46 protein-coding genes, 1 tRNA gene and 1 pseudogene are annotated in these 45,203 nt (G+C 61.5%); 28 read left to right on the top strand and 20 right to left on the bottom strand.

From position 1 onward, the window contains the following. Positions 1-418 (bottom strand): hypothetical protein (locus tag AAFM29_RS09000; RefSeq protein WP_341712469.1); only part of this gene is annotated, 418 nt, incomplete at its 3' end. A 68-nt stretch (positions 419-486) separates the two neighbouring features. On the opposite strand from AAFM29_RS09000, the gene AAFM29_RS08995 reads away from it, so the two are divergent. Beyond that, positions 487-1,185 (top strand): dienelactone hydrolase family protein, encoded by a 699-nt coding sequence (locus AAFM29_RS08995; RefSeq protein ID WP_341712468.1) that lies wholly within the window; start codon positions 487-489, stop codon positions 1,183-1,185. Positions 1,186-1,420: 235 nt separating this feature from the next. Here the strand turns inward: AAFM29_RS08995 and AAFM29_RS08990 are convergent, their stop codons facing one another. The 5 genes and pseudogenes from AAFM29_RS08990 to AAFM29_RS08970 form a co-directional block, all read right to left on the bottom strand. Next, entirely contained in the window at positions 1,421-3,226 is a 1,806-nt protein-coding gene (locus tag AAFM29_RS08990) for an acyl-CoA dehydrogenase C-terminal domain-containing protein (RefSeq protein WP_341712467.1), read from the bottom strand. A gap of 49 nt (positions 3,227-3,275) precedes the next feature. Beyond that, the gene (locus tag AAFM29_RS08985; RefSeq protein WP_341712466.1) at positions 3,276-3,731 is read right to left on the bottom strand and encodes a MerR family DNA-binding transcriptional regulator; all 456 of its coding nucleotides are present in this window, start codon (positions 3,729-3,731) and stop codon (positions 3,276-3,278) included. Positions 3,732-3,762: 31 nt separating this feature from the next. Continuing rightward, positions 3,763-4,134 (bottom strand): phosphoribosyl-AMP cyclohydrolase, encoded by a 372-nt coding sequence (hisI, locus tag AAFM29_RS08980; RefSeq protein ID WP_341712465.1) that lies wholly within the window; start codon positions 4,132-4,134, stop codon positions 3,763-3,765. Between the two features lie 350 nt (positions 4,135-4,484). After that, positions 4,485-5,069 carry a ComF family protein gene (locus tag AAFM29_RS08975; RefSeq protein WP_341712471.1) on the bottom strand — a complete coding sequence of 195 codons (585 nt, stop codon included), beginning with the start codon at positions 5,067-5,069 and terminating at the stop codon, positions 4,485-4,487. 27 nt (positions 5,070-5,096) lie between these two features. After that, positions 5,097-5,258: pseudogene (locus AAFM29_RS08970) on the bottom strand (double zinc ribbon domain-containing protein); the annotation flags it as partial. Between the two features lie 121 nt (positions 5,259-5,379). On the opposite strand from AAFM29_RS08970, the gene AAFM29_RS08965 reads away from it, so the two are divergent. Continuing rightward, positions 5,380-6,072, top strand: coding sequence for a methyltransferase domain-containing protein (locus tag AAFM29_RS08965; protein ID WP_341712464.1), 693 nt, complete (start codon positions 5,380-5,382; stop codon positions 6,070-6,072). Here AAFM29_RS08965 and ppdK read toward each other — a convergent pair. The 4 genes from ppdK to AAFM29_RS08945 form a co-directional block, all read right to left on the bottom strand. Continuing rightward, entirely contained in the window at positions 6,069-8,732 is a 2,664-nt protein-coding gene (ppdK, locus tag AAFM29_RS08960) for a pyruvate, phosphate dikinase (RefSeq protein WP_341712463.1), read from the bottom strand. The genes AAFM29_RS08965 and ppdK overlap by 4 nt on opposite strands. 132 nt (positions 8,733-8,864) lie before the next feature. Continuing rightward, entirely contained in the window at positions 8,865-11,108 is a 2,244-nt protein-coding gene (glyS, locus tag AAFM29_RS08955) for a glycine--tRNA ligase subunit beta (protein WP_341712462.1), read from the bottom strand. Further along, positions 11,105-12,004: a glycine--tRNA ligase subunit alpha gene (locus AAFM29_RS08950; protein WP_341712461.1), complete on the bottom strand. Its 900-nt coding sequence runs from the start codon at positions 12,002-12,004 to the stop codon at positions 11,105-11,107. Before AAFM29_RS08950 ends, glyS begins: the two co-directional genes overlap by 4 nt. Then, entirely contained in the window at positions 12,001-12,159 is a 159-nt protein-coding gene (locus AAFM29_RS08945; protein ID WP_341712460.1) for a hypothetical protein, read from the bottom strand. Before AAFM29_RS08945 ends, AAFM29_RS08950 begins: the two co-directional genes overlap by 4 nt. Before the next feature lie 33 nt (positions 12,160-12,192). Here AAFM29_RS08945 and AAFM29_RS08940 point away from each other — a divergent pair, with 33 nt between their 5' ends. From AAFM29_RS08940 to ychF, 7 genes are all read left to right on the top strand, one after another. After that, positions 12,193-13,113, top strand: coding sequence for a TraB/GumN family protein (locus AAFM29_RS08940; RefSeq protein ID WP_341712459.1), 921 nt, complete (start codon positions 12,193-12,195; stop codon positions 13,111-13,113). A gap of 71 nt (positions 13,114-13,184) precedes the next feature. Next, entirely contained in the window at positions 13,185-14,063 is an 879-nt protein-coding gene (locus AAFM29_RS08935; protein ID WP_341712458.1) for a TraB/GumN family protein, read from the top strand. Positions 14,064-14,188: 125 nt separating this feature from the next. Beyond that, positions 14,189-14,869 carry a 50S ribosomal protein L25/general stress protein Ctc gene (locus AAFM29_RS08930; protein ID WP_341712457.1) on the top strand — a complete coding sequence of 227 codons (681 nt, stop codon included), beginning with the start codon at positions 14,189-14,191 and terminating at the stop codon, positions 14,867-14,869. Positions 14,870-14,961: 92 nt separating this feature from the next. Continuing rightward, the gene (gene pth, locus AAFM29_RS08925) at positions 14,962-15,531 is read left to right on the top strand and encodes an aminoacyl-tRNA hydrolase (protein WP_341712456.1); all 570 of its coding nucleotides are present in this window, start codon (positions 14,962-14,964) and stop codon (positions 15,529-15,531) included. A gap of 5 nt (positions 15,532-15,536) precedes the next feature. Further along, positions 15,537-16,034: an AAA family ATPase gene (locus AAFM29_RS08920; RefSeq protein WP_341712455.1), complete on the top strand. Its 498-nt coding sequence runs from the start codon at positions 15,537-15,539 to the stop codon at positions 16,032-16,034. Positions 16,035-16,103: 69 nt separating this feature from the next. After that, a complete protein-coding gene (locus AAFM29_RS08915; RefSeq protein ID WP_341712454.1) occupies positions 16,104-17,099 on the top strand; it encodes an SDR family oxidoreductase in 996 nt (331 codons plus the stop codon). Positions 17,100-17,163: 64 nt separating this feature from the next. Beyond that, positions 17,164-18,264: a redox-regulated ATPase YchF gene (ychF, locus tag AAFM29_RS08910; RefSeq protein WP_341712453.1), complete on the top strand. Its 1,101-nt coding sequence runs from the start codon at positions 17,164-17,166 to the stop codon at positions 18,262-18,264. 30 nt (positions 18,265-18,294) lie between these two features. On the opposite strand, the gene AAFM29_RS08905 is transcribed toward ychF, so the two are convergent. Next, positions 18,295-19,314: a DUF2167 domain-containing protein gene (locus AAFM29_RS08905; RefSeq protein ID WP_341712452.1), complete on the bottom strand. Its 1,020-nt coding sequence runs from the start codon at positions 19,312-19,314 to the stop codon at positions 18,295-18,297. A 248-nt stretch (positions 19,315-19,562) separates the two neighbouring features. Between AAFM29_RS08905 and AAFM29_RS08900 the strand changes: the two genes are divergently transcribed. Both AAFM29_RS08900 and AAFM29_RS08895 read left to right on the top strand, forming a co-directional pair. Next, on the top strand, positions 19,563-20,774 hold the full coding sequence (locus AAFM29_RS08900) for an ectonucleotide pyrophosphatase/phosphodiesterase (protein WP_341712451.1): 1,212 nt from the start codon (positions 19,563-19,565) through the stop codon (positions 20,772-20,774). A 46-nt stretch (positions 20,775-20,820) separates the two neighbouring features. After that, the gene (locus tag AAFM29_RS08895; RefSeq protein ID WP_341712450.1) at positions 20,821-21,285 is read left to right on the top strand and encodes a MaoC family dehydratase; all 465 of its coding nucleotides are present in this window, start codon (positions 20,821-20,823) and stop codon (positions 21,283-21,285) included. Between the two features lies 1 nt (position 21,286). On the opposite strand, the gene AAFM29_RS08890 is transcribed toward AAFM29_RS08895, so the two are convergent. Next, the gene (locus AAFM29_RS08890) at positions 21,287-21,772 is read right to left on the bottom strand and encodes a hypothetical protein (protein WP_341712449.1); all 486 of its coding nucleotides are present in this window, start codon (positions 21,770-21,772) and stop codon (positions 21,287-21,289) included. Continuing rightward, positions 21,772-23,574 (bottom strand): DNA mismatch repair endonuclease MutL, encoded by a 1,803-nt coding sequence (gene mutL, locus AAFM29_RS08885; protein WP_341712448.1) that lies wholly within the window; start codon positions 23,572-23,574, stop codon positions 21,772-21,774. The genes AAFM29_RS08890 and mutL overlap by 1 nt, the downstream gene beginning before the upstream one ends. Before the next feature lie 195 nt (positions 23,575-23,769). Here mutL and AAFM29_RS08880 point away from each other — a divergent pair, with 195 nt between their 5' ends. Genes AAFM29_RS08880 through rodA form a run of 5 tightly spaced genes read left to right on the top strand, consistent with a single transcriptional unit; the run spans position 23,770 to position 29,524 of the window. Further along, entirely contained in the window at positions 23,770-24,813 is a 1,044-nt protein-coding gene (locus tag AAFM29_RS08880) for a rod shape-determining protein (RefSeq protein ID WP_341712447.1), read from the top strand. 13 nt (positions 24,814-24,826) lie between these two features. Next, positions 24,827-25,717 (top strand): rod shape-determining protein MreC, encoded by an 891-nt coding sequence (gene mreC / locus AAFM29_RS08875; protein ID WP_341712446.1) that lies wholly within the window; start codon positions 24,827-24,829, stop codon positions 25,715-25,717. Next, the gene (locus tag AAFM29_RS08870; protein ID WP_341712445.1) at positions 25,717-26,271 is read left to right on the top strand and encodes a rod shape-determining protein MreD; all 555 of its coding nucleotides are present in this window, start codon (positions 25,717-25,719) and stop codon (positions 26,269-26,271) included. Before mreC ends, AAFM29_RS08870 begins: the two co-directional genes overlap by 1 nt. Further along, positions 26,268-28,409, top strand: a complete 2,142-nt coding sequence (mrdA, locus tag AAFM29_RS08865; protein WP_341712444.1) for a penicillin-binding protein 2 — start codon at positions 26,268-26,270, stop codon at positions 28,407-28,409. Before AAFM29_RS08870 ends, mrdA begins: the two co-directional genes overlap by 4 nt. Beyond that, positions 28,406-29,524: a rod shape-determining protein RodA gene (gene rodA / locus AAFM29_RS08860; RefSeq protein WP_341712443.1), complete on the top strand. Its 1,119-nt coding sequence runs from the start codon at positions 28,406-28,408 to the stop codon at positions 29,522-29,524. The genes mrdA and rodA overlap by 4 nt, the downstream gene beginning before the upstream one ends. Here rodA and AAFM29_RS08855 read toward each other — a convergent pair. After that, positions 29,521-30,231, bottom strand: a complete 711-nt coding sequence (locus tag AAFM29_RS08855; protein ID WP_341712442.1) for an autoinducer binding domain-containing protein — start codon at positions 30,229-30,231, stop codon at positions 29,521-29,523. The two genes, rodA and AAFM29_RS08855, sit on opposite strands and share 4 nt — an antisense overlap. A 198-nt stretch (positions 30,232-30,429) precedes the next feature. On the opposite strand from AAFM29_RS08855, the gene AAFM29_RS08850 reads away from it, so the two are divergent. The 6 genes from AAFM29_RS08850 to AAFM29_RS08825 all read left to right on the top strand — a co-directional run bounded on the left by AAFM29_RS08850 (position 30,430) and on the right by AAFM29_RS08825 (position 33,960). Beyond that, the gene (locus AAFM29_RS08850) at positions 30,430-30,666 is read left to right on the top strand and encodes a hypothetical protein (protein ID WP_341712441.1); all 237 of its coding nucleotides are present in this window, start codon (positions 30,430-30,432) and stop codon (positions 30,664-30,666) included. Between the two features lie 97 nt (positions 30,667-30,763). Then, positions 30,764-30,839 (top strand) — tRNA-Lys (locus AAFM29_RS08845). Between the two features lie 70 nt (positions 30,840-30,909). Next, positions 30,910-32,181: a 3,4-dihydroxy-2-butanone-4-phosphate synthase gene (gene ribB / locus AAFM29_RS08840; protein ID WP_341712440.1), complete on the top strand. Its 1,272-nt coding sequence runs from the start codon at positions 30,910-30,912 to the stop codon at positions 32,179-32,181. After that, positions 32,178-32,681: a hypothetical protein gene (locus tag AAFM29_RS08835; protein ID WP_341712439.1), complete on the top strand. Its 504-nt coding sequence runs from the start codon at positions 32,178-32,180 to the stop codon at positions 32,679-32,681. The genes ribB and AAFM29_RS08835 overlap by 4 nt, the downstream gene beginning before the upstream one ends. Before the next feature lie 21 nt (positions 32,682-32,702). Continuing rightward, the gene (ribH, locus tag AAFM29_RS08830) at positions 32,703-33,125 is read left to right on the top strand and encodes a 6,7-dimethyl-8-ribityllumazine synthase (protein ID WP_341712438.1); all 423 of its coding nucleotides are present in this window, start codon (positions 32,703-32,705) and stop codon (positions 33,123-33,125) included. Between the two features lie 4 nt (positions 33,126-33,129). Next, positions 33,130-33,960 carry a DMT family transporter gene (locus tag AAFM29_RS08825; RefSeq protein WP_341712437.1) on the top strand — a complete coding sequence of 277 codons (831 nt, stop codon included), beginning with the start codon at positions 33,130-33,132 and terminating at the stop codon, positions 33,958-33,960. Here AAFM29_RS08825 and AAFM29_RS08820 read toward each other — a convergent pair. The 4 genes from AAFM29_RS08820 to eno form a co-directional block, all read right to left on the bottom strand. After that, positions 33,957-35,048: a hypothetical protein gene (locus tag AAFM29_RS08820; protein WP_341712436.1), complete on the bottom strand. Its 1,092-nt coding sequence runs from the start codon at positions 35,046-35,048 to the stop codon at positions 33,957-33,959. The two genes, AAFM29_RS08825 and AAFM29_RS08820, sit on opposite strands and share 4 nt — an antisense overlap. Continuing rightward, positions 35,048-36,097 (bottom strand): phosphotransferase, encoded by a 1,050-nt coding sequence (locus AAFM29_RS08815; protein ID WP_341712435.1) that lies wholly within the window; start codon positions 36,095-36,097, stop codon positions 35,048-35,050. Before AAFM29_RS08815 ends, AAFM29_RS08820 begins: the two co-directional genes overlap by 1 nt. 110 nt (positions 36,098-36,207) lie before the next feature. Beyond that, positions 36,208-38,289 (bottom strand): M13 family metallopeptidase, encoded by a 2,082-nt coding sequence (locus AAFM29_RS08810; protein ID WP_341712434.1) that lies wholly within the window; start codon positions 38,287-38,289, stop codon positions 36,208-36,210. A 111-nt stretch (positions 38,290-38,400) separates the two neighbouring features. Then, positions 38,401-39,684 (bottom strand): phosphopyruvate hydratase, encoded by a 1,284-nt coding sequence (gene eno / locus AAFM29_RS08805; RefSeq protein WP_341712433.1) that lies wholly within the window; start codon positions 39,682-39,684, stop codon positions 38,401-38,403. Positions 39,685-39,851: 167 nt separating this feature from the next. Between eno and AAFM29_RS08800 the strand changes: the two genes are divergently transcribed. From AAFM29_RS08800 to AAFM29_RS08775, 6 genes are all read left to right on the top strand, one after another. Continuing rightward, positions 39,852-40,469 carry a hypothetical protein gene (locus tag AAFM29_RS08800; RefSeq protein WP_341712432.1) on the top strand — a complete coding sequence of 206 codons (618 nt, stop codon included), beginning with the start codon at positions 39,852-39,854 and terminating at the stop codon, positions 40,467-40,469. 20 nt (positions 40,470-40,489) lie between these two features. Further along, the gene (locus AAFM29_RS08795; protein WP_341712431.1) at positions 40,490-40,918 is read left to right on the top strand and encodes a phage holin family protein; all 429 of its coding nucleotides are present in this window, start codon (positions 40,490-40,492) and stop codon (positions 40,916-40,918) included. Continuing rightward, the gene (locus AAFM29_RS08790) at positions 40,915-41,226 is read left to right on the top strand and encodes a hypothetical protein (protein WP_341712430.1); all 312 of its coding nucleotides are present in this window, start codon (positions 40,915-40,917) and stop codon (positions 41,224-41,226) included. Before AAFM29_RS08795 ends, AAFM29_RS08790 begins: the two co-directional genes overlap by 4 nt. A 19-nt stretch (positions 41,227-41,245) precedes the next feature. After that, complete coding sequence (locus AAFM29_RS08785) at positions 41,246-41,755, top strand: hypothetical protein (RefSeq protein WP_341712429.1); 510 nt, start codon at positions 41,246-41,248, stop codon at positions 41,753-41,755. Between the two features lie 122 nt (positions 41,756-41,877). Beyond that, complete coding sequence (locus tag AAFM29_RS08780) at positions 41,878-42,108, top strand: DUF4170 domain-containing protein (protein ID WP_341712428.1); 231 nt, start codon at positions 41,878-41,880, stop codon at positions 42,106-42,108. A 7-nt stretch (positions 42,109-42,115) separates the two neighbouring features. Beyond that, positions 42,116-42,589, top strand: a complete 474-nt coding sequence (locus AAFM29_RS08775; protein WP_341712427.1) for a GNAT family N-acetyltransferase — start codon at positions 42,116-42,118, stop codon at positions 42,587-42,589. A 15-nt stretch (positions 42,590-42,604) separates the two neighbouring features. Here the strand turns inward: AAFM29_RS08775 and greA are convergent, their stop codons facing one another. Together greA and carB are read right to left on the bottom strand one after the other, a co-directional pair. After that, on the bottom strand, positions 42,605-43,072 hold the full coding sequence (gene greA, locus AAFM29_RS08770) for a transcription elongation factor GreA (RefSeq protein WP_371830730.1): 468 nt from the start codon (positions 43,070-43,072) through the stop codon (positions 42,605-42,607). 108 nt (positions 43,073-43,180) lie between these two features. Beyond that, positions 43,181-45,203, bottom strand: a 2,023-nt coding sequence (gene carB / locus AAFM29_RS08765) for a carbamoyl-phosphate synthase large subunit (RefSeq protein ID WP_341712426.1), incomplete at its 5' end; no start/stop codon positions are given.

Genomic DNA, 45,203 nt, shown 5'->3' with positions numbered 1-45,203 from the left:
GCATACGGTTCTCCCACGCGGCTTCGATCTGTTCGGGTGACAGAACGTTCACACAATCCTCGAGAAAGCTCCCACGAAAACAGGTTTCATCGACACCCTCGTACATTCCGGCATGGGTGTATTTCGGCAGGCCATCGGATTGGGTCAGATGCAGGGCAAAGAATCCCCTTCCCGCCTCGATGGCTTCGTCGCGACTCATCCGGTCGGCTAGCTCGCCTGCTATCCAGTCATCGGCCGCGGCATCGGCACCTACTTGCGGAGCGCCAACGACTTCATAAGGTTGGAGGCTGATTTCCTCGAATCGCTCGACTTGCTGGTCGGTCAATTCAAGATTGTTCAAGGATCGCGTTACCAACTCATGCCATTCGGATTCATGGCCTTCACGCGCCCGAGCCAAGGGGGTTAGATCGAGTCCCATATGCTGTCTCCTGCATCTGCTGCCGAAAGAACCCCCACCTTCCGCCTTGAACCAATAAAGGGCTAAATATGAAAGACTTCATAAGAGTTCCGTATGCCGATGGAGACACTCCACTGACGGCTTTGCGGATGCGACCCGATGGGCCGGCGCGGGCGGCAGTGGCGATATTTCCGACCTTCATGAACTCGACCCCCGGCGTCGAAGCCAAGGCGCACGCCATGGTCGAGGCAGGCTATTCAGTTCTTATTGGCGACTTCTACGGACCCGAAGCTCCAAGCGATTTCCAGCAGGCTTTCGCCGTAATGACGAAGTTGCGATCGAACGCGCAGGCCATGCGTGCACGGCTGCGCGCCACTATCGCCTTGTTGCGCGAACTTGAGCCCGACTTGCCCCAGCTGGCGATCGGCTTCTGCCTTGGCGGTTTCGCTGTGCTTGAGATGGCCCGTGACGGGCAGGATCTAGCCGTAGTGGCCAGCTTCCACGGATTGCTGGAAACGCCACTGCCCGCGACCGATGCGATCCGGCCGCGCATCCTCGTCTGCCACGGCGACGCGGATTCGCTGGTCCCCCGCAGCCAGGTCACCGGTTTCTGGGAGGAAATGGACCGCGTTTCGGCGAACTGGCACTTCCACAGCTATTCCGGGGTCGAACACGGCTTCACCAACCCACTGATGCTCGACGGCTCAGCCAATCCGGCGTTCGATGCCAGCGCCGATCGACAGAGCTGGGCTGCGATGCATGCACTGTTCGACGAGGTGCTGGGATAGACCCTGCTTTCCTACCGTTGGGCGCCTGGACAAATTTGCCGGGTTCTTTCCCATTGTCGATAGCCCATGCTTGCACATGGATTCGTACTTTTCGCGGTCAATGGCGGTGATCTCGGTCAAATGTGAAAGGAAACAGGCGGTTGCGCGAATATCCGCACAACCGCCTGAAACAGCGAATAGAATCCGCTGATAGGAATAATTCCGGAACCCTGGTTCGGAGTTCAACCGCTTCTCCCTAGGCGGCGGTGGCGAAAGCCTCCGCACCCAGCGCCATCATGCTATCCGAACCGGTTTCGAGCTTGCGACGCAATGCGCCGGCATCGGGCAGGAAGCGGTCCATGTAATAGCGCGCGGTGGTCAGCTTGGCTTCGTAGAACGCCTTGTCCTCGGTGCCGGCCGCCAGTGCGGCCTGAGCGACCTTGGACATGCGCAGCCACATCCAGCCCAGCGAGACGATACCCATGATATGCATGTAGTGATGCGCGCCCGCACCAAGATGATTGGGGTTGGCCATCGCATTCTGCATGAACCACATGGTCGCCGCCTGTTGCTGACCCAGCGCCTTTTCCAATGCTTCGGCGAGGGGGCCGAGTATTTCGTCACCCTTGGCTGCGGCAATGTCTTCGCCGATCGCCTTGAAATAGGCCTGGATTGCTGCGCCACCGCCCTGGGCCAGCTTGCGCCCGCAAAGGTCCATCGCCTGCACGCCATTGGTGCCTTCATAAATCTGGGCAATGCGTGCATCGCGCACGAACTGGCTCATGCCCCATTCTTCGATATAGCCGTGGCCACCGAAGACCTGCTGCATGTTGGTGGCGACTTCATAACCTTTGTCGGTACCATAGCCCTTGATCACCGGGGTCAGCAGGCTGATCATCAGATCCGCTTCTGCACGCTCTTCCTCGGTCTGTGCCTTGTGGCTGAGGTCGACGAGAAGCGCACCCCAGATGCACAGCATGCGCATGCCTTCGGTGAAGGCCTTGGCATCCATCAGCATGCGGCGCACGTCAGGGTGGACGAAGATCGGGTCGGCCTGCGCCTGCGGATCGGCGGGGCCGGTAAGCGCCCTGCCCTGACGCCGGTCGAGCGCATAGGTGACCGCGTTCTGGTATGACACTTCAGCCATGCTCAGGCCCTGAATGCCGACACCAAGGCGCGCCGCGTTCATCATGATGAACATGGCGGCGAGACCCTTGTTCTCCTCGCCGACGAGCCAGCCCTTCGCGCCGTCATAGTTCAGGACGCAGGTCGCGTTCGCGTGAATGCCCATCTTGTGTTCGATCGAGCCGCACATCACGCCATTGCGTTCGCCCAGCGATCCGTCGTCGTTCACCAGGAACTTGGGCACGACGAACAGCGAAATGCCCTTGGTCGAGTCGGGCGCGCCCGGGGTCTTGGCCAGGACCAGGTGGATGATGTTCTCCGACAGATCGTGTTCGCCGGCCGAAATGAAGATCTTGGTTCCGGTAATGGCATAGCTGCCGTCAGCCTGCGGCTCCGCGCGCGTCCGAATCATGCCCAGGTCCGTACCGCAATGCGGTTCGGTCAGGTTCATGGTCCCGGTCCACTCGTTGGAGATCATCTTCGGAAGGTACTTCTCCTTCTGCTCCGGCGATCCCTTGGCGATCAATGCCGACACCGCGCCGTTGGTGAGGCCGGGATACATGCCGAAGGCCTGGTTCGAGCTGGAGATGAACTCTTCCATGACCATGCCGAGCACGTGCGGCAGGCCCTGGCCACCGAATTCCTCGGGTGCCGAAAGCGTGCCCCAACCTGCCTCGCGGAATTGGTCAAAGGCTTCCTTGAACCCCTTGGGCGTCGTGACCGAGCCGTCGGGATGGCGAGTGCAGCCTTCCTGGTCGCCCGGCAGGTTCAACGGAGCAAGGACCTCCGCACAAAACTTCCCGCCTTCGTTGATCACCGCGTCAGTGACATCCGGCGACACCATCTCGAACCCAGGCAAGTTGCCGTAGCCGGCAAGTTCGAGAACCTCGTTGACGATGAAACGGGTATCGCGGGTCGGCGCGGTATAGGTCGGCATTATGGCTTCCTTGGCAGGGGTTTGATTACGGCGCTGGGCCGCGGGGGAATTAGTCGAGCTGCGATTCGACGATACCGATGAATTCAGTCAGTTCCTTGATCGAACTGTCGATATCGGCACGTTGTTCCTTGAGCTTGGCGATATGCGCCCGACATTTCTCGATAGTGACGCGGCGCTGTTCCTGGCGTCCGTCATCGAGGTCGTAGAGATCGATCATCTCGCGAATTTCGGTGAGCGAGAAGCCGACGTTCTTTGCGCGCATGATCCAGGCAAGTCGGGCCCGGTCGCGTTTGGAGTAGATCCGGGTCAGCCCCACACGCGATGGAGCGATCAACCCCTCATCCTCGTAAAAACGAAGCGCGCGAGCCGTACAGCCGAACTCGCTGGTCAGGTCCGAGATGGAGAACTGATCGCGGTCTAGTTCATCGGGACGATCGAGATGCGCACCCGCGTGGCGACGGTCGGGGTCGAAAGGCATGGCTTCTTTCGCAAGCGGCTTGTTCATTCCGCTATCTAGCCGCACGTTTACGTAAGCGTCAAGTCTTGACGCGCTGGAGAGCGCCGCCGTCCAGAACACGATAGAAGCAGCTCTTCGCCCCCGTATGGCAAGTTGGCCCTGCTGGCGAGCAGCGCAGGACCAGCGCGTCCTGGTCACAGTCGACCAGCATCTCGCGCACTTCGAGTACGTGCCCGGAGCTCTCGCCCTTTTTCCACAGACGGCCGCGCGACCGGGAATGAAAATGCGCCTGTCCTGTGGCTCGAGTCGCCTCAAGCGCTTCCTCATCCATGAACGCGACCATCAGCACTTCATGAGAATCGGCATCGACTACCACTGCGCTAAGTAAGCCGCGGTCGTCGAACTTCGGCATGAAGCTGGACCCGTTTTCGCGTTCCTCGACGGTCGACACCGGACTGAATTCCTTCTGAAATTGTAGGATTGCGACGATCTTGTTGCAGGATAACCACAAACCACCGGCAAAATGAAGCGCTGGCGTAAATGGTTATTCCAAGAATGGGATTCATCGGGAACATTCTCAATGCAGGTCGCAAGGCCTGCCCACCGGAGCATCGGTGCCAATAGAGCGACAGGTTCATGGGGGTACCGGATCCGCTGCCGTGTTGAGGGTTTGCACGGCGCATCCGGCAACGATGAGGGATGGATCGAGGTGCTGGCTGGGGGGCTGCACCGAAGTCGCAAGACCGGTCCGATAAATTTCGTCACGTGGCGCCCGGGTCCGCAAGGTCCCGGGCGTTTCGTTTAACTGGCCCGGATGGCCCGCGCCGTATCGAGGGCCTCGTCCAGAACCCGGGCAAAGCAGGCAATCGTGACTCGCGAGGCGCCTGCCTGCTTCAGTGCCGCCACGCAGGCAGAGCTCGTCGCACCACTGGTGAGCACATCGTCGATCAGGATAACCTCTGACCCCGCGATACGATCTTTGATGCTGCTCCGCACAGCGATCGCTCCTGCCAGGGCCTTTGTTCGTGCCTGCTTGCCAAGGCCCCCAAGACTCGGTGTGGGCTTTGTCCGGATCAGCGCATCGACCAACAAATCCCCGTGACCTAGTCGAGCGAGCTCACGACCCAGCAGCGCAGCCTGGTTATATCCACGCGACCACAGTCTCCGGCGATGCAATGGCACGGGCACTATCAGCTGGCTGGTGCTTGATGCGGGAAGCCGTGCGGCGATCAAGCGGGCGAGCATCGGAGCGATGGCGATCCTGCCGCCGTGTTTTAACGCGAGCACAAGCTTTCGCGAGGTCTCGGTGTACAAGGTTCCAGCAGCGATCCCGTCATGCTGCGGAGGCTCGACGAGGCATGGGCCGCAGAGTGTGTTCCCGCTCATTGCAGACTGGGAAAACGGGCGCTGGCAAGCAATGCAACACGGTTCCGTAGGGATTACCAGGTTGTTCCAGCACGGCGAACACAAGCCACCGTTCTCGCCGACCGCGGTGCCGCAGGCTGGGCAACGCGGCGGGTAGATGAAGTCGACAATCGGGGCGAGCGCTTGGACGATTGCACGGCTTGTCGACATGCGTGCATGCTGGCCCGGTTGCGCTGCGGGCGCAAGCGCGGCAGGGCGGCGATCTATGGCAAGTGTTGCACCTCCACAGATATTCTCCCGGCAAAGGCGCATCGCGGGGCTTCGCCGTGCATTGGTTCGCCAGTCGCAGCGGGACGCCGCACGCTACATCCTGGCAGATATGGTCGAGGACGTATTGGACCGGCTCGAGTTCATGCGCCTTGCGCCTAGGCGGGTGCTGGTTGTCGGCGACTGGACCGGCACACTGGCTCTCTCGCTCAACGGCAAGGGCACGGTGATAGAAGAGCGCAATGTGGCGACTCTCGACGAAGAGCAGCCGATCCCCGGCGGTCCGTTCGACCTGATCGTCAGCCTGTCGTCGCTTGACCGGGTAAACGACCTGCCCGGTACACTCCTCCATATCCGCAACGCGTTGGCGGACGATGGTATTTTCATCGGTAGCCTGATCGGCGCTGGCAGTCTGACCAACCTGCGCCGGGCAATGATCGCGGCGGAGCCTGACCGGCCGGCGGCTCGCATGCATCCGCTGGTCGACACTCGCGCGGCGATTGCCCTGCTCCAGCGCGCGCTGTTCAAGCGCCAGGTCGTGGACGGGCGGACGTTATCGGTGTCCTACAGTTCGCTCGACAGGCTGGTGTCCGACTTGCGTGACCAGGGCCTGGCTAACGTGCTGGCAAAGCCGGGACCCGCGCTGGGCAAGGCCGCTCTGGAGCGGGCCCGCCAAGCCTTCCTTTCCACTACAGACGAGCATGATAGAGTTCTCGAAGATTTCGAGATACTCACGCTAACTGGCTGGAAAAACTAACGTAAGCTTGCCTGCGCTGCTGCCAGTCGTGCAATCGGCACGCGGTATGGCGAGGCGCTGACATAGTCGAGCCCGGTCCTGTCGCAGAACGCGATGCTCGCCGGATCGCCGCCATGTTCGCCGCAAATGCCCAGCTTGATTGCAGGTCGCGTCGCCCGTCCCCGCTCTGCCGCCAGTTCGACCAGCTGGCCGACGCCTTCGACATCGAGGCTGACGAAGGGATCGCGCGCGAAGATGCCCTTTTCGACATAGGCCGTCAGGAAGCGACCGGCATCGTCACGGCTCACGCCCAGCGTGGTCTGCGTCAGGTCGTTGGTGCCGAAGCTGAAAAACTCACCCACTTCGGCGATCTCGCCCGCCATAAGAGCGGCGCGCGGCAGTTCGATCATGGTGCCGACGAGATAGTCGATGGACGTGCCGTTCGCGGCGAACACCTCTTGCGCCACGCGATCGACCACCGCCTTCAGCAGTTCCAGTTCGCGCTTGGTCGCCACCAGCGGAATCATTACCTCCGGAATTGGCGCTTCGCCTGAAGCCTTGGCGACTTCGCAAGCGGCCTCGAAGATTGCGCGCGCCTGCATTTCGTAAATCTCGGGATAGGTGATGCCCAGGCGGCAACCGCGATGGCCCAGCATGGGGTTGAACTCGTGCAGTTCCCCTGCCCTGCGGCGCAGTTGTTCGACCGGGCGACCGGTGGCCTCTGCCAGCTCGACGAAATCTCCGTCCTCATGCGGCAGGAACTCGTGAAGCGGCGGATCGAGCAGGCGGATCGTGCACGGCAGGCCCGTCATCACCTCGAAGATCTTCACGAAATCGCCGCGTTGCTCGGGCAGTAGCCTGTCGAGCGCAGCCCGGCGGCCAGCCTCGTTCTCGGCCAGGATCATCTGACGCACCAGGCTGATGCGGTCGGCATCGAAGAACATGTGCTCCGTGCGGCACAGACCAATGCCCTCGGCGCCGAACTGGCGCGCCATGCGGCAATCGGCCTCGGTCTCGGCGTTTGTGCGGACCTTCATCCGCCGGTGCTTGTCGGCCCACTCCATCAGAGTGCCGAAGTCCCCCGCCAGCTCGGGTTCGATGGTCGCGACTTCGCCCGCCATAACCTGCCCGTTCGAGCCGTCGATGGTGATCGTGTCGCCTTCCTTGAGTTCGCGGTTACCGATCGTCAGCGTGCGGCCTTCGCGCGCAATCGAGACTTGCGACGCACCGGATACGCATGGCCGCCCCATTCCGCGCGCAACCACCGCGGCGTGGCTGGTCATCCCGCCGCGTGCGGTAAGGATGCCCGCGGCGGCGTGCATGCCGTGGATGTCTTCAGGGCTCGTCTCGACACGAACGAGGATCACCTTCTCGCCGCGATTGGACCAAACCTCTGCCGTGTCGGCATCGAGCACAATCTTGCCGCTCGCGGCGCCCGGCGATGCCGGCAGGCCGCTGGTCAGCACATCGCGCGGTGCCTCTGGGTCGAGCGTCGGGTGGAGCAGCTGGTCGAGGGCCATGGGATCGACCCGCAGGATGGCGGTCTTCTCATCGATCAGCCCTTCCCCCACCATGTCGACCGCCAGCTTGAGCGCCGCCTTGGCGGTGCGCTTGCCGTTGCGGGTTTGCAGCAGCCACAGCTTGCCCTGCTGCACGGTGAATTCGATGTCCTGCATGTCACGGTAGTGCCGCTCGAGCAGGTCGAACAGGTGTGCCAGTTCGGCATAGGCTTCGGGCATGGCCTCTTCCATGCTCAGCGGCTTGGCACCCGCGGCTTCGCGCGCGACCTTGGTCAAATATTGCGGCGTGCGGATGCCCGCCACCACATCCTCACCCTGCGCATTGACCAGCCATTCGCCGTAATAGGCGCGTTCGCCGGTCGATGGATCGCGCGTGAAGGCAACGCCGGTGGCGCTGGTGTCGCCCATATTGCCGAACACCATCGCCTGCACGTTCACCGCCGTGCCCATGTCATGCGGGATATCGTTGAGGCGACGGTAGACCTTGGCACGGTCGCTGTCCCAGCTGTCGAAGACGGCGCGGATTGCGCCCCACAGCTGCTCCTGCGGGTCCTGCGGGAACGGCGCCTCGAGTTCCTCGGCTACGATGCGCTTGTACTCGCCGACCAGCGCCTTCCAGTCGTCAGCCGACATTTCGGTGTCGGCGTAATAGTCGTTGTCTTCCTTGGCGATTTCGAGCGCTTCCTCGAATAGGCCGTGGTCAAGACCAAGCACCACGTCGGAATACATCTGGATGAAGCGACGATAGCTGTCCCAGGCAAACCGCTCATCGCCCGATGCACTGGCCAGCCCTTCGACTGTATCGTCATTAAGCCCCAGGTTGAGGACGGTATCCATCATTCCGGGCATTGAAACCGCTGCGCCCGAACGGACCGAAACCAGCAGGGGGTCCGACTTGTCGCCAAAGCCCTTCCCCACGGTCTGTTCGACATGGGTGAGCGCATCCGCAACCTGGCGGCGCAACTCATCCGAGAAATCGGCACCTTCGTTGAGGTATTTCAGGCACTCTTCGGTCGCGATGGTGAAGCCGGGAGGGACCGGCAGGCCGATGCTCGCCATCTCAGCCAGGTTCGCGCCCTTGCCACCGGTGACGGTCTTGTCCTTCTGTCGTGCATTCGAATGCGGAGCATTCCCGCCGAAGGTGAACACCGTTTCCGACATGGGATTTCCTCTTAAAGCGACAAAGGCGACTTGGTGTCGCCTTCGGTTTTAAACCATCAACGCGTTGTTTTCCGGCGTTTTATAGGTCTTTCGGACCATCGAAGGCGACAGGGACACCCTCCGTCGGAAAATCTACCCCTCGATGCGCGAGAAGTCGGCGACTTTGTGCACTGCAGCACGGAACCGCGCAAGCTGATCGAGCCGGTTTGCCCGCTTGTTTTCTTCAGGCGCATTTACCGTGACTTCATCGAAGAAGCGGTCGATCGGCGCACGCAACGATGCGAGTGCGGCCATGGCAGCGCCGAAATCCTCGGCAGCAATGGCCTTCCCGGCCTGCGGTTCGGCTGTGGCGAGAGCGTCCATCAGCGCCTTTTCCGCCGGTTCGGGCGTGTAGGAAAGCTCCCCCGCGTGGCGCTCGGTCATTTTTGCGTCGATCACGGCCTTCATGTCGGGATCGTCGACCTGGCTTAGCGGATCTTCCTCGCCGGTCCGGGCGATTTCGCCCTCGATACCATGCCAGTCCTCTTTCTTGAGGATATTGGCCGCGCGCTTGTATCCGGCAAGCAGGTTGGTGCCGTCGTCGGTGCCAAGGAATGCTGTCAGTGCTCGTGCCCGTGCCTCGACCCGATCGACGCGCATGTCGATGCGGCCCTGCCATGCTCGCGACGCCAAGATGTAGCCGTGACGCACGCCCTCATCGCGCAACTGCACAGCAAGTCGATCGAGCAGGAAATCTGCCAGTTTCTCCGCCAGCGCGGGGATCGGCTTGCTCGCCCAAGCATGGACGACCTGATCAAGCTCAAGCTTCAGATTGTTTGCCTGCACGAGACGCAGATAACCAAGCGCGGCACGGCGCAAAGCAAAGGGATCCTTCGATCCTGTCGGCAGGATATCGATCTTGAAAAAACTCAAGAGGTTGTCGAGCTTGTCGGCAAGGCTCACCGCCACCGTGGTCGGCGCGGTGGGGACTTCGTCATTTGCACCAACAGGCTTGTAGTGGTCCCTGATTGCATCGGCGACTTCACCCGGTAGCCCTTCCGCACGAGCATAATACCCGCCCATCAACCCTTGAAGCTCGGGGAACTCGCCAACCATTTCTGTCACGAGGTCGGCCTTGCAGAGCTCTGCCGCCATGCGCGCCAGCTTGTGGTCGCCATTGGGAGCCTTGGCATCGAAGACCAGCCAGTCCGCCAACTTGGCAACACGATCGACCTTGTCCTCGAGCGTGCCGAGCTTCTCATGGAACGTAATCCGCGAGAGTTTGCGCGCCTGCTGCGCGAGCGGAGTCTTGCGGTCCTGCTCCCAGAAGAACCGCGCATCGGACAAACGCGCGGCCAGAACTTTGCGGTTGCCGTCGACGATCGCCGCACCGCCATCATCTGCCTCAACGTTGGCGGTGCAGACGAAAGCGTTGGCGAGCTTGCCTGCACTGTCCTCGCAGACGAAATACTTCTGGTTCACCCGCGCGGTGAGCTGGATGACCTCGGACGGCACATCGAGGAATGTCTCGTCGAAGCGACCAAGGAGCGGCACGGGCCATTCGGTGAGGCCAGCGTTCTCGATCACCAGGCCCTCGTCCTCGACCAGCGTTAGGCCTGCTCTCTTGGCCGCCGCCATGGCGCCAATCCTGATCTCATCTTCGCGCAACTTGTGGTCGACGATGACATGAGCGTGGGCAAGCTTCCGCGCGTAATCATCAGAACTTCCGATTTCGATCATCCCGTTGACGTTCAAAACTGTCGGATTTTTGTCCTTGAAGAACTCAATGGGAAGGCCGAAATTGCGCGACTTTGGATCGGTTTTCCGGATGCCGTGGAAGCGATGTCCCTTCGTCTCGCGTCCGCTTTTGACGCCGTGCGCTTCGCACTCAATCACATCGTCACCGAGCAACGCGACGATGCCCGATAGCGGCCGTACCCAGCGAAGGCTCTCGGTCGACAGCGAGGCGGCGCCCCAACGCATCGACTTGGGCCAGCTGAAATCGCGAATGATGGCCGGAATAGTTTCGGCAAGGACGTCCCTGGTCGCCCTGCCCGGCTTTTCGATTACAGCGAACCAGGTGTTGCGGCCCTTGACGTCGCGCAGTTCAAGCTGGTCACGGGTAACGCCGTTCTTGCGGCAGAACCCGTCGATTGCCGCATCGGGCGCACCCTCGGGTGGGCCCTTGGCTTCTTCGCTGACCGCCTCGGTCGCTTCAGGCAGGCCGCGCGCAATCAGCGCGAGACGGCGCGGGGTCGACCAGACGGTGATCTCGCCAACCGCAACGCCGGCGGCTTCCATCTCGCGGCGGAACAGCTTTTCGAGTTCGTCGCGCGCACCCCCCTGCATCCGGGCCGGGATTTCTTCGCTGCGCAGTTCGAGGAGGAAGTCGCTCATTTCGACCACTCCGGATATTTCTCGGCCCATTGGGGCGCTTCCTTGGCCATATAGGCTTCGCAGCTGCCACGCGCGAGATCGCGGACGCGGCCCATGTAGCTGGCGCGTTCCTGCACACTGATCACGCCGCGCGCCTGCAGCAGGTTGAAGATGTGGCTCGCCTCGACTGCCTGCTCATAGGCGGCAATGGGGACTTCTGCGGCGAGCGCATTCTTGCACTCGGCCTCGGCCTTGTTGAACAGGTCGAACAGGGCATCGGTTTCGGCGACTTCGAAGTTCCACTTCGACATCTGCTTCTCGTTTTCGAGGAAGACGTCGCCGTAGGTCACGCCCTTGCCGTTGAAATCGAGATCGTAGACGTTGTCGACGCCCTGGATGTACATCGCCAGGCGTTCGAGCCCGTAGGTCAGCTCGCCGGCAACTGGCTTGCAGTCGAAGCCGCCCATCTGCTGGAAGTAGGTGAACTGGGTGACCTCCATCCCGTCGCACCAGACTTCCCAGCCAAGGCCCCAGGCGCCCAGCGTCGGGCTTTCCCAGTCGTCCTCGACGAAGCGGATATCGTGCTTGAGCGGATCGATTCCGATTACCCGCAGGCTCTCCAGATAGAGGTCCTGGATGTTGGCCGGGCTCGGCTTCAGGATCACCTGGTACTGGTAATAGTGCTGCAGGCGATTGGGGTTTTCGCCATAGCGACCATCGGTCGGGCGGCGGCAGGGCTGGACGAAGGCCGCGTTCCACGGCTCTGGACCCAGCGCGCGCAGCGTGGTCGCGGTATGGAAGGTCCCTGCCCCCATGCGCATGTCGTAAGGCTGGAGGATAAGGCAGCCCTGCGCGCTCCAGAAATCGTGGAGCGTGAGGATCATGTCCTGGAATGACTTCGAAGGGTCGCGGTTCATGGCGAGGCGCCATGGCTTAGCAGCCAAAATGCGTCAATGCCGCAAAGCGGGATCGCCATATCAGCCATATCCTGAAAAGCCATTTGCAAAGTCTTGCATGCGGAATGGTCGAACGCCAATTTGCCGATTATGGGGCAGTGATTGGCTTCACTCATTCCACACCCTTTTGCTTGAGAGCTACAGGTAAGATGTCGTCGATGAACTTGCGCAAGAAACTCCCCCTTCTGCTCGCCCTGCCCGCCTTGCTGACGTTGCAGGGTAGCATCGCCGCGGCCGAAGAACCGGCTGTCGCGGTTGCGGAAGCGCGATCGGGCCCCGCTTTGTGGAAGGTCGCCGACGAAGACACGACGATCTATCTCTTCGGCACGGTCCATGCCCTGCCGACCGATGTCGAATGGTACACCGGCCCGATCGCCAGTGCGCTGGGAAGCTCCGACACGCTGGTGACCGAGATCCCGCCGGGGGCAACCAATGATCCGGCTTCGCAGCAGATGGTCGTCAGCAAAGCCATCCTGCCTGCAGACAAGTCGCTACGCGACATGCTGCCAGAAGAGGATCGCACGACATATGAAGGCGCGCTCACCAAGATCGGCGTGCCGGTCAACCAATTCGACCGTTTCGAACCCTGGTTTGCAGGTATGACCCTGTCGATCCTGCCATTGATCAAGAATGGCTGGACCGCGGACAGCGGGGTCGAGCATGTCATCGACGTCGAGGCGGGCGAAGAGAAATCGCGCGCCGCGCTGGAAACCATCGACTACCAGATCGGCCTGTTCGACGAATTGCCGCCCAAGTCGCAGGTCGCCTTCCTGATGGCTTCGGCCAGCAATATGGACACGATCGTCCCGATGATGGACCAGATGGTCGCGAGGTGGCTGGCAGGTGATGCCGACGGCCTGGCCAAGCTTATGAACGAGAGCCTCGACGACGCGACGCTTGCCCAAATCCTGCTCTATGACCGCAACGCCAACTGGGCCGATTGGATCGAGAAGCGCCTCGATCAGCCGGGTACCGTGTTCATAGCGGTGGGTGCGGGCCACCTGGCCGGCGAGAAGAGTGTTCAGGACTTCCTCGAAGCGCGTTCGATCCCGGTTGCCCGGCTGCAATAGCGGCTGTCCCGCGACCGGGCATCGATCGATAGAGGCTTGCAATGCCAGTCCGCTGCGGCAGGGAGGCGTCGATGAAGCGCTTCATTTCCTGCCTCGCAATTGCGCTCACCCTGAGTGCCTGCCAACCGCGCAACGATGAAGGCGCAGTTCCGGCGTCCTATCCTGCCTTGTGGGAGGTGACCGGCCCCGACGGGCAGAGCGAAGGCTGGCTGTTCGGTACTATCCACGCCCTGCCCGAAGACGTCGAATGGCAATCGCCCAGACTGACGCAGGCGATGGGCGATGCCGACATGCTGGTGGTCGAGGTGGCTAATCTCGACGACGGTGCTGCCTTGTCGAAACTGTTCGAGGACATGGCCTTCGACACGCCCAGCGGCCCGATCCGCCAAAGGGTCGCGCCCGAACTGCGCGAGGAATTCGACAAGTTGCTGGTCGAGGCACGGGTTCGGCGGAGCTATTTCGATCCCATGGAAAGCTGGGCCGCCGCGCTCGCGCTGGCGCAGGTCGCGCAAGACGGAGAGTCTGAGAACGGCGTCGACCGGACGTTGATCAGGGAATTCAAAGGTCGCGAGATCGTCGAATTGGAGGGCGCACAGGCCCAGCTGTCGATTTTCGATCGCCTGCCCGAAAGGGAGCAGCGCGACCTCCTGAATGCCGTCCTGGAGGAAGCCGCGAAGTACGGAAACGAGAGCGGCGACCTAGCTTCGGTATGGAGCAGTGGCGACCTGGAGGAGCTGGCCAGGGTAACACAGCGCGGTATCCTGTCTGACAAGGAATTGAAGCAGGCCCTGCTGGTCGATCGCAATGCGGCATGGACCGCGCAGCTCGAAAACCTGTTCTCGGCCAAGGAACGCCCGCTGGTCGCAGTGGGTGCTGGGCATTTGCTGGGGCCTGAGGGCCTGCCGGCACAGCTGGAGAAGATCGGGTACACCGTCCGCCGCGTCGAATAGGCGCGGTGCCCGCCTTTCCCTTGCGTTTCACGGAAAGCCCGCTATAGGCGCGCCCTTCGGCGTCATGGTCATCCCTGGAGGCGTGGCGGACCGAAGTACCCAAACGCATTCGAAAGGTATGTGACATGAGCGACGCTCTGACCCTGCTGGCCGAGGCGCGCGAACGGGCTGGCAAGGGAGCCTCCCGTCAATTGCGCCGCGAAGGCCGCGTTCCTGCCGTGATCTACGGCGGCAAGGAAGAACCCACACTGATTCACGTGGAAGCCAAGGAACTGGTTCGCCAGCTCGGCACCGGCCACTTCATGAACTCGATCGTCGAGATCGAGCTCGGCGGTAAGAAGGTCCGCACGCTTCCCAAGGACGTCGCTGTCCACCCCGTGACCGACCGCCCGGAGCACGTCGACTTCCTCCGCCTTGCCAAGGGCGCGAAGGTCGAAGTGAACGTGCCCGTCGTGTTCGCGAACGAAGAGAAGAGCCCGGGTCTGAAGAAGGGCGGCGTTCTGAACATCGTCCGTCACGAACTCGACCTCATCTGCGAAGCGGACAAGATCCCCAGCGAGATCGAGATCGACGTTACCGGCAAGGATGTTGGTGATTCGATCCACATCAGCGAAGTGACGCTGCCTGCTGGTTCGGAAAGCGCAATCACCGACCGCGATTTCACTATCGCGACGCTGGTTGCTCCCTCGGCACTCAAGAAGGCCGAAGGCGACACCACCACTGCTGACGCTGGCGCAGTCCCGGCGAGCGAGCAGGACGAGGGTGACGAAGAAGAAACCACCGAGGAAGAGGGCGGCGCGGAGTAATCCCCTCCCCCAACCCTTTGGGTTTCACGAAGCGCCGGTCCCTGATGGGGCCGGCGTTTTGCATTTATGCAAGCCGCAGCTAGAGGGCGCACATGCAGATCTGGACAGGCCTTGGAAATCCCGGACCGCAATATGCGCTTCACCGGCATAATGTCGGCTTCATGGCCTGCGACGTGATCGCGGAGATGCACGGCTTCGGTCCGGCGCAGAAGAAGTTCTCAGGCTGGGTCCAGGAAGGACGCATTGGCAACGAGAAGATCCTGTTGCTCAAGCCAGCGACCTATATGAACGAAAGTGGCCGTTCGGTCAGTGAGGCGCTGCGCTTCTACAAGCTGGACGTGGACGCGCTGACCGTGTTTCATGACGAACTCGATCTCGCGCCGTTCAAGGTCAAGGTCCGCACCGGTGGCGGCCTGGCCGGACACAATGGGCTACGCAGCATCAACCAGCATCTCGGCCCCGATTTTCGGCGGGTACGCATCGGGATCGGCCATCCGGGTCACAAGGATCGCGTCCACGGGCACGTCCTGGGCAATTACGCCAAGGCAGAGATGGACGATCTTGCCGCAATGCTGGGTGCGATCGCTGCCGAGGCCGAATGGCTGGCCAAGGGCGACGACGCCCGCTTCATGAGCGATCTGGCCCTTCGCCTCCAGGATTGAGCGGCATGCGACGGGTCCTCGTGGTTGGCCCATGCGGTGCTGGCAAGTCGACGCTGGCCGTGGAACTCGCGCAGAAGCTCGACCTCCCGCTGTTCCATCTCGACAAGCTCAATTGGCAGCCGGGCTGGATCGAATCGTCACGCGAACAGCTTATCGAGCGGATCGAAGAGGTAATCTCGGGCGAGAGCTGGCTGCTTGAAGGGACCTATGGCAGCACGCTTCCCCAGCGATTGCCGCGCGCAGATACCGTGGTCTACCTGGACTACCCAGTCAGCTTGTGCCTGTGGCGCCTGCTCAAACGCATCAGGCATTGGCGCGGAAAGGTACGACCGGACATGACCGAAGGCTGCGAGGAACGCTTCGACCTGTCCTTCTTCTTCTACGTCGCGGGATGGCGCTGGGGCCCCGGCAAGCGCCTGGAAGAACGACTGGCCCCATTCATGGACAAGGTCATCCGCCTCAAGAGTCCCTCTGCAACCCGCCTTTGGCTTGCTGGTCTCTGACACAGAAAGGTCCCGTGGGCTGGTGCAACCCGCGCTTTCCGGTCATCATGCCCGGGAAGGAGAGACGCTATGCCCCAAGTGACCCGCCGCGCGATCCTCGCCGCTGCAGCCGCCAGTGGTACCGTTGCGCTTACAGGCCGGAGTGCGCTGGCGAGCGAAGACCAGACGCCCCCTGACCTGTCCGGCAAGGCAATACTGCTCACTGGTTGCTCTTCCGGCTTTGGTCGATTGTCGGCCGAACTGTTCGCGCGGAGCGGAGCCCAGGTCTTCGCCACCATGCGCAATACCCCGCGACCCGAGGGTGAAGAGCTTCGCCAGCTGGCAAGCGACGAGAAGCTCGATCTGCACGTGATCGAAATCGACGTGCTCGATGATGCGATGGTCGCAGCAGGCGTTGGTGAAGCCGAGCGGATTGCCGGGCGCGGACTGGACGTACTGGTCAACAATGCCGGTATCGGCATCACCGGCCCTGTCGAGGTACAGGACATGGAGGCGACAAGGCTGGCCTTCGACACCAATGTTTTCGGCTACCAGCGCCTAACACGTGCCGTGTTGCCGGGAATGCGTGCACGCAAACAGGGGCACATCTTTGCAATCTCAAGCCAGCTTGGGCGGGTCATGGTGCCCTATGCCGGGCACTATTCCGCAACCAAGTTCGCGCTTGAAGCGATGTTCGAGCAGCTCGCCTACGAGCTCGTACCGCACAATGTCGGTGTGACGGTGATCGAACCCGGTGGCTATCCGACCAAGGTCTGGGTCAACCGCAACCGGTATTCCAAGGCGTTGAAGGATCGCGCGGACCCGATCCACAAGGACGGCTATCGGCAGGCGGTTGCAACCATGGGGCAAGAGGACGGTTCTGGGCGAAGCGCCGATCCGATGGATATCCCGCGAGCAATGGCGCGCGTCATGGCCATGCCGAAGGGGCAGCGGCCCGTGCGCCTGCCGGTCAGTGCCGGAAGCATTCCCCAGGCTGCGATCAACGAGGTCTGCGCGCGGACGCAGGTCGATTGGCTGGGCAATTCACCCTTCGGTCCAATGGTCCGGGCAGTTCACAACGTCTGATACGCTGGCAATTGGTGCAGAGCGCGGCTAAGGGCGCCGCCACACCATATTTCCGGAGTTATCGATGGGTTTCCGCTGCGGGATCGTCGGCCTGCCGAATGTCGGCAAGTCCACCCTGTTCAATGCATTGACCGAGACGCAGGCCGCGCAGGCCGCGAACTATCCGTTCTGCACGATCGAGCCGAACGTGGGCCAGGTCGCGGTGCCCGACGAGCGGCTCGACAAGATCGCAGCGATCGGGAAGTCGGCCAAGATCGTCCCGACGCAGCTCGCTTTTGTCGACATTGCCGGCCTGGTGAAGGGCGCGAGCAAGGGCGAAGGCCTGGGCAACCAGTTCCTCGGGAACATTCGCGAAGTCGATGCAATCGTGCACGTACTGCGCTGTTTCGAGGATGACGACATCCAGCATGTCGCCAACAAGGTAGACCCCATCGCCGATGCGGAGGTGGTCGAGACCGAACTGATGCTCTCAGACCTCGAGAGCCTGGAGAAACGCGTCCCCGCTGCGGCCAAGCGCGCGACCGGCGGCGACAAGGAAGCCAAGCTGATGGCGTCGGTACTCGGCCAGGCGCTGGACCTGTTGCGCGAGGGCAAGCCAGCGCGCCTCACCGAACCCAAGGACGACGAGGAAGCGCGTATCTTCAAGCAGGCGCAGCTGCTTACCGCCAAGCCGGTGCTCTATGTCTGCAATGTCGCAGAGGAAGACGCCGCCACGGGCAACGCCCTGTCCGAACTGGTGTTTGCCAAGGCCGCTTCCGAGGGTGCCGAGGCGGTGGTCGTTTCCGCAGCTATCGAAAGCGAGCTCGTCGCCATGCCGGCAGAAGATCGCACCGAATATCTCGCCGACCTTGGTCTCGACGAAAGTGGCCTTAGCCGGGTGATCCGTGCGGGCTACAAGCTGCTCGGCCTGAAGACCTTTTTCACCGTCGGCCCCAAGGAAGCCCGTGCATGGACTTTCCCTTCAGGCGCCAAGGCCCCGCAGGCAGCCGGCGAGATCCACACCGATTTCGAGCGCGGCTTCATCCGCGCCGAGACGATCGCCTATGACGATTACGTCGCCCTGGGCGGTGAGAGCGGTGCCAAGGAAGCCGGCAAGCTGCGCCAAGAAGGCAAGGAATATGTCGTCCAGGACGGCGACGTGATGCTGTTCAAGTTCAACGTCTGACTACCGCCCTGGACGCAGGTCCGCTCCAACCTATTGGCTGGGCGGATCTTCACTTGACCTTGCGGCCAGGGATTCAGGCGTGCGAAGCCTGCGTGTCGTCTCTCCGCTCGGCGCGGCCGGTGCGGTGTATTCGTAATCGTGATCCTCACCCTTGTTGAACAGCGCCATCACCCGCTTGCGGAAGACGCCGAATCCCACGGCAATTGCCACGAGAATGGGTTTCAGGAATTTCAGCAGGAGAGCGAAGATACCTAGCTTCTTCGCTGCTGCGACGCCCGCACCTGCAGCAATCAAGCCTCCAATGCCGAAACCTGCTTCCTCGTCGGTCTCCGGATTGAAGTCCTCATAACGTGCACCGGCCGTGAAACTTGCGCGCTTCGCGAGGGAATTGGCAGCAACCTGTACAGTGGGCAGGTCTTTCATGGTCGAGACGAGATTCATGCTCAGCACGCCGTGTCGCCCCAGCGTCCGCAAGTCGTAGTTGAGCGTGTGCTCACCCGGATTGCTCGAGAACGCGAGGTTCTTGGCCCAGACGACCGAGTGCGATTTGGGGTCGTAGACGGGACGCGCAGCCCAACCGACCAGCTTGATCGATTCGAATCCCGCGTCGATGCGGGCCTCGTTATTCTCTTCAGTCGCATCCTGCAGCTCTTCGAGCAATTCGTCGTAATCGACGTCGGCTGCATCGTCGTCTGACACATAGCCAACGTCTTCGAAGGTGATGACCGCCCCCCAGCTGTCGGAGAACGGAGTCGCCCATTTGGGCATCACCAGACCAAGCACGCCTTCCGCAGCTTCAGGGGGATTCCCCCAAGCCTCGGTCAGGATCTTCCAGGCATCGTCTTCCCCGTAGAATACGTAGCTGTCGCCAAGATCGAGCTGCGCATTTGCGGTCTCGATCCTGACCCGGCCGGAACGTGGGGAAAGATCATCCAGCCAGGCGACCATCTCAGGCGTCAGCTCACTGTCTGTCGCCGGAGTCTGCGCCCATGTGGGCACGGCCAGCGCTGCCGCAACGACGGCCATCAGCATCTTCAGCATACTTCGCATTTGCGACTCCCTGATTTTTATTCTTATTGTTGTTTGAAGAGGTTATAGTTCGAAACCTGTAGTGAGTGCGATGTACAGGAAATATTGATTAATTGTTATTATTTGCGTTGGTCGCACGGAAACATCTCTGACCCTGACGATCTGATTCCGGTCGCTGAAGAGCAGCAGCGTCGCCGTTGGTCGAGTGGTGTCGGAAATCTCCCGATTCCAGTCTCGCATTTGTAGCGTGTCACGACTAACGGGGCCCCATGCGCATTCTCTTCGCCCTGTTCGCGGCCGCCTGGCTTTCCGCCGTTCCTGCCCAAGCAGAGGAGGCGGATCGTCCCGTGACGATCCTGGTCTCGATCGACGGCTTCCGCACCGACTATCTCGACAGGGGTATCACGCCGCACCTCAGCGCGCTTGCGGCGCAGGGAGCAAGCGGGCCGATGCGGCCGAGCTTCCCGACCAAGACCTTTCCCAACCACTACACTGTGGTGACTGGAATGCGTCCTGACCGGAACGGGATCTCGGGCAACAACATGATCGACCCGCGACGCCCTGGCCAGATGTTCAGCCTGGGCGATTCCAGGCAGGCGCTCGACCCGTTCTGGTGGAGCGAGGCCGAGCCGATCTGGATCACGGCGGAACGTGCTGGGATCCGTACCGCGACGATGTTCTGGCCAGGCAGCGAAGTCCCTTTCGAAGGGACGCGCCCGAGCGACTGGCTGCGTTTCGACCAGAATATCAGCAATGCCCAACGGGTCAGGACTGTGATCGACTGGCTGCGTCGCCCGCAGGCAATCCGGCCAGCGCTCGTCACGCTGTATTTCGACACTGTCGATACTGCGGGTCACCGTTTTGGCCCCGATAGCGAACAGGTGAACGCCGCGATTGCCGATGTCGATGCCCGCATCGGTGACCTCGTGAAGGAGATTGGCGAGCTGGGCCAGGCGGCCAACTTTGTCATCCTTGCCGATCACGGCATGCGCCAGACCGACGGTTCGCGGGTGATCCAGCTCGACGACTTCATCGATCGCGAGAGCTATATCGCGGTCGAGGTTGGTCCCTATGCCGCCATCGAACCGATCACCGGCACCGATAGCCGCGTGGCGGATGCCCTGCTAGTCCCGCATGATCACATGGACTGCGCGCGCAAGGAAGACCTGCCGGAACGGCTGCACTACGGCACCAATCCCCGCGTTGCGGCGATCGTCTGCATTGCGGAGAATGGCTGGACCATTCTGGCCGGGCCGCCACGCTATCCGGTGGAAGGTGGCGCGCATGGCTATGACAATGCCGATCCGGAAATGCTGGCGCTGTTCATCGCCAGTGGCCCGGCCTTCGCAACCGGCGTAAAGCTGCCGGTGTTCGACAACGTCGATGTCGCACCCCTGCTGCGCGAAGTGCTCGACCTGCCGCAGAATCCCAATCTCGATGGTACGCTGGCCCCGGTGCAGCCTGCGCTTGCCGGGGGTTAAGCTTTTGCCCGTTGCCTGAACTTCAGGCCTGCGCCATCGATCCCGCATGAAATATTTCGAAGATATCGAGATCGGCGTGGTGCAGTCCTTCGGTCACTATCCGGTGACGCGGGAGGAAGTGATGGAATTTGCGGGCAAGTACGATCCGCAGCCGTTCCATCTCGACGACGAAGCTGCCGCGCAAACCCATTTCGGCCGTCTGTCGGCCAGTGGATGGCATACCTGCGCCATGACCATGTCGATGATGGTCGCGAACATGAAGGTAGAGAAATCGGCGGGCCTCGGATCACCGGGCGTCGACAATCTTCGCTGGGTCAAGCCGGTCTACCCGGGCGACACCTTGCGCTGTGAGAGCGAGGTCCTTGAAAAGCGGCGCAGCCACTCACGCCCCGAGATGGGCATCTTCAAGGTTCGTCACCGCACCTTCAACCAGAATGACGAGCTGGTGCTGGACATGGTTAGCAATGGCCTGATCCGCGTACGCAACCCCGAGGCACCGATCGAGGACTAGGTCACGCCCCGCATTGGGCGATGCCTTCGGCCTGGTAGACGACGCGTTCCTTGCTGTCCGTAACAGCCAAAGTGGCCGGGTAATTGATCGCTTCCTCGCCGGCCTCCTTACCTTCGATTTCCTGCAACGTTAGCGAGAAGGCATAGTCGCGCCCGTCATATTGGCCGTGCGCCAGATATGGCAGCTCCTTGCTTCCCTTGTCCGCGGCGAAGCGCATGATTTCGCCGTCGCGCTTCATGTAGCCTTCTTCCGCCATGGCGAGCGCAACCGCTCCCAGACCTCCACCATCGGGTACGAAGCTGCATCCGGCGCCGTACAGATTGTTCTTCTCGATGTCCGGGTAGCCAATGGCCTGCGGGCCAAAAGCCAATGGAGGCGCCTCCTGCGCCTGTTCGACTTCGGCTACCGCCGCCTGCCGCTCCGCCTCGGTCGGCTCATCCGAACAAGCACCCAAAATCACCAGCGAAAGCAATAGGGCTTTACGCATCAATGCCTCCCGAACAGCTTTTCGACGTCATCCATCGACAGCTTGATCCATGTCGGGCGGCCGTGATTGCACTGGCCTGAACGCGGGGTTCGTTCCATTTCGCGCAGGAGCGCGTTCATTTCATCGACGCGCAGTGCCCGCCCGGCCCTTACCGAGCCATGGCAAGCCATGGTCGCCAGCACCAGGTCGAGCTTCTCGCCCAGCAGCAGCGCATCACCGTTGAGCGCGAGATCATCATCGATGTCGCGCAGCAGCTTCTCCGGATCGGTCTTGGCAATGGCATGCGGCAGCGCGCGCACGAGCATGGCTGCCGGGCCGAAGCGTTCGATCACCAGGCCCAGCTCAGCCAGTTTGGGCGCCGCTTCTTCGAGCCTGTCGCAGGACGGTTCGTCCATTTCGACCACATCGGGGATGAGCAAGGCCTGTTCGCGCCTGACGGCTTCTTCCGCGCCAGCAGCGCGCAGGCGTTCGAGCACCAGCCTTTCATGGGCCGCGTGCTGGTCGACGAGAATGAGGCCGTCCTTCGCCTCAGCCACGATATAGGTGTTGGCGACCTGCCCACGCGCAATGCCAAGCGGGAAATCCTGCTCGTCCTCGCTGATCGGTGCAGCTTCTTCCGCGCGGCCGCGCGGTGCAGCCATCACTTCGGCCTCCACCCCACGCCATGCCGCACTGGCTTCGGAAACTCGCGCCAGCGGTGCAGCCCAATCGCGCCCTGCGAAGATAGACCGCAGGGCGGGTGCTGGTTCGTCGCGTACCGGCTCCGCCTGCCACCGCCCCATCGCTGCCGCATCGGGTGCCTGCGCGCTGCGCTGATCACCGGTCGCGAGAGCCTGCCTGAGCCCGGAAACGATAAAGCCGCGGACACCCTGGGCATCGCGAAAACGCACCTCGGTCTTTGCCGGATGTACGTTCACATCGACATCTTCCGGCGGCAGTTCAAGAAATAGCGCCAGCACTGCGTGGCGATCACGCGCCAGCATGTCTGCATAGGCACCCCGCACCGCGCCCGCCAACAGGCGATCTTTTACCGGTCGACCGTTGACGAACAGGTACTGGTGATCGGCGACGCCGCGATTGTAGGTTGGGAGGCCGGCAATGCCCGTCAGGGTCATACCGCCCCGCTCAAGCTCGATCGCGACCCCATTGTCCTTCAGTTCCCGCGCGATGACCTGTGCGACGCGATTTGCCAGCCCTTCCCCGCCCTGAAGCCCCATGATCCTTCGGTCGCCATGATCGAGCGTAATCGCGACATCCGGGCGTGCCATGGCAAGCCGCCGCACGACGTCGAGACAGGCAGCATACTCGCTCCGTTCGCTGCGCAGGAACTTGCGCCGCGCGGGTACCTTGCCGAAGAGGTTCTCGACCCGGACCCGTGTACCGGGCGGCAAGGCGGCAGGCCCTTCCCCTGCCAGTTCGCCGTGATCGACCGTTCGGCGCCATCCCTGTTCGGCACCTTTCGGCCGGCTTTCCAGCGTAAAGCGCGCGACGCTGGCGATGCTGGGCAGCGCCTCACCGCGAAAGCCCAGCGTGACGACTTGTTCTATGGCTTCGTCAAGCAGCTTGGAGGTGGCGTGCCGTTCAAGCGCCAAGGCCATGTCATCGGGCGTCATTCCGCACCCGTCGTCGGTCACCTCCAGGCTCGTCAGCCCGCCGTCGACCAGCTTCACGGCAATCCGCGTCGCCCCCGCGTCGATCGCGTTTTCGACCAGTTCCTTGAGCGCGGACGAAGGGCGTTCGACCACCTCGCCGGCTGCAATGCGATTGACCAGATTTTCGGGCAGGCGACGGATTTGGGGCATTGGTTACAAAGGTAGCGACGAATTGCCGCAAAGCCGAGGCCGGACGATGCTATTTCCCCCATCGGAACCGCACAAATTTTTGGCATTTTGCCGATTGTCTCGCTATGCACCCGCCACCTATTCGCGCATGGGGTCACGGAGGGGTTGAATGGAGAACCCGGCAGGCCCCGCCTTCAGACGGAAAATCGAGTTACAATGGGCTTCTGGAACAATCTCTTCAAATTCGGTTCGCAGAACATGGCGATCGACCTCGGCACTGCCAACACACTGGTCTACGTTCAGGACCAGGGCATCATCCTCAACGAGCCGAGCGTGGTCGCGATCGAAACGATCAATGGCGTCAAACGCGTGAAGGCCGTGGGTGACGATGCGAAGATGATGATGGGCAAGACCCCGGACAGCATCGAAGCGATCCGTCCGCTGCGCGACGGCGTCATCGCCGACATCGAAATCGCCGAAGAGATGATCAAGCACTTCATCCGCAAGGTGCATGGCCGCAAGAGCCTGCTGCGCTATCCGGAAATCACCATCTGCGTCCCTTCGGGTTCGACCTCGGTCGAACGGCGCGCGATCCGTGACGCCGCATCGAACGCAGGCGCTTCGCAGGTTTACCTGATCCTGGAGCCGATGGCCGCGGCGATCGGTGCTGATATGCCGGTGACCGAACCGGTTGGCAGCATGGTCGTAGACATTGGCGGCGGCACCACCGAAGTTGCGGTGCTGTCGCTGCGCGGCCTCGCCTACACCACATCGGTTCGCACCGGTGGTGACAAGATGGATGAAGCGATCGTTTCCTATGTCCGCCGACACCACAATCTGCTGATCGGCGAAGCCACGGCAGAACGGATCAAGAAGGATTACGGCGTGGCCCGCCAGCCAGAAGACGGCATTGGCGAGAGCATCACCATCAAGGGGCGTGACCTGGTGAACGGCGTACCCAAGGAAATCACCATCAACCAGGGCCACATCGCCGAGGCGTTGAGCGAACCGATTGGGGCGATCGTCGAAGGCGTGCGTATCGCGCTGGAGAACACGGCCCCCGAACTGGCCGCGGATATCGTGGATCAGGGCATCGTGCTGACCGGCGGTGGCGCATTGATTGGCGGGCTCGACGAATATCTGCGCGAAGAAACCGGGTTGCCGGTGACCATCGCGGAAGATCCGCTGTCCTGCGTCGCGGTTGGTACTGGTCGGGCGATGGAAGACCCGGTCTATCGCGGCGTCTTGATGACGGCCTGAGGAAGGATCCGGGATGGCGCCGCCAAATCAACGGCGCTCGAGCTACTCTCGCAGGGCGCAGTACAACGTTTTCACCGGCTATATCCTGGCCGGTTTGGGCGCACTCGTCGGTGCAGTACTGCTGGGCCTGTCGTTCTTCCAACCCAACCTGTTCGGCTGGGCTAGATCCGGTGCGAACGATGCGGTGACGCCTGCCGCCGAGACAACAGCAACCGTGCGCTCAGGCACGCGGAGCTTGTGGGAGTCAATCACGGGCTATTACCGTGCCGGATCCAAGAACGCCGAGCTTGAGCGCGAGATGGACATTGCCCGCATCCGGCTCGCCGAAGCCCGGGCGATCGAGCAGGAAAACCGCCGTCTCAAGGCTTTGATCGGCTTGCAGGATGCGTCCAGCAAGCCGGTCGCTCTCGCGCGCCTTATCGGTTCGACCGCGTCAAGCACGCGGCGTTTCGCCTATGTTGGGGCCGGAAGGAGCAACGGCGTCAAAATCGGCATGCCAGTTCGAAGCCCACGTGGCGTGGTCGGTCGCATTCTCGAGGTTGGGGCCAATAGCGCCCGCGTTCTCCTGCTCACCGACAGCGAAAGCGTTTTGCCGGTCCGCCGTGCCAAGGACGAAGTTGTGGCTTTCGCCGAAGGGCGCGGCGATGGCCTGTTGCGCATCCGCCTGATCAACCTTGGCATCAACCCGCTGGAACCTGGCGATGTATTCGTGACCAGTGGTGCAGGTGGCTATTACCGGCCAGGTATTGCGGTCGCGATCCTTACCGAAAAAACCGATGATGGTGGCTTGGCCAGATTGATCAGCGATCCTGCCGCTACCGACTTTGTGGCGATCGAGCCCATTTTCGAACCTGAGGCGGCAATTGCCGTGGAGACGCCTATCGAGCGGGAGCTCGAGAACTGATGGAGAGGATGAACCCGCGTTCGCGCAGCGATGCCTATGGCAGCCGCATAAACCGGTCGCACTCTCCTTCCCTGGCCTATTCCGTTCCCTGGCTATCTATCATGTTGGGATCGCTGTTTCCGCTATTCCTGATCGCGATTGCCATGCCGATGGTGCCGCCGGTTGGCTTGCTGATGCTTTTGGGCTGGCGGCTTGTGCGCCCGGGCTTGCTCCCCGTCTGGGCGGGATTTCCATTGGGCTTGTTTGATGACCTGTTCAATGGCCAGCCCTTTGGCTTTGCCGTTCTTGCCTGGTCATTGGCGCTCATAGCCATCGAATTCATCGAGCTTCGTTTTCCCTGGCGCAGTTTCTGGCAGGATTGGTTCACCGCCGGTATACTACTGATCGGCTACCTTTTTTCGGGGTGGCTCCTTTCGGGCGCTACGCCTACCGGCTCTTCACTTGCCGCCCTTGGTCCCCAAGTTGTGTTCACCGTTTTGCTCTTCCCGCTCTTCGCCCGATTTGTCGCCCGTCTCGACCAGTTCCGCCTGACCCGCAGGAAACGGATCGCATGAAGCGGTTCGGCAAAACAAAGGTCAAGCAGCGCGAGGTGGTCAACCAGACCAAGCTCGACAATGCTTTCGACCGGCGGACCTTTGTCATCGGTACCGTGATGGGCGGGGTCGGTATCTTGCTGGCATCGCGCCAAGCCTACATCGCCATTGCCGAGAACGAGAAATACGAGCTCGAATCCGAAAGCAATCGCGTAAACCTATCGCTCATCCCTCCCCGGCGAGGCTGGATTCTCGATCATAACGGTGCCCCGCTCGCCTCCAACCGTGCCGACTTTCGCGTCGACATAATTCCCGACAGAACGCCCGATCCGGATCGCACTATCGATGAACTGACGAAGATCCTCGAACTCGATGCGAACCAGGCGGCCGACGTCAAGAAGCGGGTCAAGGACTCTCGCGGGTTCCAGCCTGTCGAAGTTGCCTCAGGGCTCAAATACGAACAATTCGCCGCGGTCAGTGTACGCCTGCCCGACCTGCACGGTGTGGTCCCGCAACGTGGCTTCTCACGCTACTATCCCACCGGCCCGTCCGTCGGACACCTGATCGGCTACGTCGGCCCTGCAAACGCAGAGGAGTATGCCCAGGATCGCAATCCCTTGCTGGTCACCCCAGGTTACAAGATCGGCAAAGACGGCCTTGAGAAGGTCTTCGAACAGGAAATTCGCGGTGTCCCCGGCGCGCGCCGGGTAGAGGTAACGGCATCGGGGCGCATCGTCCGCGACCTGGAAACCCGCGAGGACGTTCAGGGTGATCCCGTCCAACTGACGATCGACGGGCCACTGCAGGATTACGCAGCGAGGCGCATTGGGCTGGAGAGCGGTTCGGTCGTCGTGCTGGACTGTGAGACCGGCGATATCCTGTGCATGGCCTCGATGCCCAGCTTCGATCCCAACAGCTTCTCGCAGGGGATCGGGCGGGTCGAGTATTCGATGCTCAGCGAAGATGAGCGGGTGCCGCTTCGAAACAAGGTCCTGAAAGGACTCTATCCACCCGGTTCCACGGTTAAGCCGATGGTGGCGATGAGTTTCCTGCGTGAAGGCCTGTCTCCCGATGCAGCGACGGTCTGCAACGGAGGGCTCAGGGTCGGCAATCGCGTGTTCCACTGCTGGAACCGCAGGGGGCATGGCCATGTCGATATGGCCAAGGGCATCTACCAGTCGTGCGACGTCTATTTCTACCACTTTGCCCAGCAAATCGGCATGGACCCGATCGCGGCCATGGCCCGGCGCGTGGGACTGGGCCAGAAATTCGACCTGCCGGTAACCAGCCAATTCTACGGAACCGTGCCTGACCCTGCATGGAAGCTCAATAAGTACGGCAAGGAATGGCAAACCTTCGATACGGTGAACGCCACGATCGGCCAGGGCTACATGCTGTTCAATCCGCTACAACTTGCGGTTTATGCGGCGCGTATCGCGTCGGGGCGGCATCTCGAGCCACATCTGGTCAAATCAAAAATCCGCCAGCCCTTCGCGCCCGCTGATTTCAGCCAGGACCATGTCGACATCGTGCGCCAGGCCATGAGCGATGTGGTGAATGGCCCCGGGACAGCAGGGCGCGCTCGCCTGCCTATTCCAGACGTATTGATGGCCGGTAAGACAGGCACCGCACAGGTCGTGGGCCTCAACCTTTCGAACGGCAAGTCGGGTCCGTGGAAGTATCGCGACCACGGGCTGTTCGTGTTCTTCGCGCCCTATGACAAACCCAGGTATGCCGGTGCCGTTGTGATCGAGCATGGGGGCGGTTCGGGGGCAGCCTACCCAATCGCGCGCGACGTGATGACTTTCCTGTTCGATCCCGCGAAGGCACTTGAGACCCTGCGCAGCTACGAAGCGCAATGGGGCGGAACGGCACAGCAGCGCCTGGATGCAAAATACCGCGCCTACGCCGCAGCGGCTGGTCAATCGGTAAAGCCGGTGCCCGCGCGCGAGGAGGATATCTTCGACCAGGTCGAGGCCGAGGCCCGCGTGGCCGTGCGTCAGAGTGAGACCATCGCCGAACAGACCTTGCAACCACGCGTTGATACTTTGCCCGGCGACACCTCACCTCCACCCGGTGCGACCGTTGAAGCCGACACGCAAACGACCCAATCAGTGTCGACATTACCTGACCCAGCGGTCGACGGGGTGGCGCAATGAGCAGCATTGTACCCGCGCCGATCGCGCGCCAGCCCTGGGCCATGCTCTTCCCGCTGCTGATCCTGATCGGTTTCGGCTCCTTGGTTCTCTATTCCGCAGCAGGCGGTTCCTGGACCACCTATGCCGAGAACCACGTGGTGCGCTTCCTCGTCTTCCTGGTGATGGCCTTCGTCATGAGCCGCTTCACCAAGGAAATGGCGATGTTCTTCGCCTTTCCCATTTACGGCGTATTAGTTCTGCTGCTGGTCCTGGTCGAAGCGATCGGTTTTGTTGGAGGCGGGAGTCAAAGGTGGCTCAACCTTGGCTTCATGCAACTGCAGCCATCGGAATTGATGAAGCCGGCAGTCGTACTGGTCCTGGCTAGGTTCTATGCGATCCTTCCCATCGGCATGATCCCGACATGGCGCTCGCTTGTCCCGGCGGCAGCCCTGATGGGTCTCCCCGTCGGACTTGTCTTGCTGCAACCCGACCTTGGGACCTCGCTGGCCATAGCGTTCGGTGGTGTCGTTGTGATGTTTGTCGCCGGCCTGCCAATTCGCTGGTTCCTGGGCGCCGGTGCTGCCGGTGCAGTGTTGGCTCCCCTCGCCTTCTTCTTCGGACTGAAGGAATATCAGCAAAAGCGGGTCTTCACGTTCCTTGACCCGGAAAGCGACCCGTTGGGCGACGGGTACCACATCACCCAATCCAAGATTGCGATCGGTTCAGGGGGGATGTGGGGCAAGGGCTTCAACGAAGGTTCGCAGAGCCACCTGAACTATCTCCCCGAACCGCATACTGACTTCATCTTTGCCACCATGGCCGAAGAATGGGGTTTCTTCGGAGGGCTTGTGGTGTTGGCATGCTTCGCCCTGATCCTCAGCTGGGGACTGCGTGTCGCCCGCTACAGCAACGATCGCTTCGGCAAGCTTCTCGCAACCGGAATGACAGCCACGGTGTTCTTCTATGTGGCGATCAATCTCATGATGGTCATGGGCCTCGCCCCCGTTGTGGGCATTCCGCTTCCCTTCATGAGTCACGGCGGCAGTTCGATGATGACCAATATGATCTGTCTGGGCTCCCTGATGATGGTGAGCCGTTGGAACCGCTATGCCCCTCAAAGCGGTCTTGCACGCTAGGCGTCTATCAACCCCAACTGTAGTGCCTTGACCGTGGTCGCGACCCGATCGTTGGTTCCAAGCTTGTCGTAGATCCGCTTCGTGTAGGTCCGAACCGTTTCGGGCGAAATCCGGAGAATCTCGGCGATATCGGCGCTCGACTTCCCTTTGCTCAACCATTCGAGCACTTGGGCTTCGCGCTTCGACAGCGATACCTTCTGTTCCCTCGCATCCAGCAAGGCGCAGATGCGCAGGTGTGCGGCCTGCATCAGGACGTGCAGCATGGTCTGCACGCCTTCATCGAGCGGACCTGAATCCTGCGGGAAGCCAAACGATGCATAGGCATCGCGATGCCCAGGTCCGAACAGGGCAAGGCTGAATCCCGTGGTAAGGCCATGACGGATGCACGCCTGGGCATACTTCTGACCAATGTTCTTTGACGCGCCCAGTTCGAAAGCCCGATCCCAGGTGAGCACCGGACCATGTGCGAAAGTGAGTCGCGGCATCGGGTCGATCTGTCGCAAACCTTCGCTGCGATATTCCTTTGCGAATGCAGCAGGGAACCCTTGCTGATAGATCACGGCCTCGTCCGAGGTGTGTGAGCCGAAAACAGGAGTACAATGATAGGTTTGCTTGTCCGCGCCCAGGCGCCGTGCCAGGCGGTTGACGAAACGCAGCACCTCGCTGGGCTGTTTCAGGCTGTCCATATGCGCCGCATAGCGCTGCATGGCTGTCCCCCGCTTGAGTGACTGGAAATAAGCATATCAGAAACTAATAAAACGCCAAAATATGTTCCCATGGTCGCAGGGGGTTTTAGTGTTCGTGGTGATCCTTCCGTGAGCGGGTCGAAGGCGGCCCTTGAACTGGACTTTGAACACATCGTTGAAATTGATTGCGAAAGCCTGACCGTCGAGTTGGGTACGGACATGTCTGACTCTGTCCTGCTCGCACTCTGCCATGCCGGCAAGAAGGAGCGGAGTACCACGATCTGGGATTTGCCCACTCTGACGGGCCTCTCACTCCAGGACGTTTTCTCGACAGTGCGGGCGCTAGAGTTCAACCGTCTGGTGCGAATCTGCGACAATCCGGCAGACCCTTTTGCATCAGTGGTTTCGATCGAGGAATCGGGCGCACAAAGGCTCGCTGAACTCCGGTCAGCCTAGCCAAAATAAACCCCTTCCAATCCGCGCGAGGCCAGCTATATGAGCGCCTCCCCCGAGTCGGGGCGCCCGGAAAAGGGCACGCGGTTAGCCGCAGTGTGGACGCATAGCTCAGTTGGTAGAGCAGCTGACTCTTAATCAGCGGGTCCTAGGTTCGAGCCCTAGTGCGTCCACCAATTTTCCACCTTCACACTACGATGTCGTAAAGGAATTGGATATCACACTCTAATGTGATATCTGAGTCGCATGGCTACAGACATCATCACACGAGTCCGCACCCTTATCGAAGATGGCAAAATGACCCGCGCGGGCCTCGCGCGAGCAGCAGGCCTGCATGCCAACACACTTCGCGACTGCGGCGAACCGGGTTGGAATCCCACCGCCGATACGCTGGGCAAGCTAGAGCGTTTCCTCGAAGCCAACGATGAAACCCCGGTGCTCGTCGGGATCGAGGAAATCATCGAAGAAGCCCGCAACGGTCGGATGTTCGTTCTTGTCGACGATGAGGATCGTGAAAACGAGGGGGACCTCGTCATCCCAGCGCAAATGGCGACTCCAGACGCGATCAACTTCATGGCGACCCATGGACGCGGCCTCATCTGCCTGACGCTTACCCGCGAGCGGACAGAACAACTTGGTCTTCAGCTGATGAGCCGATCTAATGGAACGCGGCACGAAACCGCCTTCACTGTCTCAATCGAAGCGCGCGAAGGGGTGACGACCGGCATTTCCGCGGCCGACCGCGCCCGCACCGTCTCGGTGGCAATAGATCCCACGCGCAATGCGCAGGACATCGTCACTCCTGGCCATGTATTCCCTTTGATCGCCCGCGACGGCGGCGTTCTCGTTCGCGCCGGGCACACCGAGGCGGCGGTCGACATCTCGCGGCTTGCCGGCCTCAACCCTTCGGGCGTGATCTGCGAGATCATGAACGAAGACGGCAGCATGGCCCGGCTCGAAGACCTGATCGGCTTCGCCCGTCGCCACGGCCTGAAGATCGGCACGATCCGTGACCTCATCGAATACCGCATGCGGCATGATCATCTTGTCGAACGGGCGAGCGAGAGCGAGTTCGTCTCGGACTACGGCGGCGACTGGCGGGCCATGACTTACCGCAATGCGGTCGATGGCAGCACGCATGTCGCCTTGCAAAAGGGCCACGTTGAGCCGGGCAAGCCGACCCTGGTGCGCATGCATCGCATCTCGATTTTCGATGACGTCCTGGGCCGCCCGAGCGAGCGCAAACGCACCCTGCAACGCGCGATGAAGGCGATCGGAGACAATGGTAGCGGCGTGGTCGTGGTACTGATGCCCAATCGTCCGGAAAGCCTGCAGAACGAAGTGGGCGGCGTCCGTCCCGCCGACGGTGGTGAGCTGCGCGAATATGGCGTTGGAGCACAGATCCTCGCCGACCTTGGTGTGCATGAAATGGAACTGCTCACCAATTCACATCACAATGTCGTCGGCCTCGAAGGCTATGGCATCTCGGTGGCTGGCGAACGCCCAATCCCGGCGTGAGCACGGCGGAGTTCCTGTTGAAGCGGATGCGCCTCCCCGTTGATGAGGCGGCGGAGCCCAAATACGCGCATCTCGAACGCGAACGGCGCTGGCTTGTCGATCCCGATCGCCTCGACATTGCCTCACTAGAAGATCCGATTACGATCCACGATCGCTACATTCTTGGTACAAGGCTGCGACTGCGTTCCATGCAAAGCGGTCGGCAATCAGTGTGGAAGCTCACGCGTAAATACGAGTGCGAAGATCCGCTGGCACGACCGATCGTGACAGCCTACCTCACAGAAGAAGAGTATGAGACTTTGGCAACTTTGCCTGCGCTCGATCTGCGCAAGGTGCGGCACAAGGTTCACAACAGTGGCTCGGATTTCTCGGTAGACCGCTTCGAAGGGAATCTTGCGGGCCTTTGGCTTGCGGAGATCGAACTCGAAGACGGCGACCTACTGGTCGCTCGAGGATGTCAGCCACGATCCGCGCTATCAGGGTTTCACCCTCGCCCATAGCGGCATCCCCAAGGATTGATCATGGCCCGTTTTCTTATCGTCGAAGCCCGTTTTTACGATCACCTCAACGACATGCTGGTGGAAGGCGCACGCGCTGCGCTTGCCCAGGCAGGGCATGAAGCCGAGGTCCTGACCGTCCCTGGCGCCCTCGAGGTGCCGGGCGCCATAGCACTTGCATCGGAGAGTGATCTTTACGACGGGTACGTGGCGATCGGTGTGGTCATCCGCGGCGAGACCTATCACTTCGAAATCGTTGCCGGCGAAAGCGCACGCGGGATCATGGCCTTGACCATGGATGGCATGGCGATCGGCAATGGCATCCTCACCGTCGAGAATGAGGAACAGGCGCTGGTCCGCGGCGATCCTGCGCAGAAGGACAAGGGGGGCGAAGCGGCCAAGGCAGCGATGGCACTGCTCGACTTGCAGGCGCGCTTCGCAGCCTGACCGCATGGTCGAAACCGCCGCGCTGATGATGATCGCCTCCGGCGCGATCCACGCGACGGTGAATGCTGTCCTCAAATCGGGCAACGACAAGCTGGCGAGCCGGGCACTGATCGATCTCAGTGGCGGGATGCTGGTGCTGCCTGCCGTTATCTTCGTACCCCTGCCGCACGGTGCATGGGGTTGGTTGGCAGGGTCGCTCGCGGTTCACGCGATATACTTCCTCGCGCTGGTCCGCGCCTTCGAAGTGGCGGAGATGAGCGCAACCTATCCGATCATGCGAGGGACCGCGCCGGTCTTCGCGGCATTGGGTGGTGTGTTCATTCTTGGTGATGCCATCACCTTGCCGGTCGCAGCCGGGATGGGACTGGTCGTTTCGGGCATCATGCTCAGCGCCATCGGCCGCAATCTCACGTGCGCCGCGCTGGGCTACTCACTCCTGACCGGAATGGCCGTCGCCTGTTACACGGTCTTCGATGCTGGCGGCGTTCGGAACGCGCCGACACAGCTATCATACATCGCCTGGGCATTCCTGGTTCTTGGCGCAGTGATCGGTGCGGCCTTCGGCGCTTGGCGTGGGCGGACCTTCGTCGATTACGCCAAGCGCAACTGGCGATCATGCGTAGTGGCGGGGGCATTGGGCGTGGTGTCCTATGGCCTGGCCCTCACGGCCTACTCGGTGGGCGACTTGCCCCGCCTTGCATCACTGCGCGAGAGTTCGATCCTCTTTGCGCTCGTCATCGCCATCATATTTCTGGGCGAAAAGGCCGACAGGTTGAAGCTGGCTGGAGGGGCGTTGATCTTTGGCGGGGTGGTTACCCTGCTCCTTACCCGCTAGCGCGCACCATCGAGGAATTCACCGAGGCCCAGTGGTGAGAAGGGGCCGATGATCAACTGTTCGAACACGCCGATCCCTTCCGAACCGTCGCTTCCCACTACCCGGACGGGCATCTGGACGTGCAGATTTTCGGGCAGAAGCGGATCGAGATCGGCGAGCTCGATGTCCTCACGTTCCACTGCAAGAGACCCCTTGTAGTGTCCATGGCCCCATTCCGGGTGGGTGTAGCCGAGCCCACGCATCTGGAAACGGCCAAGGGGTTCGAAACTCACTTGCTCGGGCGCACCACGCACCGCCAATGACAGCGTGCCCCCCGATGGCCAGCGGGTTCCCTGATCCAGCCTGGTGCGCATGCTTCCGTGGCCCTCTGTAAGGTCCGCGGCGTCAGCACCCTCGCCTGCCCATGCTGCGCGAGTGTTCCACGCTTCGCCGTGCTCGTCGTTATTGACGTGGAAGAACAGGCTGCCTTGCGGGAAATTGACGGGCGTCCACTGCCAGAAGAACCCTGGCAACATATGTCCGGGGGTCGGTTGCGGGTCGCGCGCACCGATTGGACGCACGCCCCAGCTGCGATCGCGGGTTCCCATGGTCCCTTCGGCAAGAGGGCGTCGGTCGCCATCGACCTCGATCCAACCTTCATATCGACCGTTTTGGGTTAGCCGCGTGTAGTCCATAAAGGCCCGCGGACCGATGCGGTGGATGAAACGCGGTTCCTCGATCGGAAAGGCGCGCCCTTCGAAATACAGATCCGCGGAAATACCTTGGAAATCATCGACCACCACCCGCAAGCGTTGAAGGGGTTCGACAATTTCGATGCGGATGGGGCCGACCTGCAGGTCCATCCGCTCCATTTTCAGCTCGCGGCTCGCATGAATACAGTGCTGTATCCCGCCGCGGATGACATTGAAATGCGCATCGATCACATCAAGGTGCGGATACACGCCGAGGGCCACGGCAAAGAAGCCGCTGCCGTCCGGCGCATAGCCGTTGAAGAAGTAGCGATCGTAGAAATTGCGATCGGTGCCCGAATAAGCGACCGGCTCAGGGGTCTGGTGGATTGGGTAGTCGTCGCCGCGGGTCAGGACCATCAGAGCGTCTCCTTCAGGGCCGAGAGACTGTCATGTGCCAACGCAAGCGAACAGCCCCCTCGTGCCATGGATAGAAAATTTGCATCACCCCGCTCGGTGCGCTCAACGAAAGCTGCACTGAAGACAGCTGTCGAGACACCGTGGAGTATGCCAAGCAGATAGTCGTGCCAGATGTCATCCCGGGTCAGCGCCCTGCCCCGCGCGGCCATTTCGGCCAACCACAGGTTGAGGAGCTCATCCTCGTGCTCGCGCCACAGCGCTTCGCCGATACCGGTGCCCATGAAGTAACCGACGTCGGTCATCGCCTTGCCGACCGTGACGGTCTGCCAGTCTAGGATCGCAATGGGTTCACTGCCACCACGGATGTCGAACAGCATGTTGTCGAGACGGAAGTCCCCGTGAACCATGCATTGCGGCGGCTCTTCGCGCTGGAAATAGCGACCGCTCATCTCTGCCAGTTCTTCGCAGAGCCGCATCATCTCCGGCTCGAGCGTATCGGCGTATCGCTCACGCCAGACCGCCTGCGCTTGCGGGTAAAGCGCTCCTAGCTTCTGCCCTAGGTCGGGCGGGGGCGCGTGCCATTGCGCTTCGAGTAGCTCGCTGACACCCCAGCTGGGTGCATGGATTGCCGCCGCCTGCCTGATGCCGGCGCGTGCATCCTCAAGGGTGCATCCGCGGATCTGATCGCCCTGGCGAGCGGGACCCATGTCCTCAAACAACAGGATGAACTCACCGCCGTCGTCACTTACCGCCGCGAAGTGGACGCCGGGTACGCGTACGCCAAGCCTCGGCGCCGCCTGTCGGTAAAACTCGACTTCCTTGCGATAGAGGCCGAACATGATTGCAGTGCCGCGGCTCGCTGCGTCCTCGGCAGCGAATTTGCCAGCAAGGGTTGCAGGGACAGCATGTCCTTCGAGGTGAAAGCGGGCGCTATCGCCCACCTGGCCGGTACCGATCGGCTCCCATCGCACAGCATCGACACGCGCGCCCAGAACCTCGGTTAGCCACTGCGGGGTAACCTCTGCCGGATGCACCGGAAATTCGCCCAAATCGCTCTCTCCCACGATATCGGTTGCTGATAGCTACCTGTCGTGGGCGCGACTGACAATGGTGCATATCCAGTGGGAAAGGGCCAGCATAAGCCCCCTCCCCACAGATCCTACCAGACCTTCACCCGCTTTTCCGGGGCGAGGTAGAGCGCGTCGCCCTCCTTTACATCGAAAGCCTTGTACCAGGCATCGAGATTGCGGACGGTCAAGGCGCGGTATTGCCCGGGGGCGTGACCGTCAGTCGCTATCCGCTGCCGAAGGGCCTCTTCGCGAAACTTCGTGGCCCAGGCTTGCGCATAGGCGATGAAAAAGCGCTGATCGCCGGTGAACCCACCAATGACCGGGGCCTCCTTGCCGCCAAGCGATGCGCGATAGGCATCGTAGGCAGCCGCGAGCCCTGCGACGTCGGCAATATTCTCGCCCAAGGTCAGGTCCCCACGCACATGCAGGCCCGGAAAGGGTTCGTATTGGTCGAACTGGTCCGCCAGAGCCTTGCCTGCCTCGTCGAACTTGGCCTTGTCGGCATCGGACCACCAATTGCGCATGGCGCCCGAGGAATCGAAGGCCGCGCCGTTGTTATCAAAGCTATGGCTGATTTCATGGCCAATCACCGCGCCGATAGCGCCATAATTGAATGCCGGGTCGGCCTTGGGATCGAAGAATGGACGCTGGAGGATCGCAGCCGGGAAGTTCAGCGCGTTCTGTACCGGCAAATTGACCGCGTTCACCAGCTGCGCATTCATCCACCATTCGTTCTTGTCGAGCGGCTTGCCCACCTTCGCCAGCTGTTGCCGATAGCGCAGCAAATCAGCTGCCTGGCGGTTGGCAAAGGCGTTGCCAGGTTCGACTTTGAGTGAAGAATAGTCCGTCCAAGTGTCGGGATAGCCGACGCCCACCGCCATGGTCTCGACCTTCTTCTTGGCTTCAGCCTTGGTTGCAGCTGCCATCCAAACGAGCGCGTCGATCCGCTTGGCGAAGGCATCCTTGATATTGCCAACCATGCCCGCGATCGCCGTCTTGTCGGGAGCGGGAAAGTATTTCTCGACATAGAGCTTGCCCAGCTCGTCACCAAGGTGCTGGTTGATGGCACCAAGCGCGCGCTTGTCGCGGCCGCGCTGCTCCTCTTGCCCGAAGAGCGTCTTGCCATAGAATGCAAAGTGCAGCTCATCGAGACGGGTCGGCAAGACATCGGTGTTGGCGTTGATCCGATGGAAGGTCATCCAGTCCTTCCACGCCGTCAGTGGTTCCGATGCCACGAGCGCCGAAAGCTTGGTGATCGCACTCGGATGATAGGCGTCGAAAGTGCTGAAACCTGCCAGCTGTGCGGACTTGAAGAAGGAGTCCCAGTCCATCCCCGGGGCCTTGGCCTTGAAATCGGCCTGCGACCACAGCGAGCTGGCGGTTGCCCAGTCGTCGCTCTCTTCGCGACTGACATGCGCCTTCGCGATCTTCATTTCGAGATCGAATATGCGCTGCGCCTTCGCGTCTGCATCCGCCACGCCGGCGGCCTTCAGCACGTCTGCGATATAGGTCCTGTACGAGGTGCGCAGGCCCGCCATCTTGGGGTCCGAAGACAAATAGTATTCGCGTTCAGGCATGCCGAGGCCACCCTGCAGCAGATACGGTACCACTTCCCCGCCCTTGAGGGCCTGCGTCACGAAGACGCCAAAGAGGTTCTCGGTCTCGAAATCGGTGCTGTTGAGCGGATCGACGTCCGCGCGCATGCTTGCCCCGATCGCGCTGGCGAGTTGTGCCTTGTCCGCAATCGCTTCGATCTTGGCCAGGTCGCCCGCGACAGGCTTCATACCCGCGGCATCGATCGCCTTGGTGTCGAGGAACGCTTCATAGAAGGTCTTCACTCGCCAGGCATCGCTACCCTGCGCCGGATCGGATTTCACGATCCCGTCGATCAGCGCCGTCAGGTTCTTCTCGGTCTGGAGGAAGGCGATGTAGAAGCCGCCAACATTCGAGCGATCTGCCGGTATCTCGGTACTGTCGAGCCAGCTCCCGTTGGCATAGCGGAAGAAGTCGTCGCCGGGCTTGACCGAGCTGTCCATCCAGCTCTGTTCGATCCCCAATTCGGTTCCGACCGAAGCGATCTCAGTCTCCTCGCCAAACTGACTGCAGGCGACGGGACCAAGCGTGACGGCGGCGGTACCAAGCAGCAGCGCTGCAACGAGACGGTTCTTCATGAGTGCAGCTCTCCTGAGGCGCGGCCCGCGCCCGATTGAAAGCTGCCTGATATGCGCACACCCGACGAGCGGCAATTGCCGCTCGTCGAGGCATCGCTGGGTTCGGTCGAGTTAGCCCAACCGGCCGAAGCAAGCGCGACCCGCGTAGACTGCACTGCCACCCAGCTCTTCCTCAATGCGGATGAGCTGGTTGTACTTGGCGAGGCGATCCGAACGCGCCAGCGAACCCGTCTTGATCTGACCGCAGTTGGTAGCGACCGCGAGATCGGCAATGGTCGCATCTTCGGTCTCACCCGACCGGTGCGACATGACCGCGGTGTATCCTGCACGGTTGGCGATGCTGACGGCGTCGAGCGTTTCCGAGAGCGTCCCGATCTGGTTGACCTTGACCAGCAACGAGTTGGCCAGGCCCTTTGCAATCCCGTCACTAAGCCGCTGCGGGTTGGTCACGAACAGGTCGTCGCCAACCAGCTGGACCTTGCCGCCGATAAGGTCGGTCAAGGCCTTCCATCCGGCGAAATCGTCTTCGCTCATGCCGTCTTCGATCGACCGGATCGGATAATCGTTGCACAGATCGGCCAGATAACGCGCCATCTCCTCCGGCGTCAGCGAGATCTGCTCGCCAGCCAGGTCGTAACGCCCATCGGCGAAGAACTCGGTCGATGCGCAATCCAGCGCCAGCGCAATCTCTTCACCTGGCTTGAAGCCTGCCTGCTCGATCGATGCCATGATGAAGTCCAGCGCATCGCGCGTGCTGGCAAGGTTCGGCGCGAAGCCGCCTTCGTCACCCACCGCAGTAGCCAGTCCCTTCTGCGACAGGCCTTTCTTCAGCGTATGGAACACTTCCGCACCCCAGCGGACAGCTTCGGCGAGGCTGTCTGCTCCTACCGGCATGATCATGAATTCCTGGATGTCGATCGGATTGTCGGCGTGTTCGCCGCCATTGATGATGTTCATCATCGGAACCGGAAGGACATGTGCCGATACCCCGCCAATGTAGCTATAAAGCGGTAGGCCGCGCGCCGCTGCGGCCGCCTTGGCCACTGCCATGCTGGTGCCGAGGATCGCATTGGCGCCGAGACGCGCCTTGTTCGGCGTGCCATCGAGCTCGATCATGGTCGCGTCAATGTCGCGCTGGTCTTCGGCATCGAGACCAAGGATCGCATCGGCAATCTCTGTGTTCGCGGCATCGACTGCCTTGAGCACACCCTTGCCCAGATAGCGGCCCTTGTCCCCATCGCGCAGTTCGACCGCCTCATGCGCACCAGTCGAGGCACCTGACGGAACTGCCGCGCGCCCGAAGCTGCCGTCTTCGAGCAGGACATCAACCTCAACCGTGGGATTGCCCCGCGAGTCGAGGATTTCTCGGGCATGAAGATCGATGATCGCGGTCATAGTCGGTAGCGCTCCGGACAAAGGTGTTGTAAAATGCTATAACACCCCCAGATTGGGGTTTGACGCGCTCTATGCGCCGGAACATCGGTGCGCAAGTTGCGTTGGAAAAGGAAGGCCGGAGTCTCCCGATCCGGCATGAATACGAATTGAGGGCAAGGACGAGAGTTATGGCCGAAACGACCAAGACCGCTGCGCCAAAGAAGCGCAAGACCACTGCCGCAAAGAAGACCGTCGCATCCGCCAAGCCGCGTAAACCCGCGGCAAAGAAACCCGCAAGCAAGGAGACCACTGCCGTGACCAAGACAGCAGACAATCGCACAGAAGCAAAGTCGCGCTTCAACGCGGCGCTTGAGGAAGCAAAAGCTGGTGCCGCCGCACTGAAGGCCGAAGGGCGCGATCGCGCGGTAGCCTATCGCGATCAGGCAAAGGGCAAGGGCGAAGATTGGGTTGCCGAAGCCAAGGCCTATGGTGAGGAAGCCAAGGTCAAGGGCAAGGAACTGGCCGTTGAAGGCAAGGTGAAAGCTGGCGAAGGCCTGCGCGCCCTGAGCCGCCTGGTCAATGACAATGCCTATCAGGTCGACGAGAAAGTTGGCGCCAAATACGGCGATTATGTCCGCACCGCCTCGAAGTCGCTTGATGAGTACGCCACCAAGCTGGATGCCAAGAGCGTCGACGACCTGGTTGAAGATGGCCGGGAATTCGTCCGCAAGAGCCCGGGCAAGGCCCTGGGCATCGCAGCGATTGCAGGCTTCCTCCTTTCGCGGTTATTCCGCCGCTCGCGCTGACGCGAACAGGAGGGGCTGCAATGCGGGATAACGATGGTGAGCGGACCCAGGACTATGCCGGTCCACTTGACCTACCCGATGACTACGGAGCCCCTGAAGACGAGGACGGCCAGGCTGGCCCTTCGCTGACCGATGATCTCACGGCTTTGATCGAGGACGTCAAGACCTACGCCGAAGCCGAACTCGCCTTCCAGAAAAGTCGCGCCGCTTTCACGGCCGACCGCGCGAAGGGTGCCGTAGGCTACGCACTGCTTGGCCTTGGCTTTCTCCACCTTGCCCTGATTGCGGCCACGGTGGGGCTCCTCTTCGCACTAATCCCTACGGTAGGGCCTTGGGGCGCGACGGCAATCGTCACGATTACGCTGTTGGTAGGGGCGGCGGTACTGCTCCGGCTGGTCAAGGCCCGTGTAGATGAAATCGCCTCCGCATTTGGAGACGACAAACAGTGAGCGAATTGCGCACCCGGATGGTCTCCGACCGCCACCTCCGCGATACGGCCCGCGCACTTGTCGAGGCAGACGTCGAGAATCTGAAGACGACCTACTCGCAGAAGAGCCTCACGACCCGCGCCATGGATAAGGCCCGGGAGAGCGCAGTCGACATCTACGAAGAGGCGCTCGAAGTTGCCGACGACAATCGTGGTGCATTGGCAGCGCTGGTTGCCGCCATCGTGGTCTGGTTCGCGCGCAATCCCATATTGTCGCTGTTCGGCCTGGGGGAGGAGGACGATCCTGCCCCTGACGACGCCAACAGCTGATATCGAAAACGGAGCCCCCATGTCCGAAGTCCCTCCCCTCTCCAAGCCCAAGACCGATGAACAGAAGCGTGAAGCCCTGCGCGCTCGGATCGAAGCCGCACAACAGCGCAATTCCGATCGCACTCTGGCCGAACAGGCGCGCCACGCAGCGGACGAGGCGATCGCGTTCACGCGCAAGCACCCGTTGGCTGTGGTCGGCGGTGTCGTGCTGGCCGGCTTTGCCATCGGCGCCATGACCAAGAGCGGCCGAAAGGTGGGCAAGCGAGGAGGCGTGCTGATGAACCTCGCACTGGAATCGACCTTCGCATATGGCGCAAAAATGCTTCAGGAAGCGCTGATTGCCGCGCGTGATGCAGGGGACAGGCTTGAAGACTTCGGCGACGATGCAGCCACCACGGCCCGCGGTTTGAGACGGGACGTCGCCTACAAACTCGACGTTGCGGCTGATGCCGTCCGGGCAAAGTCGCGCAAAGTCACTCGCAAGGGTTCGCGCGCCGTTCGCTCGCTCAAGGAACGCACGGGGCGCTGATCCTCGCAGAGAATACGATGCCGTAGCGGCGCGATGGGCTTGCCTGTCGCGCCGCTTTCGCTATGGGGCCAGCCAATCCGAAAATCAGCCATACCTCCCCTCCCCAAGGAGCTTCACCAGCCATGGAAGAAAAAGAGAGCAAGCAGGCGCTCTATCTCGTCATGGGCGGGCGCGTTACCGATCCCCGCGCCGTGACCTTTGCCGATCCAGAGAGCATCCACGTCGCCGGCGTGTTCAGCAGCTATGACGCTGCGGTCGACGCATGGCGCGCCAATGCCCAGCGGACGGTCGACGACGCTGAGATGAAATACGTCGTAGTCCATCTGCACAAACTGCTCGACCCGGGCGCCTGAACGAACCGTGGCCTACTTGATCAGGCCATTTCGCGACGATGATGCCGAGGGACTCCCGCATGTCTGGCGGGAGGCGATACTCCGTGTTGGTTCGCTAAAATACTCGCCAGAGCAGGTGCAAGCGTGGCTCCGCTGGCAAGCGACTCCGGAGAAGTTCCGCAGCCGCGTGGGCGAAGGGGCAACGATCCTCGTCGCCGTCGACGGAGAGGATCGCGCCGTCGCCTATGCCTTGCTTGAGCGCGATGGCCACCTGGACCACCTGTACAACCACCCGGACCATACCCGCCAAGGTCTCGCTGCGCACCTGCTTGGTGAGGCAGAGGTATTGGCGCGTAGCAGGGGCGTGACGCGGCTCTATTCGGAGGCGAGCGACCTTGCGCGCCCAGCCTTCGAGCGTGCAGGCTATGTCATGACACACAAACGCGAGTTCGAGATCGGCGGAGTGCCGATCCACAACTGGGCGATGGAGAAGCCGCTTTAGCTACGGCTTTTCGGCTCAGATAAACTCGATCTTCTCGATCAGGTAGAACCTGTCACCCGAAGGAACGGTCACTTCGACTTCCTCATCGACCTGCTTGCCGATCAGAGCCCGGCCAATCGGCGAATTGTAGCTGATCCGGCCCTTGTTCGCGTCCGCCTCTGTCTGACCGACGATCTGGTAACGCACGGGCTTATCGTCCTCGTCGAGCAAGGTCACCGTTGCACCAAAGATCACCTTGTCGCCCGAAAGCGTGGTGGGGTCGATGATCTGCGCGCGGCTGACCTTGTCCTCGATCTCGGCGATCTGCGCTTCGACCTGGCCCTGGCGTTCCTTGGCGGCGTGGTATTCCGCGTTCTCCGACAGGTCGCCATGCGCGCGCGCTTCCTCGATCGCATCGACGATCTTCGGGCGTTCGGCGCGCAGCACCTTGAGGTCCGCTGTCAGCTTCTCATAGCCCTCTGCCAGCATCGGCACCTTTTCCATGGGCCTCAGTCCTTCCTGTTCTCGCTCTCACTGGGACAATTCGAACCCGGTCCGCGGGGTGCGGAGCCTTTCGGGTCCAGATGTCAGGGAAGCGTAGGTGTGATTTCGTCAGCTATAATAGTCTTGCAAAGAACGCACTTCAAGCTGGCTCGGCGAAACCTCTGCTATTGACCTCGCAACAGCCAGGCAGGCTGTGGCGGTCGTGTAGTAAGGAAGCTTCTTTTCCAGCGCACTGGCCCGGATCGATTGGCTGTCGAGCAGTGACTGCCATCCTTCGGTGGTATTGAAGATCAGCGCCACTTCCCCGTCGATGATCGCATCGACGATGTGCGGGCGCCCTTCGGCCACTTTGTTGACCCGCTCCACGTCGAGCCCCTTGGCCTCGAGGAAGCGCTGTGTACCCCCAGTCGCGATCACCTTGAACCCGTGATCGAGCAGCGTCTTGACCGCCGGGACGATGATTTCCTTGTCGCTGTCCTTGACCGATACGAACAGTGTGCCCTGCTGTGGCAGCGTCATACCGACGCCCAGCTGCGATTTGAGGAAGGCGGCGGGGAAGCCATCGTCGATCCCCATGACCTCGCCCGTCGACTTCATTTCCGGGCTCAGCACCGGGTCCGACCCGGGAAAGCGGCTGAAGGGGAACACGGCTTCCTTCACCGCCATATGCTTCGGCCGGATGTCGAAAGGTTCGAAGGTCCGCAGATCCTCGCCAGCCATGACACGGGCCGCAATCTTGGCGATCGGGCGGCCAATCGCCTTGGCCACGAAGGGCACCGTGCGGCTTGCGCGCGGGTTCACCTCGATCAGGTAGACCTCACCGTCCTTGACCGCGAACTGCACGTTCATGAGGCCGCGGACCTGCAGCGCCTTGGCCAAAGCCTCACCCTGTCGTTCCATCTCGGCGACGATCTCGTCAGGCAAGCTATAGGGCGGCAGCGTGCAGGCGCTGTCACCCGAATGGACGCCGGCTTCTTCGATATGCTGCATCACGCCTGCGATGCGCACCTCCGAACCGTCCGAAACGACATCAACGTCGCACTCGATGGCGTCGCGCAGGTACTGGTCGACCAGTACCGGGCTGTCGCCCGACACGTTGACCGCGGTGTTGATGTAGTCATCGAGCTGCGCCTCGCTGTCGACGATCTCCATCGCACGGCCACCAAGGACGTAGCTGGGGCGCAGGAGAACGGGATAGCCGATCGCACGCGCAACCGCGGCGGCTTCGTCGCGGCTGCGGGCAATTCCGTTCTCAGGCTGTTTGAGCTTGAGCTTGGCCACCAGTTTGGCAAAGCGTTCGCGATCTTCGGCAAGGTCGATCGCATCCGGACTGGTACCCAGGATCGGAATGCCCTCGCGCTCCAGCGCCGCGGCCAGTTTAAGCGGGGTTTGCCCGCCGAACTGAACGATCACGCCGACCACTTCGCCCGTCGACATCTCGACCCGTAGAATTTCGAGCACGTCCTCCTCAGTCAGCGGCTCGAAATAGAGCCGATCTGAGGTGTCGTAATCGGTCGAAACCGTCTCCGGGTTGCAGTTGACCATGATGGTCTCGAACCCGGCTTCGCTCAGCGCGAAACAGGCGTGAACGCAGCAATAATCGAACTCGATGCCCTGCCCGATACGGTTGGGGCCGCCCCCCAGGATAACGATTTTCTTGCGATCGCTGGGCTGTGCTTCGTCCTCGGGCTCGCCGAAGGTCGGCGCTTCATAGGTCGAATACATGTAGGGCGTCACGGCTTCGAACTCGGCCGCACAGCTGTCGATGCGCTTGTAGACCGGAAGCACGCCCAGCTTGTGACGCAGGTCGCGCACTTCCTGCTCGCTCGTGGCACCTGCCATGGCGCGCAGTGCGTCGTGCAGCAGTCCAGAGCGCTTGGCCTGGGTTTCGCCGAGGCCGCCTGCCACACCAACCGACCTGACAGCCAGTGTAGCCAGACGCTTGTCGGAAAAGCCCATGGCCTTGAGGCGCCGCATCTCGGTCGCGTCGCGCGGCAAGCCATTGTGACCAATCATCTTCTCTTCGTAGATGATCGATTCAATCTGGCGCAGGAACCAAGGATCGAAGCCGGTGATGGGCTGGATTTCCTCGACGGTCAGGTCCTCACGGAAAGCCTGCGCGATCTTGAGT

The organism is Erythrobacter sp. (assembly GCF_038133525.1).
Classification (GTDB): Bacteria; Pseudomonadota; Alphaproteobacteria; order Sphingomonadales; family Sphingomonadaceae; genus Qipengyuania.
This window is presented reverse-complemented; position numbering and strand designations above follow the sequence as displayed.

Bases quoted from the DNA above. Each gene is read 5' to 3' on its own strand.
- AAFM29_RS08995 (WP_341712468.1), top strand. From the start codon at position 487: ATGAAAGACTTCATAAGAGTTCCGTATGCCGATGGAGACACTCCACTG.
- AAFM29_RS08990 (WP_341712467.1), bottom strand. From the start codon at position 3,226: ATGCCGACCTATACCGCGCCGACCCGCGATACCCGTTTCATCGTCAAC.
- AAFM29_RS08985 (WP_341712466.1), bottom strand. From the start codon at position 3,731: ATGAACAAGCCGCTTGCGAAAGAAGCCATGCCTTTCGACCCCGACCGT.
- AAFM29_RS08975 (WP_341712471.1), bottom strand. From the start codon at position 5,069: ATGAGCGGGAACACACTCTGCGGCCCATGCCTCGTCGAGCCTCCGCAG.
- ppdK (WP_341712463.1), bottom strand. From the start codon at position 8,732: ATGTCGGAAACGGTGTTCACCTTCGGCGGGAATGCTCCGCATTCGAAT.
- glyS (WP_341712462.1), bottom strand. From the start codon at position 11,108: ATGAGCGACTTCCTCCTCGAACTGCGCAGCGAAGAAATCCCGGCCCGG.
- AAFM29_RS08950 (WP_341712461.1), bottom strand. From the start codon at position 12,004: ATGAACCGCGACCCTTCGAAGTCATTCCAGGACATGATCCTCACGCTC.
- AAFM29_RS08945 (WP_341712460.1), bottom strand. From the start codon at position 12,159: ATGAGTGAAGCCAATCACTGCCCCATAATCGGCAAATTGGCGTTCGAC.
- AAFM29_RS08940 (WP_341712459.1), top strand. From the start codon at position 12,193: ATGTCGTCGATGAACTTGCGCAAGAAACTCCCCCTTCTGCTCGCCCTG.
- AAFM29_RS08935 (WP_341712458.1), top strand. From the start codon at position 13,185: ATGAAGCGCTTCATTTCCTGCCTCGCAATTGCGCTCACCCTGAGTGCC.
- AAFM29_RS08930 (WP_341712457.1), top strand. From the start codon at position 14,189: ATGAGCGACGCTCTGACCCTGCTGGCCGAGGCGCGCGAACGGGCTGGC.
- pth (WP_341712456.1), top strand. From the start codon at position 14,962: ATGCAGATCTGGACAGGCCTTGGAAATCCCGGACCGCAATATGCGCTT.
- AAFM29_RS08920 (WP_341712455.1), top strand. From the start codon at position 15,537: ATGCGACGGGTCCTCGTGGTTGGCCCATGCGGTGCTGGCAAGTCGACG.
- AAFM29_RS08915 (WP_341712454.1), top strand. From the start codon at position 16,104: ATGCCCCAAGTGACCCGCCGCGCGATCCTCGCCGCTGCAGCCGCCAGT.
- ychF (WP_341712453.1), top strand. From the start codon at position 17,164: ATGGGTTTCCGCTGCGGGATCGTCGGCCTGCCGAATGTCGGCAAGTCC.
- AAFM29_RS08905 (WP_341712452.1), bottom strand. From the start codon at position 19,314: ATGCGAAGTATGCTGAAGATGCTGATGGCCGTCGTTGCGGCAGCGCTG.
- AAFM29_RS08900 (WP_341712451.1), top strand. From the start codon at position 19,563: ATGCGCATTCTCTTCGCCCTGTTCGCGGCCGCCTGGCTTTCCGCCGTT.
- AAFM29_RS08895 (WP_341712450.1), top strand. From the start codon at position 20,821: ATGAAATATTTCGAAGATATCGAGATCGGCGTGGTGCAGTCCTTCGGT.
- AAFM29_RS08890 (WP_341712449.1), bottom strand. From the start codon at position 21,772: ATGCGTAAAGCCCTATTGCTTTCGCTGGTGATTTTGGGTGCTTGTTCG.
- mutL (WP_341712448.1), bottom strand. From the start codon at position 23,574: ATGCCCCAAATCCGTCGCCTGCCCGAAAATCTGGTCAATCGCATTGCA.
- AAFM29_RS08880 (WP_341712447.1), top strand. From the start codon at position 23,770: ATGGGCTTCTGGAACAATCTCTTCAAATTCGGTTCGCAGAACATGGCG.
- mreC (WP_341712446.1), top strand. From the start codon at position 24,827: ATGGCGCCGCCAAATCAACGGCGCTCGAGCTACTCTCGCAGGGCGCAG.
- AAFM29_RS08870 (WP_341712445.1), top strand. From the start codon at position 25,717: ATGGAGAGGATGAACCCGCGTTCGCGCAGCGATGCCTATGGCAGCCGC.
- mrdA (WP_341712444.1), top strand. From the start codon at position 26,268: ATGAAGCGGTTCGGCAAAACAAAGGTCAAGCAGCGCGAGGTGGTCAAC.
- rodA (WP_341712443.1), top strand. From the start codon at position 28,406: ATGAGCAGCATTGTACCCGCGCCGATCGCGCGCCAGCCCTGGGCCATG.
- AAFM29_RS08855 (WP_341712442.1), bottom strand. From the start codon at position 30,231: ATGCAGCGCTATGCGGCGCATATGGACAGCCTGAAACAGCCCAGCGAG.
- AAFM29_RS08850 (WP_341712441.1), top strand. From the start codon at position 30,430: ATGTCTGACTCTGTCCTGCTCGCACTCTGCCATGCCGGCAAGAAGGAG.
- ribB (WP_341712440.1), top strand. From the start codon at position 30,910: ATGGCTACAGACATCATCACACGAGTCCGCACCCTTATCGAAGATGGC.
- ribH (WP_341712438.1), top strand. From the start codon at position 32,703: ATGGCCCGTTTTCTTATCGTCGAAGCCCGTTTTTACGATCACCTCAAC.
- AAFM29_RS08825 (WP_341712437.1), top strand. From the start codon at position 33,130: ATGGTCGAAACCGCCGCGCTGATGATGATCGCCTCCGGCGCGATCCAC.
- AAFM29_RS08820 (WP_341712436.1), bottom strand. From the start codon at position 35,048: ATGGTCCTGACCCGCGGCGACGACTACCCAATCCACCAGACCCCTGAG.
- AAFM29_RS08810 (WP_341712434.1), bottom strand. From the start codon at position 38,289: ATGAAGAACCGTCTCGTTGCAGCGCTGCTGCTTGGTACCGCCGCCGTC.
- eno (WP_341712433.1), bottom strand. From the start codon at position 39,684: ATGACCGCGATCATCGATCTTCATGCCCGAGAAATCCTCGACTCGCGG.
- AAFM29_RS08800 (WP_341712432.1), top strand. From the start codon at position 39,852: ATGGCCGAAACGACCAAGACCGCTGCGCCAAAGAAGCGCAAGACCACT.
- AAFM29_RS08795 (WP_341712431.1), top strand. From the start codon at position 40,490: ATGCGGGATAACGATGGTGAGCGGACCCAGGACTATGCCGGTCCACTT.
- AAFM29_RS08785 (WP_341712429.1), top strand. From the start codon at position 41,246: ATGTCCGAAGTCCCTCCCCTCTCCAAGCCCAAGACCGATGAACAGAAG.
- AAFM29_RS08780 (WP_341712428.1), top strand. From the start codon at position 41,878: ATGGAAGAAAAAGAGAGCAAGCAGGCGCTCTATCTCGTCATGGGCGGG.
- greA (WP_371830730.1), bottom strand. From the start codon at position 43,072: ATGGAAAAGGTGCCGATGCTGGCAGAGGGCTATGAGAAGCTGACAGCG.